We start from the raw sequence: 57,671 nt of genomic DNA on the forward strand, positions 1-57,671 counted from the left end.
CGGAACCCGGCAAGGAACCGTCGGCCGGTGACACGCCCAGCGCAGAAAAAGCCGCCGCGGACGGCAAGCTGCGCTGGAGCGAGGCGGTGGTCTGGGATGGCGACCTCAACGCCTGCCGCCAGGGCGAGAATGCGGCTACGCGTGATTGCCTGCGCGATGCGATGCGCGCCGGCGGCGCCAGCGCCGATGCGATCACCGCCGCCGAACAGCTGTCCACCGGCGGCGAGCTGGCCTACGTGACGGCCTGGCACGAGAACGAAGGCCTGGGCATTGCCACGGTCGAGTATCCGTTCCGCGCCAACACCAACGAGGGCACCCGCCTGGTCGACGCCACCGGCAAGCGCATCGATGTGGATGCCGTGCAGCTGGACGACACCCTGCGTGCCGACCCCGCCGTGCAGGCCCTGCTGAAGGACCACCCGCAGGCCACGCCGTTCGCACCGGCGCAGTCGGCCGGGGCCACGCCGCTGGAGAACGGCGGCATCCGCCTGCTGTACCGCACGCCGCTGCGTGACTGCCACGCCTGCCCGGATGTGGGACAGTTGCAGATCGCCTATGACTTCGACGCCAAGCGCAACTTCATTGGCCAGCAGGTAGTGCCGGCGACGCCGTAAGGTCACAAGCCTCTGTAGAGCCGAGCCATGCTCGGCTCATTGAATGCAGCCGAGCAGGGCTCGGCTCTACAATACGGTTCTCCCCGGCGCATCCACGCATCGCGTGGATCTACCGGTACCCCTGCACCTGCTTCCTCAGCAGATGCGGCACGATCAGCCGATGCACGGGTGCAACCGGCAGCATGTACACGCGCCCGAACGCGTTGTGCGTATGCACCACCGTTGCCACTTCCAGCACGTCGCCGTGCCACTGCAGGGCCAGCTGCACACGCAGGTGGCGATCGTCGTCTTCCAGCACGATGGCATCGTCATCCAGCGACTGCAGGGTGAAGATGCCCAGCCGTTGCCCCGGATGCGGCTGCGCGATGTCCTGCACCGCGCGCAACGAGCCCAGGTGCTTCATGCCGAGCAGGCGCATGCCGCGATTGCGCAGCGCCATCAGCCCATCGAACCAGCCGGGAATGGTCGCGGCCATATCGCGATAGGCCTGCAAGGCCGAGCGTCCATCACGATGGGTCGTTGCCTGGCAGGCATGCACGAAGTCGGCGCCGGCCAGCTGTGGGCGCAGGACACTGCGCGCGCTTGGCGGGCCGGTCACCACCTGCGCAGAGCTCACGGCTTCGGCCCCTGCCCCTCGTTGTCTTCCCAATGCAGGATGCGGCGGGTGACGAAGCGGTAGACCGGCTTGCCGGTGGCGAACCACAGTTCGCGCACCCACGAGGTGCGCTTGAGCACCCGCTTCTCCACCGGGGTGAGCGACTCGCGGCAATACATGCGCTTGTGCTTGAGCAGGTGGCGCAGGTCCTCGCGGGCCAGCAGGCGCATCCAGCGCGAGCGCGGGTTGCCGATCACTGCCAGCTGGAAATCGATCAATGCCGGGCGGCCGTCTTCGGTCACCAGCCAGTTGGCTTCCTTGGCCAGGTCGTTGTGGGCCACGCCGCGCCGATGCAGCTGCTGCAGCAGCCGACGCGCGGCGCGGAACCAGGCCAGGTCGCCACGCGGTGGGCGCTGGTACATGGCGTCGCCGGCCATGAAACTGCGGTCGAGATGATGCCCATTCCACGCCAGCAGCTGCGGCACATCGGCCATGCCGTGGATATGGCGCAGCGCGCGCGCTTCGCGGCGGGCCAGCCACCAGGCCGGCAGCCGCAACCACAGCGGCGTGGCGCCCAGGTCACGGCGTACGAAGGGGCCGGCCGGCCCTTCCACACGGAGGATGCGACCGAAGCTGTCGGCCTTCAAAGCATGCGGTGGCGTGTCTGGCGTATGCGGCATGGGCCCATTCTAGGCGATGGCGCCGGTTGCAAACGGTCACCAAGCGGCTGGGAACCAGTCACCTTCACGCCCCTATAATCGGGCAATGGACTCTTCATGGATCGACGCCACGCTCGCGTGGATTGCCGCTCACCCCGTGCTGGCGGGTGCCGTTATCTTCCTCATCGCCTTCTGCGATGCGGTGATCATTCTCGGTGCCATCGTGCCGGCCCTGCCGCTGCTGTTCGCGGTAGGCGTGTTCATCGGCCTGGGCCAGATCTCCGGGCCGTACGCGGTGGCCGCAGCCGCACTGGGCGCGTTCGCCGGTGATGGCATCAGTTACTGGATCGGGCGCCGCTGGGGTGACCGCCTGCGTGGCGTGTGGCCCTTCAGCCGTTACCCGCAGCTGCTCGACCGCGGCGAAAACCTGTTCCGCCGCAATGCCTTCAAGAGCATCCTGGTGGCACGCTACGTCGGCGCGATCCGGCCGTTCGTGCCCGCCATCGCGGGCATGATGAAGATGCCAGCCAGCCGCTATGTGCAGGCCAGTGGCATCGCCAGCATTTCATGGGCGGTGCTGTTCCTGGCCCCGGGCTGGATTCTTGGCGAGGCCTATGACGCGGTGGCCGCGGTAGCCGGTCGGCTGGTGGTGGTGGTCGGCCTGCTGGCGGTGATCCTCGGCCTGGTCTGGGCCATCGTGCTGTACGGCTACCGCTGGTCGGCCGCGCGGATGGACAACTGGCTGGCACGCCTGCTTGACTGGTCCAACCGCCATCCGACGCTGGGCCGCTACACCGTCGGTGTGCTGGACCCGAAGCGGCGCGAGTCGGTGCCGCTGGCGATGCTGGCGCTGATGCTGCTGGTGCTGGGCTGGGGCTGGTTCGCGCTGCTGACCGTGGTGGTCGCGCACGGGGAACCGCTGGCGATCGACCTGCTGGTGCACCAAGCCATGCTGGCGCTGCGCAACCCGCTGGCCGATTACCCGATGGCCGCGCTGGCCTCACTGGGCGCCTGGCAGGTACTGCTGCCGGCCACTGCGGCGGCGATGGGCTACCTGGTCTGGCGCCGGCGCTGGATGGCGGCCGCGCACTGGCTGGCCGCGCTGGCCTTCGGCCTGGCGCTGACCATGCTGCTCGGCGCTACCGTCGATGTTGTGCGCCCGGTCGACGCCAGCAGCGGCTTCGGCTTCCCGTCGGTGTCGGTGACGATGGCCACCATCACCTTCGGCTTCTTCGCAGTGCTGATCGCCCGCGAGATGCCCGGCCGCACCCGCGTCTGGCCGTACCTGGTGTCGGGCATCGTGGTCAGCCTGATCGGTTTCTCGCGCCTGTACCTGGGCGCGCATTGGCTGAGCGATGTAATCGGCGGCATGCTGTTCGGCACGTTCTGGCTGCTGGTGCTGGGCATCGCCTACCGCCGCCGCTTCAACCGCTCGTTCTGGGTGAAGCCGGTGGCATGGCTGTTCTACGGCGTCTTCGCCGTCGCCGCGATGTGGTACGCACCGCGCAACATCCCGGTGAAGCTGGAACGCTTCGAGCCGACCTTGCCGGCCCCGCAGGCAATGGACACGCAGGCCTGGTGGCAGCACGACTGGGCGACACTGCCGGCGCGCCGCAACGAGTTCGATGACGACCAGCGCTGGCCGCTGGACGTGCAGGTGGCCGGTCCGCTGGCACCGCTGCAGGCGCAACTGGAAGCGCGCGGCTGGAAGCGGCAGGAGCAGGCTGGCTGGCAGCAGGCGCTGCTGATGCTGGACAAGAACACCGGCGCCGATGAACTGCCGGTGCTGCCGGCGACGTTGGAAACCCGCGTGGAAGCGCTGTTGATGGTACGCCCGGGTACACACCGTGATGAGCGCTACGTACTGCGCCTGTGGCCGGCCCCTGCGCAGTTGCAGCCGGGCAACACGCCGCTGTGGCTGGGCAGTGCACAGACCCTGCGCTACGAACGCCATTTCGAGTGGATCGGCATGTGGCACCCGCTGCGTGGCGTCGACCCGGCATTGAATGCCGTGAAGGACGCCGTGCAGGACCTGCCGCAGCGCGAGGACGTGCACAGCGAAACCGGGTTGCCGGTGCTGCGGCTGAAGACCACACCGTGATGGAGCCGCCGGGCATGGCCCGGCGCTACCGGAACACGGACGGGTAGCGCCGGGCCATGCCCGGCGGAGGTAGATCCACGAGACGCGTGGATGGCTGCTACGGCATCCAGCCCAGCAGCTGCTGCAATCGCTGGTGCGGGTCGTCCATCTGCAGCAGCTGAAGGCGCTGCTGCTCGCTCAGCGGCAGCAGCTCGGCCAGCCGCCAGCCGACCCAGCTGGCCTGGTCCAGCAGCGCCGGATTGGCCGGCGCATAGGCCTCGCCGGCCTGCTCGATGATGTGCCCCAGCACCGTGGCCAGCAGTGCATGCTGCGGCCGCAGTTCGTCATCGGGGTCTTCCTCGCACCAGCGCACATCAGCCACCACCAGGCCGTTGTCGCGCACGCGGGTGCGCTCGACATGGAAGCGACGGGTACCGCGCAGGCGCAGCTGCAGCACGCCGTCGGCGCCGACATCGAAGTCTTCGATGCGTACCTGCACGCCAAAGGCGGCCGGTGTCGCCGGTGCGCCGACCTCCTCGCCCTCGAGGATCAGGCAGACGCCAAATCCCTCACCACTGCGGCCGCTGTCGCGGACCAGGTCCAGATAGCGCCGCTCGAACACGCGCAGGCCTACCGCTGCACCCGGTACCAGCGCGGTGTGCAGCGGGAACAGCGGCAGCGAGCCGTCGCCGCTCATCGGGCCTGCAGCGCGGCGAGGAAGCGGCGCGGGGCACCGTCGAAGCCACCGTTGGACATGAATACCACGTGGTCACCGCTGCGCGCGCTGGCCTGCAGCTGCGCCAGCAATGCGTCGGTATCGGGCACCGCGTGGGCTTCGCCACGCACCGCGGCGATCACCGCCGCAGCATCCCAGGCCAGTTCAGGGCGATGCAGGAACACCACTTCATCGGCCAGCGCCAGCGAGGGAGCCAGCGCCTGCGCATGTGCGCCCAGCCGCATCGAGTTGCTGCGCGGCTCCATCGCGACCACGATGCGCGCATCACCCACCTTGGAACGCAGGCCCTCCAGCGTGGTGGCGATCGCAGTCGGATGGTGGGCGAAATCGTCGTAGACGGTGATGCCGTCATGGCTGCCGATCACTTCCATGCGGCGCTTGACGCTGCGGAAGCGCGCCAGCGCCGGGATCACGTCGGCCGGGGCCACGCCTACCGCGTGCGCGGCGGCCAGCGCGGCCAGACCGTTGAGCACGTTGTGGCGGCCCAGCAGCGACCACTGCACATCACCCAGCGCCTGCCCACGATGATGCACGCGGAACGCGCTGCCGTCGGCAGCCAGCAGCTCGGCATGCCATTCCAGCGCCGGATCGAAGCCGAAGCGCTCGACCGGGGTCCAGCAGCCCATCGCCAGCACTTCGGCCAGGTACTGATCCTCGCCGTTGACGATCAGCCGGCCACGTGCGGGTACGGTACGCACCAGATGGTGGAACTGGCGCTGGATCGCGGCCACGTCCGGGAAGATGTCGGCATGGTCGTACTCAAGGTTGTTGAGGATGGCCACCAGCGGCCGGTAGTGCACGAACTTGCTGCGCTTGTCGAAGAAGGCCGTGTCGTACTCATCGGCCTCGACCACGAACTCGCGGCCCTGGCCCAGGCGGGCGGAGACACCGAAATCCTCGGCGACACCGCCGATCAGGAAGCCCGGCGAGCGGCCTGCACTTTCCAGCAGCCAGGTGAGGATGGTGGTGGTGGTGGTCTTGCCGTGGGTACCGGCCACGGCCAGCGTATCGCGGCCCGGCAGCACCTGCTCGGACAGCCACTGCGCGCCGGAGATATAGCGCTGGCCGGCATTGAGCACGGCTTCCACGGCGGCATTGCCGCGCGACAGCGCGTTGCCGATCACCACCTCGTCGGTGCCGGCCGGCACGCTGTCGGCACGGTAGCCCTGGTCCAGTGTGATGCCCAGCTGTTCGAGCTGGGTCGACATCGGCGGGTAGATGGCCTGGTCGCTGCCGCTGACGGAATGCCCAAGTTCCCGCGCCAGGGCGGCCACGCCGCCCATGAAGGTGCCGGCAATTGCAAGGATATGTACGCTGCTCATGACCGAGGATTGTGACCGATGACGGCTGTATAGGGCCAATGTCCGCTATCGGGTAAGACAACCCCTACACGGGATGTGAGAAAACTCCAATCAGCTGTCAGGGAATTCCCGATAGCGATGTTCTGTGAACCCGGACACAATTCGAACTGCCAGCCGCAGTACCCGAACCGGTCCTACTCCCCAAGAGGCCATCCCCAAGGGAGCTCATACTGCGGGGCCCTGAGCAAGCCCTTCGCTGGCGCCTATCAAACGACACAGGCCTGATCCTCGCGGACCAGGCCTGTGTTTTTTGCGCCCGAAGGACCGGAAGCATGCCGGCCCCGCCGGATCAGGCCTTGATCGCTGCCAGGATGCGGGCTTCGATCTCGTCCAGCTCACCGACGCCATCGACGCGGGCCAGGGTGCCACGGCCGGCGTAGAAATCGACCACCGGGGCGGTCTGGTCGTTGTAGACCTGCAGGCGCTGGCGCACCGCTTCCGGGTTGTCATCAGCGCGGCCCTGCTCCTTGGCGCGGCCGGCGATGCGGTCGACCAGCAGCTCGGTGGGCACATCCAGCTGCACCACCGCGTCCAGCGGCTGGCCGATCTTGGCCAGCAGGCCATCCATCGCATTGGCCTGGGCCACATTGCGCGGGTAACCATCGAGGATGAAGCCCTTGGCGACATCAGCCTGGGTCAGGCGCGACTCCAGCATGCCCAGCAGGATGTCGTCCGACACCAGGTTGCCGGCATCCATCACCGTCTTGGCCTGCTTGCCCAGCTCCGTGCCGGCGGCGATTTCCGCGCGCAGCATGTCACCGGTCGAAATGTGGGCGATCCCCAGCTTTTCCTTCAGGCGCGTCGCCTGTGTCCCCTTGCCCGAACCGGGCGGTCCCAACAGAACCAATCGCATTGACCTGACTCCAACGTGTTGAAAACAAAGAAAGTTCGCGTCCCGGACGGTCCGGTATCGCTGCACCGCAATAGCGCCACTTTACCGCATCCGGGTAATGTCCCTGCAATGTCCCCTCCCCCGAGCAGGTAGAAGCATGCGCAACGGTACTCTCCTTTATGCCCAGTCCGGCGGTGTCACCGCCGTCATCAATGCCACGGCGGCAGCGGTGATCGAGCAGGCCCGGGCCAAGGGCATCAAGGTCCTGGCCGCCCGCAACGGCATCCTCGGCGCGCTGCGCGAGGAGCTGATCGACACCAGCAGGGAGAGTGCCGCCGCGATCCGCGCCCTCGCCCATACCCCGGGCGGCGCCTTCGGCTCGTGCCGGGTCAAGCTGAAATCGCTGGACGCCGACCGCGCCCGCTATGACCGCCTGCTGGAGGTGCTGCAGGCCCACGACGTGCGCTGGTTCCTCTACAACGGCGGCAACGACTCGGCCGACACCGCACTGAAGGTCTCGCAGCTGGCCAAGGCCTCCGGCTACGACCTGACCTGTATCGGCGTGCCCAAGACCATCGACAACGACCTTGCCGTTACCGACACGTGCCCCGGCTTCGGCTCCGCCGCCAAGTACACCGCGGTCTCGGTGCGCGAAGCAGCACTGGACGTGGCGGCGATGGCCGAAACCTCCACCCGTGTCTTCATCTACGAAGCGATGGGCCGCCACGCCGGCTGGCTGGCCGCCGCCGCCGGCCTGGCCGGCAACGGTGATGACGAAGCGCCGCACATCATCCTGCTGCCCGAACGCGCCTACGACGAGGCCACGTTCCTGGCCAAGGTGAAAGCCGTGGTCGAGCGCGTCGGCTACTGCGTGGTGGTGGCGTCGGAAGGCATTGCCACCGCCGATGGCCGCTTCGTTGCCGATGCCGGCGGTGGCAAGGACTCGTTCGGTCATTCGCAGCTCGGGGGCGTGGCGGCGCACCTGGCCGGCCGGGTCAAGGATCAGCTGGGCCTGAAGGTGCACTGGGCACTGCCCGATTACCTGCAGCGCTCGGCCCGCCACCTGGCCAGCAGGACCGACTGGGAGCAGGCGCAGGCAGTGGGCAAGGCCGCGGTGCAGCTGGCACTGAAGGGCCAGAATGGCGTGATGCCGGTGATCGTGCGCAGCAGCGATGCACCCTATCGCTGGAAGATCGAAGCCGCGCCGCTGTCGAAGATCGCCAATCACGAGAAGAAGATGCCGGCTGGTTTCATCCGCCGCGATGGCTTCGGCATCACGGCCAGGGCACGCGCCTACCTGTCACCACTGATCAAGGGCGAAGCACCGCTTCCCTATGGCACCGATGGCCTGCCGAAGTACGTCACCCTGAAGAACGTGGCGGTGAAGCAGAAGCTGCCGGCCTTCGAAGGCTGACCTGAAAAAGGGGACGGAGGGGATTAAGTCGCATACGCCCCTCTGTCATCTCCAACAGCATCAGCAGTGGGTCGGATACGACTTAATCCCCTCCGTCCCCTTTTCATGGAGGTCATCATGGCACTGCGTGTTGTTCGACTCGGTACGCCGCGCCAGCCCGGCGAGGGACTGCGCATCGGCACGGTGCGGCGGCCGCCGCGCGGCGTGCCGCGCAGCGAGTTCGCCCGACAGGACTGGTACGACGTCTGGTTTCCGACCCTGTCACCCAGCGCGGAGCTGGTGAAGCGGGCACATGAGGCAACGACGGCGACCGATTGGACCGCCTTCTTTCGCCATTACAAGGCCGAGATGAAGGCGCCCGATGCCACCCACGCGCTGGACCTTCTGGCCGCGATGTCACAACACAGCGACATCAGTGTGGGCTGCTACTGCGAGGATGAAGCGCACTGCCACCGCAAGGCATTGCGCGAGCTGCTGGTGGCGCGGGGGGCAATGCTGGCGGATTGATCAGCCGGATGCCGGCCAGCGGCCGGCACTACCACGCGTGAATGACGGCGTGGGCGCAGCGCCCGCGCCATCTCAATTGCAAGCCTTGCCTTCCATCTGCAACTGCGCGGCGAACATCGTCACCTGCGGAATCTGGCCGGCGGCGGCCTGCTTCTTCGCCTCTTCCAGATAAATGCGCGATTGGCCCTGCCCGTCCAGCTCGACCTTGTGGCTCGACGGCAGGCGCCACACCCGGACCACCGCCTGCTGCGCCGGGCACGCGGCATTGGGCACGCGGATCACATCATTGAGCTTCCAGCCCTTGTCGGCACTCGGCTGCGCCTTGCTGTAATCGACGAAGCGCGCGCGTGGCTGGCATTGCTCGCTGGTCCGGACGGCGGAGAAGCGATATGGCGCGGCGGCATCACCGGTGAACGCACCTTCCAGCCGCGCGCAGGCCTCGGGGATCTGCCGCAGCGTATGCACCGCGCCCACCGCCTGCGGCGCACCGACCGCACGCTGCAGTTCCGGCGTTTCCGCAGCAAAGGCCGGTGCGGCCGGGACCAGGGCGGCAAGCATCAACAGGGACAGGCGCATGGGGGATCTCCTACGGGGCTGTGCGCAGGCTTGCAGAGGCTGCCTTAACGGGGTGCAAAGGCCGTTGGCTCGCCAATCATGCCCAGGGCCCGACGGCATGCGCCGCGGCTCCCAGGAACCAGTCGAGCATGGCTCGACTCTACAAGTGGCGGCACGCATACTGCAGGCACCAGGGAATGCTGAACACCGCCATACGTCGGACGACCGCCAAGGTCGGTACGGGTTGGTTCCAGGCTGCAGCCCGTCGTCCCCCTCTTGGTGCCGTTCATCGCCACTGGATGCCTACATCCATTCTGCGGAGGGGTCTAATGCTGGAACGTCACGGGCTGTCACTGGCGCTGGGCTGCGCCATTCTCGCGATCCTGTTCGGAATCGTCTCGGCGCGCTGGATCCTGCGCCAACCCACCGGCAATGCGCGCATGATCGCGATCGCCACCGCGATCCAGGAAGGTGCGCGTGCCTACCTCAACCGCCAGTACCTGACCATCGGCGTGGCCGGCGTGGTGCTGTTCGTGCTGGTCGGCGTCTTCCTCAGCTGGTACACCGCGATCGGCTTCGCGGTCGGCGCGGTGCTGTCCGGCGCGGCCGGCTACATCGGCATGAACGTGTCCGTACGCGCCAACGTGCGTACCGCAGAGGCGGCGCGCCATGGCATCAGCGCGGCGATGGACGTCGCCTTCCGCGGCGGCGCGATCACCGGCATGCTGGTGGTCGGGCTGGGCCTGCTGGGCGTGGCCGGCTACTACGCACTGCTGCTGCGCATGGGCCTGCCGATGGCACAGGCGCTGCACGCGCTGGTCGGCCTGGCCTTCGGCTCTTCGCTGATCTCGATCTTCGCGCGATTGGGCGGTGGCATCTTCACCAAGGGTGCCGACGTCGGCGCCGACCTGGTCGGCAAGGTCGAAGCCGGCATTCCCGAAGACGATCCGCGCAACCCGGCGGTGATCGCCGACAACGTCGGTGACAACGTCGGCGACTGCGCCGGCATGGCGGCCGACCTCTTTGAAACCTATGCAGTGACCGTCATCGCCACCATGCTGCTGGGCAGCCTGATGCTGGCCGAAGCCGGTGCCAATGCCGTGCTGTATCCGCTGGTACTGGGCGGCGTGTCAATCATCGCTTCGATCATCGGCGCGCTGTTCGTCAAGGTGAAGCCCGGCGGCTCGATCATGGGCGCGCTGTACAAGGGCGTGATCGTTTCCGGCGTGCTGGCCGCCATCGCCTTCTACCCGATCACCACCGGACTGATGTCCGACAACGTGCATGGACCGACGGCGCTGTATGGCTGCGCGCTGATCGGCCTGGTCCTGACCGGCCTGATCGTGTGGATCACCGAGTACTACACCGGCACCCAGTACAAGCCGGTGCAGCACGTGGCGCAGGCCTCGACCACCGGCCACGGCACCAACATCATTGCCGGCCTCGGCATCTCGATGAAATCCACCGCGCTGCCGGTGGTGGCGGTGTGTGCGGCGATCTGGGGCGCATTCGCACTGGGCGGCCTTTACGGCATCGCCATTGCCGCAACCGCCATGCTGTCGATGGCAGGGATGATCGTCGCCCTCGATGCCTACGGCCCGATCACCGACAACGCCGGTGGCATCGCCGAAATGGCCGAGCTGCCTTCGGAGATCCGCGACATCACCGATCCACTGGATGCGGTGGGCAACACCACCAAGGCCGTGACCAAGGGCTATGCGATCGGCTCGGCGGCGCTGGCGGCACTGGTGCTGTTCGCCGACTACACCCACAACCTGCAGGCAGCCAATCCCGGCCAGGAATTCCGCTTCGATCTCAGCGACCACACGGTGATCATCGGCCTGTTGATCGGCGGCCTGATTCCCTACCTGTTCGGTGCGATGGCGATGGAAGCGGTCGGCCGCGCGGCAGGCGCAGTGGTGGAAGAAGTGCGCCGCCAGTTCCGCGAGATCCCCGGCATCATGCAGGGCACCGGCAAGCCGCAGTACGACAAGGCGGTGGACATGCTGACCCGCTCAGCGATCCGCGAAATGATCGTGCCCTCGCTGTTGCCGGTCGCCGTGCCGGTAGTGGTCGGCCTGCTGCTGGGGCCGCGCGCACTGGGCGGCCTGCTCATCGGCACGATCGTCACCGGCCTGTTCGTGGCCATTTCGATGACCACCGGCGGCGGCGCCTGGGACAATGCCAAGAAATACATCGAGGATGGCCACTTCGGTGGCAAGGGCAGCGAAGCGCACAAGGCCGCGGTGACCGGCGACACTGTTGGTGACCCGTACAAGGACACCGCCGGCCCGGCGATCAACCCGCTGATCAAGATCATCAACATCGTGGCGCTGCTGCTGGTGCCGCTGCTGTAGATCCACGCGACGCGCGGATGGCAGGCTTGACAGGGTCGGATCCCTTTCCTGCGGAAAGGGATCCGACCCCGATGGCGGCCACCGCCCGGGCCCGGTCAGCAGGCAGCATCGTCTCGGGTTCCAGCGGTATCGGGGGATGCGGCGCGGCGGCGGGCCGCGCGAGGATCGTTGGCGTCGTCCACTTCCACGACCGGATTGGGCTCCGGTCGCGGTGCCGGCCGGCTGAGCACGTAACCGGCGCTGGCGGCAAAGAACAGGCCCACGCCAAGCAACAGGCGCCACGACGGATGCGCGCCCCAGCAGTACAGGGCAAAGCCCGCTGCCATGCCTGCGCTGGCAAACGCCTTGCCCTTGCCCGACACGGCGCCCTGCTCGCGCCACAGCCGCAGCGACGGGCCGTAGCGTGGATGCGCCAGCAGGCGCTGCTCGAACTTCGGCGAGCTGCGCGCGAAGCAGCCCACCGCGAGGATCAGGAAGATGGTGGTCGGCATGACTGGCAGCAATGCGCCGATCACCCCGAGGCCGACCATCAGCCAGCCCAGCGCGAACCAGAGCCAGCGCATCAGCGCTGCACCTGTGGGCGCGCGCCGCGCATCAGGCGAATTCCACTTCGACGTGGCGATGCACGCTGCGGAACGCAGCGTCGGCTGCATCGATCACCTGCTGGTCCTGCTCGGCACTCAGCGGCACCGCGTCCAGCGCAGCGGTGAACTCGCGCCAGTGGCGCGCTGCGCCATCGGGATGGGCGGCCAGGTGGCGGGCGCCGAAATCACGGTTCAGGCCGAGCTTGGCCGCCATCTTGTACAGGATGGTGCCGCCCAGATTGGAGCCTTCGGCCACGTACAGCCAACCCAACGCAGTCGGCAGCGCGAGGTCCGAGGGCAGCGCGTCGATGTCCGCGCCCGGGAGCGTCTGCTCCAGATCCTGCAGGTCGCGCGCGACCTGTCTCAGTCGGCGGCGCGCGCCCAGATCGGGCAGCAGTGCGCCCAGCGCAGGGTTGGCATACAGCGCATCGATGCTGCGGTGGAAGCGATACTGCACGCGCAGGAAACGGGCGAAGTTGCTGCGATCGGCGAAGATGTCACCGGCCATGATGCGCTTGTCCAGCGCACCGTGGCTGTCGCGGGTGGCGGCCTTGAGCCGCAGGCTGCGGCTGTCTTCGGGAGCGATGTGTGCGTTCATGGGGGAATGCCAGGAGGGTCGTCCTGCTGTAGACGTCTGCCACGGGGCTTTCCCCAAGGCCGTCTACACCGATAATGGGCCATCCCCTTGTCCATCCGGAATCGACGATGATCACCACCGAACCGCGCATGACCAACCTGTTCCTGCAGCTGGGCCTGGACGCCAGCGCCGAGGGCATCGCCCGCTTCATCCGCGAGCACCAGCTGGCCACCGACGTCGAAGTGGTCGAGGCGCCGTACTGGAATGATGCCCAGCGCCAGTTCCTGTCCGAGTCGCTGCAGGCCGATGCGGCATGGACCACCGTGGTGGATGAGCTGAACGAGTCGCTGCACGAAGATGCGGTGAAGGCGTCGAGCGGGCTGTAAGTGCCCTGATGGGGGCGCCGGGCATGGCCCGGCGCTACCGTTGTCTCGCGCTGGGGTCAGAGCCCTTTCCGCAGGAAAGGGAGCCGACCCCGCAGATCAGTACTTCCAGGTCAACGCCAGCCGTGCGGTGCGACCCGGCGCCGGCATCACGCCCAGGGCCAGCGGGTCCAGGTAATAGCGGTCGGTCAGGTTGTCCACGCCGGCTTCCACCGACAGCTGGTCGTTGAAGCTCCAGCTGGCGAACAGGTCGACCAAGGTGTTCGGCCGGTACAGCTGCTGGATCGCCGACAGGCCCACGTTCCAGTCCTTGTCCAGCTTGCTGATCGGGCCAGCGTTGTGGACCATGCGGGTGCCGAAGGTCAGGCGCTCGTCGAACAGGCGCGAGCCCAGGGTCAGGTTGACCATGTAGCGCGGCGGGTTCTGGGTGTTGGTGTACGACCCCTCGAAGCCGCCGTCCACGCAGTTGGGCGTGTGGGCCAGCTCATCGTTCCTGCGCTGTGCGCCATAGGCCCGGCGCTCGGCGGCGATGTCCGGCGCGCAGGTCTTGGCTTTGAAATAGTAATGCGCGGACAGGTCGGCGAAGACCTTGCCGCTGTCATAGCTGGACTGGAATTCCATGCCCGAGACCTTGAACTGATCGACGTTGCGGATCAGGCCGGCCGACAGCGTGCGGTAGTCACGGGTGATCAGGTCGTCGATGCGGGTATCGAAGTACGACAGCTTCAGCGCCAGGCGGTCGCCGGCGGTGAACAGGTCGTAGCGGAGGGTGCTGGCACCGATTTCCCAGCTGCGCGCACGCTCCGGCTTCAGCTCACCCACCGGCTTGGCGGCGGTGAACAGGCCCAGCGTGGTCTCGAACAGGCTCGGCAGCTTGGTGCCCTCGGCGTACTTCACATAGACCAGGGTGTCTTCGCTGAAGCGGTAGGCCACGCTGGCAGTCGGCGAGAACGCGGTGTCACGGCGGCGGATCGGCGGCGACCAGGTCCAGCTGACCGGCACTTCCAGATCCTGCGGTTTGCCGGCGTCATAGAAGTTCCACCCACCGATGTCGCCCACCGTGCCCTTCTTGTACGGCGAGGCCAGCAGCGATTCCTGGGTGAAATTGCCATTGGCATCCGGATACCAGTTCAGCAACGCGATGCGCTTGGCGCGCCACGAGGGCAGTGCCGGGTTGCCGTTGAGCAGCTCGGTGTAGCGGTACTGGCCCTGCACCTCATAGGTATCAGGCGTGGCCAGGCGGTTGCGGTCATGCACCTCCACGCGGTTCCAGCGGCCGCCGGCCAGCAGTTCCCAATGCTCATCGGGCTGCCACTTCAGCGAGGCCACGGCGCTGTATTCCTTGCGCTCGGCGTTGCGCAGGAAGCGGTTGTTGACCAGGTCGTCGTGCTTGATCGGGCCCGAGCTGCCCGGGGCGATGTCTTCGTCGCTGTAGGACAGGCCGTAGTCGAGCGTGAACGCACCGGCGCGGGTGTCGAACGTCGAGGTGTTGCTGGCATCCAGGTTGAAGCGCTTCTGCCGCAGCGGGTTCCGGTAGGCATCCTTGTAGCCGGGATCGCCACTGAAGCTGGGCGCGTCGTACCACTCGGTGCGGCGGTCGAAGTACCACGGGGTGATGCCGGTCAGGCTGTTGTACATCACGCTGTCGGTGTCGGTGTAGGCGGCATTGATGCGCAGGTCGACCAGATCGCTGTCCGGATTGAAGCGGTAGCGCAGGGTGTAGCTGTCCATGTCGACGTGGCCCGGGTCCCACTGCGGAATGCGATCGCGGTCGACGCGGATGATCTGCGAGGCCATGATCTCGCCGGCGGTGCCTTCGTAGCGGCGGTAGCCCGCTTCCAGCGTCTGCGCATCGTCGATGCGCCAGGTGCCCTTGAGCAGCGCCGACTTCGAACGCGCCGAGGTATTGAAGACCTCGGTGCGCGGCGGATTCAGCGGCGCCAGCGTACGACGGGTCTGCGGGAAATCATCGTAGCCATGCCGGCCCGAGAAGTAGTTGCCGTTGTCCCGGTAAGCGTAGGCGGCGACCAGGTCGAAGCGGTCCCAGTGACCGGCACCGGCCACGTTGAAGAACTGGCTGCCGGTGGCGCTGCGATCGGTGCGCGGTGTCGCACTGTAGGACGGCAGGTTGTTGGCACTGCCATTGGCCAGGCCACCGCGCACGCGCACCCCGAAGTCGCGCCCCTCGCGCAGCACGTCACCGATCTTCAGCGTCTCCATCTCTACCATACCGCCGATGCCACCGGAGGCGTTGGCCTGCAGGCTCGGGCCCTTGGTGATGGTCAGGCTGGAGATCAGGTCGGGGTCGAGGTAGGTGCGCTGTGACTGGCCCGCATAGCCGCGGTAGGTATCCATGCTGGACTGGCCACCGTCGATGATCACCGGTACGCGGCCCTGGCCCTGGATGCCACGGATGTTGACGTCGAAGCCATTGCCGACGCGCGGATCACCGGCGGTGACACCGGCCACACCCTTGACGATGTCGCCGTTGGAGGTGCCGCGAAAGCGCTCCAGATGCGCGCGGTCGAGCGTGGTGGTCGAACCCACGCTGCGGTAGCTGTCGAGCAGGCGCGCTTCATCGTTGTTCGCACCGCTGTCGACGCGGTCGCCGGCCACACTCAGCGTGCCGGTGACGATCACACCGCTATCGGCCCGCACCGGCGTTGCTGCCTCCAGAGTGACCGCATCGGCGCTGACCCGGCGCACCGCCACGCCGCTTCCCTGCAGCAGGTGCTGCAACGCCTGGTCGGCCGACAGGCTGCCGCTGACCGCGTGGGAGGTTGCGCCGTGTGCCAGCGATGCGGGGTACACCACCTGCACGCCGGATTGGCGCATGTAGCTGCGCAGCGCCTCATCCAGCGGTTGTGCAGGAATATCGAAGCGCAGTACGGCCGCGTGGTCGCTGCGGGCGCTCTGCGCCAGTGCGGGTGGCGTCGTGCTGGCCAGCCCGGCGGCAAGCAACGCAATGCACAGACGGGACGGGCGCAGTACGCGGCCCGAGCGGTGGGAGTCGAACATGGAAGAACCTGTCAGGTAATCGGTGCCGCGAACGCGGCGTCATCCGCAACACGGGCGGACACGGCGACGTACGTGGCGACGGCGGGTACGTTCGCCGGATAAGACGGCTGGGCACGCGACAACCCCAAGAGCGATTTGCGGTCGCAGGGGATGCCGACGGTGCGCGGTGGTTGCCGACCGTTGGTCGGCCGGTGGCGGTGGGTGCCGACCGTTGGTCGGCACAGAGACGCTCATCCACGCGTGGCGTGGAGCTACTGCACGATGGCGACGCCGAATGGAAGACGAGTAACCTGAAGACCTGCCGTTGCCGCCAGTGCATCCAATGCCTGCTCCGGGCGGTCGATGCGTAACGCAGCACTCACTGCAGGCAGACGTGACAGATCAACGCGCACGAAGGTCGGCCCCGCGCGATAGCGCCCCACCCACTGCACGGCATCGGCGACGCTGGCCTGCTCCAGCAGCAGCTCGCCCTGGCGCCAGGCGCCGACGCTGTCGGCGGTCACGTCAGCCCGTCGCATGACCCCGCCACGTTCAGTATAGACGGCACGCTGCCCCTGCTGCAGGTAGGTCCAGCCACCGTCGGCCGGGCTGGCCACGCGCACCCTGCCCTGCCCAACCTGGGTTTCCACCCCCTCGTCTCCACGCGCCACGGTGAACGCGGTCGAGATGTCCTCGACCAGGCCGTTGCCGGCGCGCACGCTGAAACGCCGCTGTGCATCCGGGCTTACCTCGAACCAGGCGCGCCCGCGCAGCAGCTCGACCTCGCGGGCGTTCGCATCGAAGCGCACGGCAATCGCACTGTCCGCATCCAGCACCGCCCGACTACCATCGGGCAGCCGCACGTGCTGCACCTGATGCGTGCTGCGATGATCGGACTGCAGGCGCAGCCACGCCTCCGGCCATGCCACCAGCATCGCCAGCATTGCCGCCACAGCCATCGCCCAGCGCAGTCGATGCGGCCGACGCCGTCCGCTGGCCCCGGCGGCCTGCGGGCGCGGCCCGACACTGCGCCACAACGCGCGCTCATGTTCGAAGGCCCTGCGGTGCCCCGGCTGTTGCAACCAGTGCTCGAACGCCTGCATGCGTGCATCGCTGATGTCACCCGAGGCCAGCCACGCGATCCAGTCCCGGGCCTGTTCGGCCAGGGCATCGTCATTGGCGGCGGGCTGCATGTTCGGCGGGCTCATCGGCTGGCGGACAGGCGCATTCAAGCGCAGGCGGGGGAACTGGACCGCATCCACGGTCCAGTGATCAAGACGTCTGCGCGAAGGCCAGCCCCAAGCCGGCGCGCTCATCGACCGCTGCGCGCCCAGGCCAGGCGCTGCAGCGCGGAGCGAACATGATTCTCGACGGTGGTCACCGACACCCCCAGGCGGCGTGCGATCTCGGCCTGGGTGAGGCCCTGCAGGCGGTTGAGCCGGAAGATGGTGCGGGTCGGCTCCGGCAGGTGACCCGCCGCATCGAGCACCCGCTGCAGCTCATCCTGTGCCATGGCCTGCTCCTCGGTGGAGATCACCTCGTCGGCCCCCCACAGGTAGTGGTCGGCCAGCAGCCGGTTGCGGCGGCTCGATTCGCGGCCGTGGTCAGTGGCAAGGTTGGCGGCCAGCCGATACAGATAGGCCCGCGGGTTGCCGATCGCCTGGCTGTCACCGACCCCACGGGCCTTGAACCACACCGCCTGGATCACGTCCTCGGCGCCGCTGTCCCCCCCGAGGATGCGCTGCACCCGGCGCAGCAGCGCTGGCCGCTCGCGGATCAGCAGCTCAGTGAGGGAGGCAGCATTGGAGGACATGCGCGGAGCCGGGACGACAGACGGGAGGCACCGCGCATGCTACTTCGGTAATGCGAATAAGTCACATTCGTATCGTTACCGGGGCTACAGGCAATCAACCAGTGCGTCGTACGTATTGGCAGTCGTGCCGGGCAGCGGCGCGTGCAACGCATCGAACCCCTCCCCCGTTTCCCACACCTGCAACAGGGTTTCCAGGCGTGTTCCGGTTGCCAGCGGCAGCACGCAGGCATAGCGTCCGCGGTTGACCGTGATCAGGCCGCTGGACTTTACCCTGGTGTTGCTACCGGCGAAGGTCCATACACACTGGACAACCACCCCCGTGGCCTGGTCCACGGAACAGCGCAGGCGCATGGCCCACAGATTGATGTACTCGCCCTCGCAGAAGGTATCGCCACATACCTCATCGAAGCCACGCACCAGTTGCCGCTCGGCAGCAAGGAAACGCTCGTGGCCGCCCCCCGGGCCGGCGTAATCCCGCGCATCGACGAACGCAGGCGCAGCCTGCGCGACACCGGCGCACGGCAGGCTGACAGACAGCACGCCACACAACAGCCAGCATCTACGGAAGCTCCCCATCAGCCCACCCTCCCCTGCGTGCGCAGGCATTCAGGCAGCCCATCGAAGAGACCATGGCCAAGCCCGGGCAGAGGGGCGATCAGGCCACCCGGCGCTTCCAGGGAGGCGTAGAAAGCGTCGACGGGCACCCCGGGCTGCATTTCGACCGGACAGACCCAGCTCCCGTTGTCGATCCGCACGTGTCCCGTGTCGGGCTCAACCTCCAGCTCGCTGGCGGCCACCACCCAGACACAGCGCTGCACGGTGCCGCGGTGGGCGAGCACGGCGCAGCGGAACTCCATCACCCGGTAGTTGCTGTAATCACCTTCACACAAGGTGTCGGCACACCATGCGGCGAATTCGCCGGCGACCGCGTCCTCCAGCGCAAAGGCACGGTCCCATCCGGCCTCGTCGGAGGGATAGTCAATCAGGTTGACATGCAACCCGCGCGCGAGCGCGGGCAGCGGCGCCAGCAGCAGCAAGGCACAACAGCCCAAGCGGTTCCAGTTCATGGCAAGTCTCCTTGGCAAGGACGTCCAGCCTGCCGCGGGGAGCGGGTCGAACCCATCGGGAAACCCCGCCCCACCCGCTCCGCCAGGGGCGGGCGCGCAGGTCGGCCCAGCCCTACCCTGCACAGCGCCCGGCAAAGGCATAAAATGGTGAGCTATCCGTCTATATCCCCACCTGGAGCACACCATGGGCCTGGAACTCGTCTCGCCCGGCAAGAACCCGCCGGAAGAAATCAACGTCATCATCGAGATCCCGAAGGACTCGGAGCCGGTGAAGTACGAAGTGGACAAGGAAACCGGCGCGATCTTCGTCGACCGCATCCTGTCCACCCCGATGCGCTATCCGTGCAACTACGGCTACGTGCCGAGCACCCTGTGTGGCGACGGCGATCCGGCCGACGTGCTGGTGGTGCTGCCGCTGCCGCTGGTGCCGGGCTCGGTCGTGCGCTGCCGTCCGGTCGGTGTGCTGAAGATGAGCGATGAGGCAGGCAGCGACGAGAAGATCCTCGCCGTGCCGGTCTCGAAGATCTTCAGCGGCTACGCCCACGTCGAAGACATCGCCCAGGTCTCGAGCCACTGGCTGGAGCGCATTGGCCACTTCTTCGAGCATTACAAGGACCTGGAGAAGGGCAAGTGGGTCAAGCTGGACGGTTGGGGTGGCGCCGCTGAGGCCAAGCAGATCCTGATCGAGGCGCACCAGCGCCATCTCGACAGCAAGGCCTGAGCCTGAACCGGATCGCTCCGGCGATACCCCGCCGGAGCGATGCGGGTCACGTTTCATGATGACGGCACATCACTCTTGCTGCCGTATTAGGTAAATTGCGTCACTTCACACGTCATCGACATCCATCGTCGAGACAGCCAGGGGAATGTGTCGTGCGTATTCTGCTTGTTGGGGATGCAGCCAGCCTGCCGGCTGAGCTGACCGAATTCATTGCCGATCTTGGGGAAGACTGGCAACCGCTGACCGCCGCCGATGGCCAGACCGCGATGACTGCGGTGGCCACGCAGGGCGTGGACGCGGTGATCGTCTGCCCGCAGTTGCCCGATCTCAATGCCACCACGCTGCTGGGCCAGATCCGGACACTGCGCCCGGAAACCATCCGCATCGCGCTGGTCGATGCACACCATGGCAACCGCCCGCCGCCGGCGCGCCTGATCGGTGTCGCCCACCGCTTCCTGCCGCTGCCGCTGGCACCGGAAGTGCTGCTGGAGGCATTGACCAGCCTGGAAGAACTGCGCGAAGTGCTGGACAGCCCGCGCCTGCGCGATGCCATCGGCCGTATCGAGAAACTGCCATCGCCACCGCACCTGTACCTGAGCCTGACCCAGGCCCTGGAACATGACGACGATACCGACAGTGCCGATGTGGCCAAGCTGGTCGCCGCCGATCCGGCCATCGCGGCCAAGGTGCTGCAACTGTCGAACTCGGCGTTCTTCAGCCAGGGCCGCACCATTGCCGACCTGCGCACCGCGGTCACCCGGCTGGGCCTGGCCACGCTGCGTGACCTGGTGCTGGCCAGCGAAGTGTTCTCCGCGCCGACGCTGTCGGCTGCCGAGCGCAACTCACTGCAGCAGCGCGCCCTGCTCGCCTCCCGGCTGGCCGCACGCCTGCTGCCCGAGTCCAGCGCCGAACTGGGGGCGACTGCCGCACTGCTGGCCGACATCGGCCTGCTGCTGCCCGGTGTGCGCAACGAGCGCAGCGAGCCCGCGCTGGCCGGCGATACCCGCCCAGGCCATGCCGAGGCCGGCGCCTACCTGCTGGGCCTGTGGGGCCTGCCGATGCCGATCATCGAAGCGGTGGCATTCCACCTGCAGCCGCAGCGCGCCAACACCCGCAGCTTCTGGGTGACCGGCGCGGTGCACGTGGCCCTGGCGCTGGTCAATGGCGATCCGGTGGACGAGGACTACCTGCAGCGCGCAGGCGTGCTGAACAAACTGCCGCAATGGCGCGAGCACGCCAATGCACTGATGGGACTGGTGCCCAGCGACGCCTGAGCGTGCTGGATGATGTCCTGACGACAGAGGGCGCACCCACACGGTGCGCCCTTTCCATGTCAGCGGGTACCGCAGGCATCCTGCACGCAACGCCGATACTGCGACTCGCAGATGACCGGTGACTTGCCACTGGCCAGGCACTGCTGGCGGAACTCTTCGCAATAAAGCCCGCCACCACAGACCCCGAGGCCCTGCGCGAACACCGCGCCCACCAGCGTCGCATAGATCAGTACAGCGGCTGATGCCTGGCGCAGCAACGTGTTCTTCATATCCCTCTCCACATGCAAGCGTCCGGTATTGGACCTCCTGACTGTGTCGATTGCGACACGACAGGACCGTGACTGCGCTCACCTTCCAACAGTTTCCGGAATTCCCCTACAAAAAAGAGGGCGGACCTTGCGGCCCGCCCTCCCCGTGTTGCTACCGCACTTCGATGGATCAGAAGCGCTGGGTGTACTTCATGTACAGGAAGCGACCCACATCGAAGCCGCCGTAGTAGGCGAACGCCGAGTTCGGAGCCGAGTACTGCAGCGGACCCTTGTGGTCGAACACGTTGTTCGCACCCAGGGCGATCGTCGCATCCCACGGCGCCTTCCAGCTGACCTGCAGGTCGTGGAAGGTGTTGGAGCCGGTGTGACGCAGCGGATCGGTTTCGCCATTGGCCATGTGGTTCGGCGCATCGCACCAGCCATCAGCCAGCGAGATGCAGCTTTCCTTCATGCCGGAGTAGTAGCGCGCGGTGTAGTTCACACCGAAATCGCCGTACTGCCAGTTGACGCCCAGGTTCGAACGCACGCGGAACAGGCCCGGCTCGCCGACGCGGCCGATCATGATGTTGTCACCCGCGCTGTTCTGGCCCTGCTCGTCGTACTTGGCGGTGTAGCTGGTGGTCCAGTCGATGCTGAACTGACCGATGGCCAGTTCCGGCAGGCGGTACTTGATGCCCAGGTCGTAACCTTCGGTTTCCATCTTGCCGAGGTTGGCGGTGCCGTAGGTGATCGCACTGACGTGGCCGTCAGCCGCACGGGTCACGCTCGAGCAACGCTCGGAGTTGCCCAGCACGTAGCAGTCACGCAGGATGCGGTCGACGCTGTCAGCGATGATCATGTCGCTGATTTCGTACTTGTACCAATCCAGCGAGACGTCCAGGCCCTGCACCCAGCGCGGGCTCCACACCAGGCCGAAAGTGGTGCTCTTGGAGGTTTCCGGCTTCAGGTTCGGGTTGGCACCCGAGACGAACTGGTCACCCGACTGGCACGGCAGGGTCGAGCACGGCAGGTTGCCCTGGCCCAGCTGCACATAGTTGGCCGGAGCGCCAGCGGCGGTGCACGCGGCATTGCCGGCAACGCTGCCCGGGGCGTTCACGCCGCACGGATCGATGTAGGACTCGAAGCTCGAGCTCAGGCCACCGTACAGGTCGCTGATGGTCGGAGCGCGGAAGCCCTCGGCGTAGGTGCCGCGGACCAGCAGTTCATCCAGCGGACGCCAGGTCAGGCCGAACTTGCTGTTGGTGGTGCCACCGAAGTTGCTGTAGTCCGAGTAACGGCTGGCAACGTTCAGGGTCAGCTCCTTGGCGAAGGCCATGTCGGCCAGCAGCGGCACGTTCAGTTCGAGGTAGACCTCGTTCAGATCGTACTGGCCGCGGGTCGGCTTCTGGCCCAGGCCGGTGGACTGGCCCGACTGCGCGAAGGCGTCCGGCACGTAATTGCCTTCTTCCTTGCGGTGCTCGACACCCAGCGCGAAGCCCAGGTCGCCGGCCGGCAGGGTCACGATGGAACCGGACAGGTTGGCGGTGAAGCTGGTGGTCTTGGTGACGCCGCGGGTGGTGAAGGTCGGGAACAGGAAGTCCTGCAGCTCCTGGTTCGCCAGCGAACCCTGGCCATCAACACCGTACGGCAGCAGCGGGTTCCACGGGCGGCAGTCGCCCAGGATCGGCTTGGCCGAGGTGCCGCAGCGTGCAACGCCGCCGGCATCGATGAACGACGGGCCCAGGGCCTGGCCTGCAGCGATCAGGCTCATGTCGCCGCGGTTGCTCTTGATCGACTCGTTGCGGTTCCACAGCGCGCCGACGTCCCAGTCGAAGGTCTTGCCGCCCAGCTCGAAGAAGCCGGTCAGGGTCGGAGCGAAGCGCAGGGTCTTCAGCTGGCTGTCAGTGGTACGCGGCACTTCCCACAGGCGGCGACGGAAGCTGACGTCCTGGCCGACCGGGTTGAAGGCGCTCGAACCCTCCAGCGGGGTGCCGAAGGAGTTGGACTGGAACGGGTAGCCGGCGATCTGCTGGAACGTCTGGCGCTCGTTGTAGAGCACGTCGGTGTTCAGGCTGATCGAATCGGTGAAGTCGTACGTGCCGTTGATGTAGACCGACTTGCGCTTCACACCGGTCAGCAGGGTCATCTGCTCGTTGGAGTTGGCGAATTCGTCCGGCGTAATGACATGGTAGTCATTCGGGTTCTTCGGGTTGCCGCCGGCGTTCAGGGTCTTCCAGACAGCCTGCTTGGAGTCGCCGCAGTTGACCTGGGTCGGGTTGCACCAGCTGCCGTTCTGGCTGATCGGGCTCCAGGTGGCCGAGGTCGAGTTCGGACCCAGCGAGCCGTCACGGCTGTACCAGCGGTCCTTGGCCCACACCGGGTCCTGCTTCGAGTACTCGGCCGACAGGGTCAGGCTGCCGCGCTCGCCGCGGGCACCGAGGGTCATCGAATAGGTTTCGGTGTCGCCGTCGCCCTTGCCGTACTGGCCGACGTAGACGTTGGCTTCGCCGCCGTCGAAGTTCTTGCGGGTGATCACGTTGACCACGCCGGCGATGGCGTCGGAACCGTAGATCGACGAGGCGCCGTCCTTCAGGATTTCGATGCGCTCAACGGCCGACATCGGGATCTGGCTCAGATCCTGGTAGCCCGCAGTGGTTGCGCCCAGACGCTTGCCGTTCATCAGCACCAGGGTGCGCTGGGCGCCCAGGTTGCGGATGTCGACGTAGTAGCCGCCCACGTTCTCGCCCGAAGCCAGCGACTCCGAACGCGAGATGGCCGGGGAGCCGGCCGAGGTCAGGTTGTTCAGCACGTCGGCGACGCTCGAGAAGCCCTGCTTTTCCAGGGATTCGCGGGTCATCGTCAGGATCGGCTGCTGGGTTTCCACCGAGGCGCCGCGGATGCGCGAGCCGGTGACCGAAATGCGGTCCAGATCGGTGGTGCCCTTTGCTTCCTGGGCGGAAGCAAAGGCCGGCGCCAGCGCCAGCGCAATGCCGGCCGGCAGCAAGCCGAACCGCACTGCGGGATTACGAACGTTCATCAATCTCTCCAAGGTACGTGTTAGCAGCGTGTTAAAACACCCCAGCACGTTACGATTGCGTTGCAGCGCTGTATTTGCGCGAACCAACCGGAGACTTTGCGGATTGTGGCGGGAGCAAGCCGCCGTTCTCCCTGAAGCGCGATGCGGACTGGCCGTAGCGGGCGCGGAACGCACGCGCGAAGCTGCAGCAGTTGTCGAAACCGCTGGCGGCAGCGACCTCGCCCACCATCATGTCGGTGTCGCGCAGCAGATCAGCGGCGCGTTCGAGGCGCAGTCGTGCCGAAAGCGACTGCGGGCTTTCCTCGTACAGGCTCTGGAAGGTCTTGGACAAGTACCAGCTGGAGAAGTTGGTCAGCTCGGCCAGTTCGCCGATGCGCACCACCCGGTGGCTGTTGCCTTCCAGATAGAGGCGCGCGCGCTGCATGCGGCCGAACACCTGGCGCTTGCGGCTGCGCGAGCGGCCCGGGCAGCGCTGCACGTTGTCGGCCAGGCCACGCTGCAGGCCCGCGAGGTGCAGCAGCAGCGGGCGCAGGGCCTGCGCCGGCTGGCCGCTGGCCAGCGCATCGCGCCACAGGCGCAGCGCCACGCGGGCATCAGTACGGTTCATCCGGCCACGACCTGCATACAGGCCGCAGTCGGCCATCTCGGTCAGCACGCGAAGCGCTTCGATGTTCAGGTTCAGGCCGACGCACAACCCGTTGCGACCGGCCTGCACCAGCGGCCGCGATTCCTTCTCGAAGGCGATCCACTCGCCCTGGCGCAGGCGGAAGCGCCCTTCCTTGGCCTCGACCCACGAGCTGCCACGCACCTGCATCCAGACAGTGAAGCTGGAGCCGGCGGTCTGCAGGCTGCCCAGCCGGGCCACGCCCAGGCAGGTCGGTGCGACTTCGTCGAGCGACCGGTCCAGGGAAACAGTTTGGCCGCGATCGGCCAGCGAGAGTTGACGCATGGGGGCACCACGGATTTGCCTAGTACAGGACTCCGTTTTGCCAAATCAGGCGGCACCGCGTCAGGAAGGTCCGACGAGATCGCCACGAATTCGCGACGAGATCCCGACGAAGAAATTACGAAGGCCCGTTTCCCTTGAACAACAACAACTTGGAGAATGCGGGAAACAGTGCAGGCGGGCGTTCGGGCAACCGCATCACGCCGATGTCAGCGCCATCGCTGACCGCCATCGCCACGAACAGGTCCTTTCCGTCGGCGCTGGCACTGAGCCCGTTGCCGGCGCTGAGCCGTTCTGCGTCCAGGCAGCGTTCCGCCTCCTCGCGGCCGGGCTGGATGCGCACGAAGGTGGTGCCACACGTTGTAGAGGTACCGAGGTAGCCGATGCCGCTGTTGCCGGTCACGGTCCAGGCCCGGTATCGCCAGCGGCTGGGCCGGTCATCGCTGATCTGCTGCACGCTGGCCGGGGACAACGCGGCATCCGCCGACCACAGGCCACCGGCGGCCAAGCGGGTGAACAACACGCGGCCACTGCTCCGGTCAAAGCGCGCCTGCGACACCCCATCGATGCTGGCCAAGCGGCGCCAGGGCTGGACGCTGCGATCGAACAGGCTCAACCGCGTGCGCTGGTCGGCATCGCGCTCGACCACAAACAGCTGCTGCGGCGAGGCGCCATACAGTGCCTGCAACGGCTGTTCGGCCGGAACCGGCAAGGGTTGCAGGCGTTCATCGCGTGGCGCGATTTCATAGAGCACCGTGCGCCCATGCGCATCGCGGCCAACCACCAGCAACTGCCGGCTGTCGGCCGACCAGTCCGGCGCCTGCCGCGCTTCCGGCCGCAGCCCTTCAATGGGACGCAGCGAATCCGGTCGCTGCATGTCCGCCCACCACAGCGCGAAGCTGCCGGAACGATCGGAGGTGAAGACCAGCTGGCGGCCATCAGGCGCTGCCATCGGCTGTCCATCGCGGCCACTGGAGGCGAACAGGCGCTCGGGCGTGCCGCTGCCCTGCATCGGCACCTTGAACACGCCGAACTGCGCGCGCCGGTGGACGAAAGCCAGCATGCCACCGCGTCGCGACACTGCCGGCCACTGCGCATCATCCAGGCCGGCATCGCGCAACGTGTGCCGCTCGACATCCAGGTAATAGAGCCGCGCCTCGCTATCGACACGACGACCGAAGACGATGGTTCGGCCATCGTCCAGCCAGGCCCAGCCGCGCAGCTCTGCCGCTTCATCGGTCAACTGCTCGGGCGTACCGCCCGCGGCCGGCACCCGCCACAGATCACCCAGCTGAGGGTTGCGCACGAACACCAGCCATTGCCCATCGGGCGAATACCGCGGTGCGTAGTCGAAGTCATCCTCATCGACGCTGTAGGCCAGCGCGCGCCACTGGCCACTGGCCAGGTCCAGCACACGGATGCCACGGTGCGCGTAGCGACCGACCATGCTGCCGAACACGAGGCCACGCCCATCTGGCGTCCAGTCGAAACTGAGCAGCTCCGTGCCATCGCAGCGTGTGGCCTGGCGCAGTGCGCCACCGGTGGCGCTGGCGATCAGTACCTGGCAGCCGCCGTCGGCGGAGAACCGCGCGAAGGCGATTTCGCGGCCATCTGGCGACCAGTTCGGGAAGCGATCGACGGCACCGGCCGGTGGCGCCAGCAACTGGCGCGCCGGCGCGTTGCCGGAGGTCTGCAGCTTGATCGCGCCACCGCCGTTGCCATCCTCGTTGGCGCCCTCATAGGCCACCAGCGAACCATCCGGTGACAGCGTGGGATAGGTTTCAAAGCCGCTGGTCGCGGTGATCAACCGATACGGCCGCTGCGGGCTGCCGATCACCCGCGTACCGTTCTCCACGGCAGCCTCCACCGGCGAACTGCCGGCCGGTGCACGGCGCAGCAGCAGCGTGGTCAACACCAGCAGCGTGGCCAGCATCAACACGCCCAACGCCAGCAGCACGCGCCGACGGATATGGCGCCAGCGGCGGCGCGCTGCCTGTGGATGCGCAGGCAACGCAGCAGTGGTCACCGGCTGCGCGGCCATGCCTTCGTCGTCAGGGACGCCTGCGGCCACGGGCTCGGCATCGTCCAGCACCTGTACCGGGACCAGAAGCCGATAGCCGGTCTTGGCGATGGTTTCGATGTAGGCCTGGCCGTTGTCGTCGTCGTTGCTGAACGCCTTGCGCAGCTGGGTGACGGCCTGGGTCAGCACATCGTTGGTCGGCAGCGTGTCCGGCCATACCTCGGCGAACAACTCGTCGCGGGTGACAACGCGGCCCGGCTGCCGCAGCAGCACGCGCAGCACGCCTAGGGCCTTCGGCGTCAGCCGGCGCGGGCGACGCGCGCCGACGACCTCGACTTCGCGCGAGGACAGAGTGACGGTGCACTCTCCTATCCGTATCCGATCGGATACCGGGGGCTGGATTTCGCTGCTGTTCATTTTCTGCTACACAGTAGAGACAGGTCCCGGGCAGTGTTGCCTTCGATACCGCCCCGTCCTGGGAACAGCGAAAAGCCAGACTCCGCACAAAGCATCGGCGCATACCGCAAAAACAATCGAGCGCGCGAATACTAGCCTATGCAAGTTACCTCGCCTATCGCGTGGTCGACATCAGGCTCTCTCTCGCCGACGCATTCACATAATTTGCGACATCATTCGCGCCCTTTCGGGCGCGAAATTTTTATCTGGCGTTCATTTTCACATGCGCCGCAACATGGTCAATCCGACCAGCCGCGAAACCACCAAAGCCACGTACATCACGCCGGAAAACTGCTCCAGCATGACCAGTGCGCGTGCCTGTGGATGCAACGGCACGACGTCACTCAAGCCGACGCCAGACAGCAAGCTGAAGCTGAGATAAAGCAGCTCCATCCAACTGCGCTGCGCGCCTCCGCCGGTGCCCTGGAAGCTGCCCGGGTACCACTGCTGGCATACCGCGAATGCGAACGCGAATGCCCATGCAAGCAAGGTGAATGTCGCGCCGGCGGCGAACAGCTCGTCACGGGTGACCTTGTGGTCCTGGAGCATGTACGCAATCAGGGCGCCGGCCGTGTAGAAGTACAGCAGGCTCTCCAGCAACTGCGCGGTGGTCAGCAATGCGCTGCGGTCGAGCAATGCACCGGCCAGCGAGAACACCACCGACGGGATGGCCAGCACCAGTGCCAGCCAGGTGCCCAGCGGGCTGCGCTGCACCACCCACAGCGCCAGGCCCAGTACCGCCATGCCGAACATGCCCAGCGCCGCGCGGCCGGCAGCGGTGTCATCCAGCGCGGGGTACAGCAGCACCGCGATCAACTGGGCGCCCAGCAGCCAGGCCGAAGGATGACGGCGGGCAATGGCCAGCCAACGGGTGGTCATGGCAACAGGCATGGTGTCCTTCCCCCAGGGTGATGCGCGGAGCATAGCGGGGAGCGGCGTGATGAGCGGTGGTGCCGGCCGCTGGCCAGCACGCTTCCCGGCCCCCGCACAACCGGCTGCCGGCCAGCGGCCGGCACCCGGCTACTCGTCATCCCTGCTGGTAGACCTCTGCGCCAGCCGCGCGGAACTCCTCCGACTTCTCCTTCATGCCGGCCTCGGCGTAGTCACGCACATCCTGGGTGATCTTCATCGAACAGAAGTGCGGGCCGCACATCGAGCAGAAGTGGGCCAGCTTGTGCGCATCCTTCGGCAGCGTCTCGTCATGGAACTCCTTGGCCTTCTCCGGATCCAGGCCAAGGTGGAACTGGTCTTCCCAGCGGAACTCGAAGCGCGCCTTGCTCAACGCGTTGTCGCGAACCTGCGCGCCCGGATGGCCCTTGGCCAGGTCGGCTGCATGCGCGGCAATGCGATAAGCCATGATGCCGTCGCGCACGTCCTGGCGATTGGGCAGGCCGAGATGCTCCTTCGGCGTCACGTAACAGAGCATGGCCGTGCCGAACCACCCGATCATCGCCGCGCCGATCGCGCTGGTGATGTGGTCGTAGCCCGGTGCGATATCGGTGGTCAACGGCCCCAGCGTATAGAAAGGCGCCTCGCCGCACTCACGCAGCTGCTTGTCCATGTTCTCCTTGATCAGCTGCATCGGCACGTGGCCGGGGCCCTCGATCATGGTCTGCACGTCGTGCTTCCAGGCAATCTTCGTCAGCTCGCCCAGCGTTTCCAACTCACCGAACTGCGCGGCGTCGTTGGCATCGGCGATGCAACCCGGGCGCAGGCCATCGCCCAGCGAGAAGGTCACGTCGTAGGCCTTCATGATTTCGCAGATCTCTTCGAAATGCGTGTAGAGGAAATTCTCCTTGTGATGCGCCAGGCACCACTTGGCCATGATCGAGCCCCCGCGGCTGACGATGCCGGTCACCCGCTTGGCGGTGAGTGGCACGTAGCGCAGCAGCACGCCGGCGTGGATGGTGAAGTAGTCCACACCCTGCTCGGCCTGCTCGATCAGCGTATCGCGGAAGATCTCCCAGGTCAGTGCTTCGGCGCGGCCATCGACCTTCTCCAACGCCTGGTAGATCGGCACCGTACCGATCGCCACCGGCGAGTTGCGGATGATCCACTCGCGGGTTTCATGGATGTGCTTGCCGGTGGACAGGTCCATCACGGTGTCACCGCCCCAGCGGATCGCCCACACCAGTTTCTCTACCTCCTCGGCGATTCCCGAGGAAACGGCGCTGTTGCCGATGTTGGCATTGATCTTGGTCAGGAAGTTGCGGCCGATGATCATCGGCTCGCTTTCCGGATGGTTGATGTTGTTGGGCAGCACCGCGCGGCCGCGCGCGATTTCATCCCGCACGAACTCCGGCGTGATGATCTTCTGGATCGAGGCGCCGAACGCCTCGCCCGGGTGCTGCTGCAGCAGGCCCGCATCGCGGATCGCTTCCAGCCGCTGGTTCTCGCGGATGGCAACGAATTCCATTTCCGGGGTGATGATGCCGCGGCGCGCGTAGTGCATCTGGGTGACGTTCGCGCCTGCCCGTGCACGGCGCGGCAGGCTGCGTGCGGGGAAGCGCACGGCAGCGAGCTTGGGGTCGTGCTCGCGATCACGCCCGAACGACGAACTCAGGCCTTCGAGCTGCTCGGTATCGCCACGTTCCTCCACCCAGCCGCGACGCAGTGCCGGCAGACCGGCGGACAGATCGATACGCACGCCCGGATCGGTGTAGGGGCCGGACGTGTCGTAGACCGTGACCGGCGCATTCTCTTCGCCGCCGAACAGCGTCGGGGTGCGGGTCAACGCGATCTCCCGCATCGGCACCTGCAGATCCGGGCGCGAACCGGGCACGTGGATCTTGCGCGAGCCGGGAATGGGCCGGGTCACGGATTCGGAGAGTTGCTGGGCCTGTTGCTGCAGGGCGGAGAGCTGTGCGTTCATCGGGCATCGTCCAGGAAGGTCAGGGACGAAGCGGCGGCGCACTGCGACCGCGCCCGGACGCTCCATGGGCGGAGTCCGGGAATGGCTGCATTGCAAAGCTTCCCTACGCCGGTATGAGCCGGATCAGGTTCCAAGGGACTGTCTCAACCGTGGCCACATGGCCGCGGTACCCCCGCTTCTTGGCGTGCATTAGAGCATAGACCGCCCGCCTCCGGAGTTGCCCCCAATCGATATTCGTTAACAGAACCATGACGTCGCGTTCAGTAACGTGCACGTCCGTCGCGCTCCAGCGACCGATGCTTCCTTCGCCGCCGACGCGGCCCCTGCCCGGTTCGCGCTGCATGCCGCCGGCCCTTCGCTGCAAGCTCTGCTCGCTCCCCTCAATCCCTTGATCGGAGAAGCTCCTTCATGGTGTTTCGCGTTTCCATCGCACTGGTTCTGCTGCTGGTGCTGCTTGCCGGTATTGCACCCGGCCCCTTCAATACCGTGGTGCAGAGCATCCTCGGCGAGCTCATCCGCGGCATCGGCTGGCTGTACCTGCTGGTCGTGTTCCTGGCTCTGGTATTCCTGATGTACCTGGCCTTCGGTCGCTTCGGCAACCTGCGCATCGGCGGCGAAGACGCCGAGCCGGAGTTCTCGCGGGCCAGCTGGATGTCGATGCTGTTCGCCGCCGGCATGGGTATCGGCCTGGTGTTCTGGGGCGCAGCCGAGCCGATCTCGCATTTCAGCAAACCGCCCGAAGGATTGACGCCAGAGAGCATGGACGCCGCGCGTGCTGCCATGCGCTATGTGTTCTTCCATTGGGGCCTGCACCCGTGGGCTATCTATGCCCTGATCGGACTGGCAATGGCTTGGTTCCAGTTCAATCGCCAAGGTGGTGGTCAGATCAGCGACATGCTGCAGCCGATCATTGGCCGTCACCATCGCGGCTGGGCCGGAAAGGTGGTCAACATCTCTGCGGTGGTGGCCACCGCAGTCGGCGTGGCAACCGCACTCGGCTTCGGCACGGTGCAGATCGCGGCCGGCGTGGAGCGCGTTTTCGGTGTTCAGGCGGGGGTACCGCTGCAGCTGACCATCATCGCAGTGGCATTCGTGCTGTACATGGCATCCACACTCAGTGGCGTTGGGCGGGGCATGAAATGGCTGTCCAACGTCAACCTGGCGCTGGCAGCATTGCTGCTCGCACTAGTACTGGTGCTTGGCCCGACCGGCGCCATCTTCAATACCTTCACCACCACGCTGGGCTCCTATCTCAACCAGCTGGTGACCATGAGCCTGCGCATGTCGCCGTTCTCGTCCAGCACCTGGGTGGCTGACTGGACGATCTTCTACTGGGCCTGGTGGATTTCCTGGGCACCGTTCGTCGGTTCGTTCATCGCGCGCATCTCACGTGGCCGCAGCGTGCGCGAGTTCGTGGTGGGAGTCGTACTTGCGCCAACCCTGTTGGGCTTCTTCTGGTTCTCGGTCTTCGGTGGTACCGCGATCTGGTCGCAGATCTTCGGCCACGCAGACCTGGTGCAGGCACTGGGCAACGGCTACGAGACGGTGCTGTTCACCCTCTTCGACAGCCTTCCCCTGCCGTTGCTGCTGTCGAGCATCGCACTAGTGTTGTTGATGATCTTCTTCGTGACTTCGGCCGATTCCGCAGTGCTGGTACTGGCCACGATGTCCACCGACGATGCGGGCGAGCCACCGCGCAGGCACAAGATCGCGTGGGGTGTGGGCATCGCGTTGATCGCGGGTGCGTTGCTGCTTGCGGGTGGTCTGGAGGCGCTTCAGGGAATGATCACCATCGCGGCGTTGCCATTTGCGCTGCTGATGGTGCTGGTGATGGTGTCGCTGTACCGCGTGCTCGACCAGGAGTACACGCGCGAGCGGCGGCAGGCGCAGCGCCAGCGGCACATGATCGATGCGTGGATCGCACGCGAGATGGCGGCGCAGGAGGAGACGCAGGCCGAGGCCGCACGCGCGCACGATCAGGATTGAGCGTGTTTTGCAGCCTGCGGCTGCACCGCTTTTTCAAGCAAGTGCAAGTGCAAGTGCAGAAGCCAAGGCGGCTCTGGGCTTCTGCTTGCTTGGCGGGGAGGGGGCAGATGGCGGGACACGCCGCAAGTACGTCCCTGTAGGCTCGGCCACGGCATCCATGCCGTGGACGGTCCCGCCATCTGCCCCCTCCCCGCCTCCGACGATTTCCCGGTGACGGCAGTAGATCCACGCCATGCGTGGATCAGGTGTATCGGAAAACAAGAAGGGGGCGGATCCGTTTTCCTTCGGAAAACGGATCCGCCCACAACCCACAGCGCGCGGCTGTTGCTGTTGCCTTTGCTTTTGATCTTCTTCTTTCTCTTCCTGCGGTGGCGGCCGCAGGAAACTGTCAGGGGTCGGGCGGGTGGGCTGGGCGGGGTTGTCCGCGGCATGGATGCCGCGGCCAAGCCTACAAGGACGTACTTGCGGCGTCCCCCGTCCAGCCCACCCGCCCGGCCCAATCACATGATCCCGCTTTCCGGAACCCACCGCAGAGGGGGCTCAGCCCGGTGGCCGGGAAACCTCAATACCCCGCCGCCTGCCCATCCTTGCGACTCTCCGACGCGCCGTAATACACGCCCGTCTCCGGGTCGCGCATGATCGCCTGATAGCCGCCATACGGGCCGTCGGCGAACACGATGCGATGCCCTTTGCGCATCAGCGCACGCACTGTTTCATACGGGAAGCCGGTTTCCAGATTCACTTCACCACCGTCGGTCATCGCCGTGGCCTGACTCGTCGGTTCAGTCGAGCCTTCGTGCTGGATGCGCGGCGCATCACCGGCTTCCTGCAGGTTCATGCCGAAGTCCACCAGGTTCATCACGATCTGCGCATGGCCCTGCGGCTGCATCGCGCCGCCCATCACGCCGAAGCTGGCATACGGCTTGCCACCCTTGGTGATGAACCCCGGAATGATCGTCTGGAAGGGGCGCTTGCCCGGTGCGTATCCGTTGGGATGGTTCTTCTGCAGCACGAACATCTCGCCGCGGTCCTGCAGGATGAAGCCCAATCCCGGCGGCGCCATGCCGCTGCCCATGCCGCGGTAATTGGACTGGATCAACGAGACCATCATGCCGTCGGCGTCGGCCACGGTCATGTAGATCGTGTCGCCTTCCTCCAGCTGCTTCGGTGTGCCCGGCTGCACTTCCTTCAAGGCCTTGTCCATCGAGATCAGCGCGCGGCGCTGCGCGGCGTACTCCTTGGAGATCAGCTTCTGCACCGGCGCCGGCTGGAATGCCATGTCGGCGTAGAAGCGCGCACGGTCGGCGAAGGCCAGCTTCTTCGCTTCGACGAACAGGTGCACGTGCTCGGGTGAGCCGAACGGGATCTTCGAGAAATCGTAGCCTTCCAGCACGTTGAGGATCTGAAGCGCAGCGATGCCCTGGCTGTTGGGTGGCAGCTCCCAGACGTCGTAGCCACGGTAGTTGCTGCTGACCGGCTCGACCCATTCACCGTGGTGGTCGGCCATGTCCTGGTAGCTCAGGTAGCCACCGTTGGCCTTGAAGTAGTCACCGATGGTGCGGGCGATGTCTCCCTTGTAGAAGGCGTCGCGCCCGCCGTCGGCGATCTTCTGCAGGGTGCTGGCCAGGTTCGGGTTCTTCCACATCTCGCCCTTGCGCGGGGCGTGGCCGTTGATCGTGAACTGCTCCTTGAAGCCCGGGTACTGCGACAGCTTGGGCACCGAACGGTCCCAGTAGTAGGCGATCACCTCGGCCACCGGGTGCCCTTCGCGGGCGTAACGGATGGCCGGCGCCAGGTTGTCGGCCATCGGCTTGCGACCGAAACGGTCGTGCAGGGCGAACCAGCCGTCGACCGCTCCGGGCACCGACACCGGCAACGGGCCGGTGGCCGGGATGTCCTTCAGGCCACGACGCTGGAACTCGGCCAGGGTGAGCGACTTCGGCGAGCGGCCCGAGCCGTTGTAGCCGTAGAGCTTCTGCGTCTTTGGGTCCCAGACGATGGCGAACAGGTCGCCACCGATGCCGTTGCCGGTCGGCTCCATCAGGCCGAGCGCGGCATTGGCCGCGATCGCCGCGTCGACTGCCGAGCCTCCGCCCTTCATCACGTCCAGCGCGATCTGGGTGGCCAGCGGCTGCGAGGTAGCCGCCATCGCATGCGGGGCGATCACCTCCGAACGGGTGGCGAAGCTGTGGCCGGTGATGCGGTCGGCGGCGATGGACAGTGCAGGCACGGCAGCCAGCACGGCGGCGGCGAGCAGGGAGCGGGCAAGGCGTCGGGACACGGTCGGGTTCCGGTGGAAGGCTGATCCCCTGATCTTCGCCGCTGCGACCTTCCTACGGTATCGGGCAGAGGTCATGGACGTTGATCCTGGGTTAGATGCGGAGGAAGCCAGAAAGCCGCCGGATTCCGCGCAAAAACCGCTCTGAAAAGAGTGAATTCCGGTTCACCGAAACAATTTCAACGGCAACCATCCTTGCGCCACAAGCCATTCCGCTGGATGCCGCGGAAACCGATAAGAAAATCTGTCGCGAGGGTTGACACCGCCGAAATGGCTGTGTTTCTCTCGATTACATGCTGCATCACAACACGCCACCGCGAACCCACATCGAAGCCGCCGCCATCGGCGCCGCCTCGCTGCGTTCGATTCTTGTGCTCGTACTTATTACCCAACCGACAGGTGCGGGACGAGCCAGCGTGTAAGCAACAGACACACCGGAACTCTTCAAAAACCCGCACCCGCCCCGGTGCGGGTTTTTTCATTTCAGGACCTGGTTTCAGACGCAACCACCATGACCAACGCTCATCGCACAACCCGGACCTGCAGCACCACGCGTCGTGGTGGCTGTGGCTGTGCCTGCGCGATGCGCGGCGCCCCCTCCACCGCTTTCCCCTGACCGGCCGGCACGTCACCTCGACGACCGGCCGTTCTTTTTTCTTCCCACCGCAAGGAACCTCCCCCATGAGCACCAACGACCTGCCCCAGACCAAGATCGCCGTCATCGGCTACGGCAGCCAGGGCCGCGCCCACGCACTGAACCTGCGCGAATCCGGCTTCGACGTGGTGGTAGGCCTGCGTCCGGGCGGCCCGACCGAAGCCAAGGCCCAGGCCGATGGATTCACCGTGGTGGCGCCCGCCGATGCGGTGAAGGACGCCGACCTGGTCGCCGTGCTGACCCCGGACATGGTGCAGAAGAAGCTCTACAACGATGTGCTGGCGCCGAACATGAAGCAGGGGGCGTGCCTGCTGTTCGCCCACGGCCTGAACGTGCACTACGGCATGATCGAGCCGCGCGCCGATCTGGACGTCGTGCTGGTCGCGCCGAAGGGTCCGGGTGCGCTGGTGCGCCGTGAGTACGAGATCGGCCGTGGCGTGCCGTGCATCTGGGCGGTCTACCAGGACGTCAGCGGCAAGGCCGCGCAGCATGCCCAGGCCTATGCGGCTGGCCTCGGCGGTGCCCGCGCCAACCTGATCCAGACCACCTTCAAGGAAGAGACCGAGACCGATCTGTTCGGCGAGCAGGCGGTGCTGTGTGGTGGTGCGTCGGCGCTGGTGCAGGCCGGTTTCGAGACTCTGGTGGAAGCCGGCTACCAGCCGGAGATCGCCTACTACGAGGTACTGCACGAGCTGAAGCTGATCGTCGACCTGTTCTACGAAGGCGGCATCTCGCGCATGCTGGAATTCATCTCCGAGACCGCGCAGTACGGCGACTACGTCAGCGGCCCGCGCGTGATCGACGCCAGCACCAAGGCACGCATGAAGGAAGTGCTGAAGGACATCCAGGACGGCACCTTCACCAAGAACTGGGTGGCCGAGTACGAAGCGGGCCTGCCGAACTACAACAGGTTCAAGCAGGCCGACCTGGAGCACCCGATCGAAAAGGTGGGCAAGGAACTGCGCGCCAAGATGGTCTGGTTGCAAGGACAGGCCGCGTAACCGCGCGGCCCTCCCCCACCCGCTTTGCAAGGTTCCCCCATGAACTCTTCCACACACCGCAGCGCGCCGCCCAACGGCGCGCGCTGGCTGACCCAGGCGCTGGAGGCCGAAGGCGTCCGCACGCTGTTCGGCTATCCCGGCGGCACCATCATGCCGTTCTACGACGCGCTGGTGGATTCGTCGCTGAAGCACATCCTGGTACGCCATGAGCAGGGCGCGGCGCTGGCCGCCAACGGTTTCGCCCGCGCCAGCAACCAGGTGGGCGTCTGCGTGGCCACCTCCGGCCCGGGCGCGTCGAACCTGGTCACCGGCATCGCCGATGCGATGCTGGACTCGGTACCGATGGTCTGCATCACCGGCCAGGTCGGCACCCCGCTGCTGGGCACCGACGCCTTCCAGGAACTGGATGTGTTCGGCCTGACGATGCCGATCGTCAAGCACAGCTGGCTGGTGCGCAGCGTCGATGACCTGCCGCGCGTGGTGGCCGATGCGTTCCGGATCGCCCGCGAAGGTCGCCCCGGCCCGGTGCTGATCGACCTGCCCAAGGATGTGCAGCTGGCCGACGCCAGCCATCTGCCGGCGCATGCGCCCAGCAGCGTCGAACCACCGCCGGCGCCAGCCGAGGCCGCCATTGCCGAGGCCATCGCCGCGCTGGCGGCGGCCGAGAAGCCGGTGGTCTACGCCGGTGGCGGCATCGCCCTGGGCGACGCCGTGCAGGACCTGCGCGACTTCGTCGAGGCCAGTGCCATCCCCACCGTGATGACCCTGCGCGGCCTCGGCGCACTGCCGGCCAGCCATCCGCAGTCGCTGGGCATGCTGGGCATGCACGGCACCCGCGCGGCCAACATGGCGGTGCAGGAAAGCGACCTGCTGCTGGTGCTGGGCGCACGCTTCGACGACCGTGCCACCGGCAAGCTGGCGGAGTTTGCACCGTTCGCCCGCGTCGTTCACATCGATGCGGACGCATATGAGATTTCCAAGCTGCGCAGCGCCGATGTCGCCGTGCCCGGCAATGTCGGTCATGCCATCCGCGCCCTGCGTGCGGCCTTCCCCTCCCCCAAGGCCCACCAGGAGGCGTGGCGCAAGCGCTGTGCACAGCACCGCGATCGTTTCGCCGCGCGCTACGACGCACCGGGTCAGCACATCTACGCCCCGGCGCTGCTGAAGCGCCTGAGCGAGCTGGCCCCGGCCGATGCGGTGATCGCCTGCGACGTTGGCCAGCACCAGATGTGGGTGGCCCAGCACTGCCGCTTCAACCACCCGCGCAACCACCTGACCAGTGGCGCGCTGGGCACCATGGGCTTCGGCCTGCCGGCCGCGATGGGTGCGCAGTTCGCCTGCCCCGATCGCACCGTGGTGCTGGTGTCCGGCGACGGCAGCTTCATGATGAACGTGCAGGAGCTGGCCACCATTGCCCGCTGCCGCCTGCCGGTGAAGATCGTGCTGCTGGACAACAGTTCGCTGGGCATGGTGCGGCAGTGGCAGGAGCTGTTCTTCGCCGAGCGCTACAGCGAGATCGACCTGTCCGACAACCCGGACTTCGTGGCGCTGGCGCAGGTGTTCGGCATTGCCGCCACCCGCATCGACGCGCGGGATGACGTCGAGGGTGGCCTGGCCGCGCTGCTGGCCGAACCCGGCCCGGCACTGCTGCACGTGGCCATCGATGCACGCGCCAACGTATGGCCGCTGGTGCCACCGAACACCGCCAACAGCACGATGCTGGAAAGCAACCCCGCCCATGCCCGCCAGGAGATCCCCAATGCACTACCGGCTTGACCTGGTGCTGCACCCGGCCGAAGGCGCGCTGTTGCGCGTGATCGGCATGGCCGAGCGCCGTGGCTTCGCGCCGCGTGCGATCAGCGGTGCGCCGGTGGCCGCCGACGATGGCCGCTGGCACCTGCAGTTGGTGGTGGATGGCCAGCGCCCGGCGGAAACGCTGTGCCGGCAGATCGAGAAGATCTACGACTGCGTGTCCGTGCAGGTCACCGCCGTGGAAGGAGCATCCGTATGAACACCCGTACCGTAGTGACCACGGTGCCGGTACGGAGGCGTCTTCTTCGCCGCCCGTGCCCGCATGCGGCGGTCGCCTGCCCCCCGCTGGTGGCCCATGCCGGCCGCTGATGCCAGCCAGGAAAGCGATGTCGGCGACGTAAGCGTCGCCGACGTACTGGCGGCGCAGGCCCGGCTGCGCCGCTTCCTGCCGCCTACCCCGCTGCACCATGCCGAGCGCTTCGGCACCTGGCTGAAGCTGGAGAACCTGCAGCGCACCGGGTCCTACAAGGTGCGCGGCGCGTTGAACGCGCTGCTGGCCGGCCGCGAGCGCGGCGATACCCGGCCGGTGATCTGCGCCTCGGCCGGCAACCATGCCCAGGGCGTGGCGTGGGCGGCCTACCGCCTGGACGTCCCGGCCATCACCGTGATGCCGCATGGCGCACCGGCCACCAAGATCGCCGGCGTCGCTCACTGGGGCGCCACCGTGCGCCAGCATGGCACCAGCTATGACGAGGCCTACGCCTTCGCCGTCGAACTGGCACAGCGCCATGGCTACCGCTTCCTGTCCGCGTTCGACGACGCCGATGTGATTGCCGGCCAGGGTACGGTCGGCATCGAGCTGGCCGCGCACGCACCGGACGTGGTGATCGTGCCGATTGGTGGTGGCGGACTGGCCTCCGGCGTTGCACTGGCGCTGAAATCACAGGGCGTGCGCGTGATCGGCGCCCAGGTGGAAGGCGTTGACTCAATGGCGCGCGCCATCCGCGGCGACGTGCGCGAGATCGCCCCCGTCGCCTCGCTGGCCGACGGCGTGCGGGTGAAGATCCCTGGATTCCTGACCCGACGCCTGTGCACCTCGCTGCTGGACGACGTGGTGATCGTGCGCGAAGCCGAACTGCGTGAAACCCTGGTCCGGCTGGCACTGGAAGAACACATCATCGCCGAGGGCGCCGGTGCGCTGGCGCTGGCAGCAGGCCGCCGTGTCGCTAGCCGCCGCAAGTGCGCGGTGGTGTCCGGCGGGAATATCGATGCGGGTGTCCTGGCCGGCCTGCTCACCGACATCCGGCCGCGCCCGCCACGCAAACCACGGCGACGGCGTAGTGAAACCCCACGCTCGCCCGGCAAGGCCAGCGCCCTCGCGTCCCCCACCTCTTCCCCTTCCCCCCTGCAAGCCGCCGCACCCGCTGTCGAGGAGATTTCCCTGTGACCACCATCGAACGAATTACCACCCCGCGCATCCGCATCTTCGACACCACCCTGCGTGACGGCGAGCAGTCCCCCGGCTGCAGCATGAGCCCGCCGCAGAAGCTGGTGATGGCGCGTGCGCTGGACGAACTGGGCGTGGACATCATCGAGACCGGCTTCCCGGCCAGCTCGCAGTCCGACCGCGAGGCGATGGCCCTGATCGGCCGTGAGCTGCGCCGCCCGAGCCTGAGCCTGGCGGTGCTGTCGCGCTGCCTGCAGGCCGATATCGAAACCTCGGCGCGTGCCCTGGAAGCTGCGGCCAACCCGCGCCTGCACGTGTTCCTGTCCACCAGCCCGCTGCACCGCGAACACAAGCTGCGGATGACCCGCGAGCAGGTGCTGGAATCGGTACGCAAGCATGTATCGCTGGCACGCTCGTACATCGACGATGTCGAATTCTCGGCCGAGGATGCCACCCGCACCGAGCTGGACTACCTGATCGAAGTCTCGCGCGTAGCCATTGCCGCCGGCGCCACCACCATCAACCTGCCCGACACCGTCGGCTTCACCACGCCGGAAGAAATCCGCGCGATGTTCCAGCAGGTCATCGCCGGCGTCGCCGATGTGCCGAATGCCGCCAACGTGATCTTCAGTGCGCACTGCCACAATGACCTGGGCCTGGCCGTGGCCAACTCGCTGGCCGCCATCGAGGGCGGTGCACGCCAGGTCGAGTGCACCGTCAACGGCATCGGCGAGCGCGCCGGCAACTGTTCACTGGAAGAGATCGCGATGGTGCTGAAAGTCCGCCAGGCCTTCTACGAGCAGGACAGTTCGATCAACACCCCGCGCATCGTCGGCACCTCGCAGCTGCTGCAGCGCCTGGTCGGCATGCCGGTGCAGCGCAACAAGGCGATCGTCGGCGCCAATGCCTTCGCCCACGAATCGGGCATCCACCAGCACGGCATGCTGCGTCATCGCGGCACCTACGAAATCATGCGCCCGGAAGACGTGGGCTGGGAGGATTCGCAGATGGTGCTGGGCCGCCACAGTGGCCGCGCCGCCGTCGAAGCGAGGCTGCGCGCGCTGGGCTTCTGGCTGGACGAAGACGAACTGAAGCTGATGTTCGAGCAGTTCAAGGGCCTGTGCGAACAGCAGCGCGTGGTCACCGATGCCGACCTGCAGACGTTGATGCAGGGCGGCTCCAACGCGCAGGGCTACCGCCTGGCGTCGATGACCATCAGCGATGTCGGCAGCCGTGCCAACGCGCTGGTGGAACTGTCCGACCCGGACGGCAACCGCGTGGCCGAGACCGCGCAGGGCGACGGCCCGGTCGATGCGCTGTTCGGCGCGCTGTCGGCCGCCACTGGCGTACAGCTGATGCTGGACAGCTACCACGTGCACAGCGTGGGCATCGGCGCCGATGCGCGCGGCGAGGCCAACCTGAGCGTGCGCCACGACGGCGTGGAGTACGACGGCACCGGCACTAGCAAGGACATCATCGAAGCCTCCGCGCTGGCCTGGCTGGACGTGGCCAACCGCCTGCTGCGCCAGCGCCACGCCGCCGCCCAAAGCAGCACCGACGTTCCCACCCCCGCAACCGCCTGAGGAACCCGAGATGAGCGCCTTCGACACTCCTACCGCAGCCGCTGGCCAGCAGTGGAACGCCCAGGACTATGCGATCGATGCCGGTTTCGTACCGTCGCTCGGTGGCGCGGTCGCGCGCCTGCTCGATCCGCGCGCCGGTGAGCGCATCCTCGACCTGGGCTGTGGCGACGGCGTGCTCAGCACCGAACTGGCCCTGAGCGGCGCGCGCATCCACGGCGTGGACGCGTCGCCGGAACTGGTGATCGCCGCCCGTGCACGTGGCGTCGACGCGCAGGTGATGGACGGCCACGCGTTGTCGTTCGATAGCGAGTTCGATGCGGTCTTCAGCAATGCCGCATTGCATTGGATGGGCAACCCGGACCGCGTGCTGGAAGGCGTGCGTCGCGCGCTGCGTCCCGGTGGCCGCTTCGTCGCCGAGTTCGGCGGCCATGGCAACGTCGCCACGATCGTCGCCGCGGTACAGGCCGCACGCGTGGCCCACGGCCATGGCGCCAGCACCTTCCAGTGGTACTTCCCGAGCGCCGATGCCTATGCCGACCGCCTGCGCCAGCATGGCTTCCAGGTGCAGCTGATCGAATGCACGCCGCGCCCGACCCCACTGCCGACCGGCGTGGCCGGCTGGCTGCGGGTATTCGCCGCGCCGCTGCTGGATGACCTGCCCGCCGAGGCCCGCGCCACCGTGCGCGAGGCTGCCACCGCGTTGCTGGCCGACCTGCCACGCAATGCCGCCGGCCAGCCGCTGGCCGACTACGTGCGCCTGCGTGTGCTCGCCCGCCGGCGCTGACTTGACCGTTCCGCTTTCTTTACTGATGTTCGCTATTTCGTACTTCTGCCAGGCATACGCATGACTTCCGCACCCCGCACCCTGTACGACAAACTGTGGGACGCCCACGTGGTGGTTCCCGAATCCGACAGCGCGCCCGCCGTGCTGTACATCGACCTGCACCTGATCCACGAGGTGACCTCACCGCAGGCATTCACCGAACTGCGCGAGCGCGGCCTGTCGCCGCGCCGGCCGGACCGCACCAAGGCGACGATGGACCATTCCACGCCGACCCTGCCGGCCGCCGCGGACGGCACGTTGCCCTACGCCAGCGCCGCTTCCGAGGCACAGGTCGCCACCCTGGCGCGAAATTGCGCCGAGCACGGCATCGAACTGTTCGACATGGCCTCGGACAACCGCGGCATCGTCCATGTCATTGCGCCGGAACAGGGCTTCACCCAGCCGGGCATGACCATCGTCTGCGGCGACAGCCACACCTCCACCCACGGTGCATTCGGCTCGCTGGCCTTCGGCATCGGCACCAGCGAAGTCGGCCACGTGCTGGCCACGCAGTGCCTGCTGCAGCGCAAGGCCAAGACCTTCGCGATCACCGTTGACGGTGCCCTGGCACCCGGCGTCGGCGCCAAGGATGTGGTCCTGCACATCATCGGCGTGATCGGCGTCAACGGCGGCACCGGCCATGTGATCGAGTTCCGTGGCAGCACCATCGAAGCGATGGACATGGAACAGCGCATGACCCTGTGCAACATGTCGATCGAAGCAGGTGCACGCGCCGGCATGGTCGCGCCCGACCAGGTCACCTTCGACTTCGTCGCCGCTACGCCGCGCGGCCCCAAGGGCGCCGACTTCGACGCTGCCGTGGCGCGCTGGCAACAGCTGCGCAGCGATGACGGCGCGCGCTTCGACAGCGAAGTGCACATCGACGCCGCCGACATCCGCCCGACCCTGACCTGGGGTACGCATCCGGGTACCGCGATCGCCGTGGATGCGCCGATTCCCGCCGCCAACGATGCCGCCGCGCAGAAGGGCCTGGACTACATGCACTTCCAGGCCGGCAAGGCGCTGGCGGGCACACCGGTGGACGTAGTGTTCGTTGGTTCGTGCACCAACGGCCGCCTGAGTGATATGCGCGAAGTGGCGCAGGTGCTGCGCGGTCGTCGCGTCGCCGACCGGGTGCGCATGCTGGTGGTGCCGGGCTCGGAGATCGTCAAGCGCGAGGCCGAAGCCGAGGGCATCCACGAGATCGTGCGCGCGGCCGGTGCCGAATGGCGCGAGCCGGGCTGCTCGATGTGCATCGCGATGAACGGCGATCTGGTCGCCCCCGGCCAGCTGGCCGTGAGCACCAGCAACCGCAATTTTGAAGGCCGGCAGGGGCCCGGTTCGCGCACGCTGCTGGCCTCGCCGATGAGCGCCGCGTGGGCCGCGGTGAACGGGCATGTGGCCGACACCCGCGAACTGTTCGCACAGGAGGTGGCGTGATGGCCGGTTTCCGTACCCTGACCTCGGCCAGCGTGGTGCTGCGCCAGACCAACATCGACACCGACCAGATCATCCCGGCGCGGTTCCTGTCCACCACCGAGCGTGCCGGGCTGGGTCGCAACGCGTTCAACGACTGGCGCTGGCAAGCTGATGGTTCGCCGGTGGCCGACTTCGCCTTCAACCAGCCGCACAACGCCGGCCGCAGCATCCTGCTGGCGGGCCGCAACTTCGGCTGCGGTTCTTCGCGCGAGCATGCACCGTGGGCGCTGACCGACCTGGGCCTGCGTGCCATCGTCAGCAGCGAGATCGCGGACATCTTCCGCGGCAACGCGCTGAAGAACGGCCTGCTGCCGATCGTGCTGGACGAGGCCGACGTGCAGGCGCTGATGCAGCGCCCGGACGATGCGCTGACCATCGACGTGGCTGCGCGCGAACTGCGCACCCCCGCTGGCCGCGTCTATTCCTTCCCGCTGGATGGCTTCTCGCAGACCTGCCTGCTGGAAGGCGTCGACCAGTTGGGGTATCTGTTGGGCCGTGTCCCTGAAATCGAACGTTACGAGAGTGAGCATGCACGCTGAGATTGTTGTCCTGCCCGGTGATGGCATCGGCCCGGAAGTGGCCGCCGCGGCAGTTGCCGTCCTGAAGGCGGTCGCCGGACGCTTCAACCACACCTTCACTTTCAGCGAGCACGACATCGGTGGCATCGCCATCGACCGCCACGGTGAACCGCTGCCGGCGTCGACCCTCGCCGCCTGCCAGGCCGCCAATGCGGTACTGCTGGGCGCGGTCGGTGGCCCGAAGTGGTCCGACCCGAACGCCAAGGTGCGCCCCGAGCAGGGCCTGCTGGCGATCCGCAAGGCGCTGGGCCTGTACGCGAATCTGCGCCCGGTACGTACCCACGAAGCCGCGCTGCACGCATCACCGATCAAGGCCGAGCTGCTGCAGGGCGTGGACTTCGTGGTGGTGCGTGAACTGACCGGCGGCATCTACTTCGGCGACAAGACCCGCGACGCCGACAGCGCCAGCGACCTGTGCCGCTACACTGTGGCCGAGATCGAACGCGTGCTGCGCAGTGCCTTCCGCCTGGCCCGGCAGCGTCGCGGCAAGGTCACTTCGGTGGACAAGGCCAATGTGCTGGAAACCTCGCGCCTGTGGCGCGACGTGGCCGCACGCATCGGCCGCGAGGAGTTCCCGGACGTGGCGCTGGAGCACCAGTTGGTCGATTCGATGGCCATGCACCTGCTGGCCAAGCCACGCGAGTACGACGTGATCGTCACCGAGAACATGTTCGGCGACATCCTCACCGATGAGGCCTCGATGCTGGCCGGTTCGCTGGGCCTGCTGCCGTCGGCTTCGCTGGGCGAGCCGGGTGCGGTGGGCATTTACGAGCCCATCCACGGTTCGGCCCCGGACATCGCCGGCAAGGGCATCGCCAATCCGTACGCGACAATCTTCAGCGCCGCGATGCTGCTGCGCCATTCGCTGGGGCTGGAAGCCGAAGCGGCCGCGGTGGAAGCCGCCGTGCATGCGGTGCTGGATGACGACGTGTTCACTGCTGATCTGGCTGCGAAGGGCAAGGCGGTGAGCACCGCGGCAGCGACCGACGCGGTGCTGGCGAAGCTGGGCTGATCCGGTAGCGCCACGCCATGCGTGGCGCGCTTCCCGTCGGATATCGTGCGCAGCCACCCATGGGGTGGCTCTACTGGTAGACCCACGCCGTGCGTGGCTGCGTTACTTGGTGGTGTACCCACCATTGACCAGAATCGTCTGCCCGGTCATCCACCAGCCATCCGTCACCAGGAAGCGGATCCACGGCACGATATCGGCGATGTCGGTCAGCCCGGTGCGGGTGAACGCCGACAATGCCGCCGCAGTCTTGTGATACGCCTGCGCATCGGCGCTCTCGGCCGGATAGAAGAACGGCGTGTCCATCGGACCGGGACCGATCGCGGTCACCGAAATGCCGCGCTCACCAAATTCCTTCGACGCCGCACGGGTGAAATGCTCGACCGGCGCCTTGGTGCCGGCGTAGCTGGAATAGAACGGCGTGAACGCACCCAGCAGCGAGGTGACCAGGGTGCAGATGCGGCCACCGTCATTGACGTGGCGACCTGCCTCCTTCAGGAAGAAGAACGCGGCCTTGGCATTGACCGCGCTCATCTCGTCGTACTCCGCCTCGCTGATGTCCAGCAGCGGCTTCTTGAGTACCTTTCCCACCGTGTTGATGGCGATGTCAGGACGGCCGACTGCGGCCACGGCATCGGCGAACAAGCGCTCCATCGCTGCCGCCGACGTCAGGTCGCCCTGCAGGGCCACCGCCTTGCTGCCGGCGGCCTGCACCGCGGCTACCGTCGCTTCTGCATCGGCCTGGGTAGCGGCACTGTTGTAGTGGATGACGATGGCTTTGGCGCCCTGTGCGGCGAAGTCGCGGGCGATCAGGCCGCCCAGGTTCTTGGCGCCACCGGCGATCAGCACGGTCTTGCCCTTGAGGGAATGCTCGGTCATGGCTTCGGTCTCGGGAGGGGGCTGCCCGGGGTGGCAACCCTGCCCTGACGACGATATCGTGCAGAAAATGCGGATAAAGCCCGCCACTTTGACTTAACTTTCCAGAGCCAGCGAACAATGGACCGGATCGATCGCTTCCGCATCTTCACCCGGGTCGTGGAGTGCGCGAGCTTCACCCGCGCCGCCGACCAGCTCGGCCTGCCCCGCTCCACGGTCTCGGCAGCCATTGCGGAGCTGGAGCAGCGGCTCGGCACCCGCCTGCTGCAGCGCTCGACCCGCCGGGTGTCCACCACCCACGACGGCGACGTGTTCCATGCCCGCTGCCTGCGCCTGATCGCCGAGGTCGAAGACGCCGAATCGCTGTTCCTCCAGGTCGACGCCCAGCCGTCGGGCCTGCTGAAGATCGACGTACCCAGCCGCATCGGCCGCCGCATCATCGCACCGGCGCTGCCCGGGTTCTTCGCGCAGTATCCGCAGGTGGAAGTGGACCTGGGCATGACCGACCGCGCGGTGAACCTGATCGAAGACGGTTGCGATGCGGTGCTGCGGGTCGGCCAACTGGGCGATTCCAGCCTGGTGGCGCGCACGCTGGGCCAACTGGATTTTGCCAACGTTGCGGCGCCGGCCTACCTGCGCGAACACGGCGTGCCGCAGCATCCTGCCGACCTGCCGCAGCATCGCGCGGTGAACTACGCGTCGCCGACCACGGCACGGGTGGAACCGTGGGAGTGGCAGGACGGCGGCCAACTGCGCACGCTGCCGATGCCTGGCTGGGTGCGTGTGAACAGCGCCGAGGCATCGATCGCGTGCTGTGTGGCGGGGTTGGGTCTTTTGCAGATTCCGCGCTACGACGTACAGGCCGAGCTGCAATCCGGCGCGCTGGTGGAAGTGATGCCACAGCACGTCGCACAGCCATTGCCGGTCACCCTGCTGCAGCCGCATCGGCAGCACCGTGCGCTGCGCGTGCAGGTGTTCATCGAATGGCTGCTGCCGGTGCTACGGATCGGTCTGCAGCTGCGGTAGATCCATGCCCTGCGTGATGCTTGTGTAGAGTCGAGCCATGCTCGACTCATCCCATCAACGCGCGAAGAGCAGCCGAGCGTGGCTCCGCTCTACAGAAAGCAGGTACCGCGAGCAGTGCCAACCAAGGTTGGCACCTGCCAGAGGCGCTGGCCGTGGACGCCGGGGCATCACGCCCCGGATTCATCGGGCTTCACCCGGAACCACGCCGCGTACAACGCCGGCAGGAACACCAGGGTCAGCACCGTACCGACGATCAGGCCGCCCATGATCGAGATCGCCATCGATCCGTAGAACGCGCTGCGCGACAGCGGAATCATCGCCAACACGGCTGCCAGTGCGGTCAGCACGATCGGGCGGAAGCGGCGCACCGTGGCGTCGATGATCGAATGCCAACGGTCATGCCCGGCATCGATGTCCTGCTGGATCTGGTCGATCAGGATCACCGAGTTGCGCATGATCATGCCGGCCAGTGCGATCGTGCCCAGCAGCGCCACGAAGCCGAACGGCGCCCGGAACAGCAGCAGGAACAGGGTCGCGCCGATGATGCCCAGCGGCGCGGTCACCAGCACCATCGCTGCACGCGAGAAGCTGCGCAGCTGCAGCATCAGCAGCGTGGCCACCACCACCAGGAACAGCGGCATGCCGGCCTTGATCGAGTTCTGGCCACGCGCCGAATCCTCCACGGTACCGCCGGTTTCCAGCAGGTAACCACTGGGCAGCTCGGCACGGATGCCGTCCAGTGTGGGCAGGATCTGATGCACCACGTCCAGCGCCTGCATGCCATCACTGATGTCAGCGCGCACAGTCACCGTCGGCAACCGGTTACGGTGCCAGATGATGCCGTCCTCGAAGCCGTACTCCATCGTCGCCACCTGCGACAGCGTGATGCTGCCACCGTTGGCGGTGGGCATCGACAGGCTGGACAGCAGCTCCAGCTGGTTGCGCTCATCGGCCGGCCCGCGCAGCAGCATCTCGATCTGGCGATTGCCCTCGCGATACACGCTGACCGATTGCCCGGCCAACGAACTGGACAGGAACTGGCTGACCTGGGCGCTGCTCACGCCCAGCGCGCGGGCGCGCTCCTGGTCGACCACCAGGCGCACCACCTTGCTCGGCTCGCTCCAGTCCAGGTTGACGTTCATCACGTGCGGGTTCTCCCGCACCTTGGCCTCGACCTGGCGCGCGATCGCCTGCACCTTCTCGATGTGCTCGCCGGAGATGCGCATCTGCACCGGATAGCCGACCGGCGGACCGTTCTCCAGGCGGGTCACGCGCATCTGCACGTCCGGGAACTTCGGGATCACCTCGTGCAGCAGCCAGTCGCGGGTGCTTTCGCGTGACCTGATGTCCTTGGCCAGCACCACGAACTGGGCGAAATTGGTCGCCGGCAGCTGCTGGTCCAGCGGCAGGTAGAAGCGCGGCGAACCGGTGCCCACATAGGACACGTAGTTGGCAATGCCCTCGCGGCTGGACAGCAGCTTCTCCAGCTTCTCGGCCTGGGCCTGGGTCGAGCGCAGCGAGGCGCCCTCGGCCAGCTCGATGTCCACCATCAGTTCGGGCCGGGTCGAGTCCGGGAAGAACTGCTGCGGCACGAAGCGGAACATCATCAGCGAGAACACGAACAGGCCGATGGTCGCCGCGATCACCCACCAGCGATGCCGCAGGCAGGTATCGAGGAAGCGACGGAAACTACGATAGAACGGGCGCTGGTACGGATCGTGGTCGTGCCCGTGCTGCGGCGGCGCGATCAGGTTGGCCAGCGCCGGATAGCGGTCGGCCCACTGCTGGCGCTTGGCGTGCCAGCGCGCGGACAGGCTGCCCGGCTTCGGCGGCTGCGGATTGAACAGGTCCGGCAGCATCTTGTCGCCCAGGTAAGGGATGAACAGCACCGCTGCGATCCACGACACCACCAGCGCGATGGTCACCACCTGGAACAGCGAGCGGGTGTATTCACCGGTACTCGATGCCGCAGTGGCAATGGGCAGGAAGCCGGCCGCGGTGATCAGGGTGCCGGTCAGCATCGGGAACGCGGTCGACTCCCAGGCGAAACTGGCGGCGCGCAGGCGGTCATAGCCCTGCTCCATCTTGGTGGCCATCATCTCCACCGCGATGATCGCATCGTCCACCAGCAGGCCCAGCGCCAGCACCAATGCACCCAGCGAGATCTTGTGCAGGCCGATGTCGAAGTAGTGCATGACGAAGAACGTCATCGCCAGCACCAGCGGGATGGTCACGCCCACCACCAGGCCGGTGCGCAGGCCCAGCGAGAAGAAGCTGACCAGCAGCACGATCACCACCGCCTCGGTCAGTACCTGCACGAACTCGCCGACCGACTCTTCCACCGACTGCGGCTGGTCGGACACTTTGCGCAGCTGCATACCGGCCGGCAGGGTCTTCTGCAGGCGTTCGAACTCGGCATCGAGGTTGGCGCCGAGCTTGAGGATGTCACCGCCATCCTTCATCGCCACCGCCAGCCCAATCGCCTCTTCGCCCATGAAGCGCATCTTCGGCGACGCCGGATCGGCGAAGCCGCGCTTGACCTCGGCGATGTCGCCCAGGTGCACGGTGCGGTCACCGGCGCGGATCGGGAACTGGCGGATCGCTTCGATGTCGTTGAACTGGCCGGTCACCCGCAGCTGCACGCGATCGGTGGCGGTCTCGAAGAAGCTGGTGCCGGTCACTGCATTCTGGTCGGCCAGCGCCTGCTGCACCTGCTGCATCGACACGCCCAGCGTGGCCAGCCGGGTGTTGGACAGTTCGATCCACACCTTCTCGTCCTGCAGGCCGACCAGGTCGATCTTGCCGACGTCGGGCACCCGCTGCAGTTCCAGCTGGATGCGGTCGGCGTAGTCGCGCATCACCGCATAGTCGAAGCCCTTGCCGGTCAACGCATAGATGTTGCCGTAGGTGTCGCCGAACTCATCGTTGAAGAACGGACCGACGATCTCGCGTGGCAGCGTCGGGCGGATGTCGCCCACGCGCTTGCGCACCTGGTACCACAGGTCCGGGATCTGCCTGGAGCGCAGGCTGTCGCGCGCCATGAAGATGATCTGCGATTCGCCCGGGCGCGAGTACGAGCGGATGAACTCGTACTCGCCGGTATTCATCAGCGCCTTCTCGAGCGGCTCGGTCACCTGCCGCGAGACCTGCTCGGCAGTGGCCCCGGGCCACAACGTGCGCACCACCATCGCCTTGAAGGTGAACGGCGGGTCCTCGGACTGGCCCAGATGCTTGTACGACCATGCGCCGATCAGCGCGAAGGCCAGCATCGCAAACAGCACCAGCGGGCGGTTGGACAACGCCCACTCGGAAAGATTGAAGCGGCGCACCGGCTTACTCCCTGGCCTTGGCGGCAGCGGCCGGCGTAGCCGGCTTCAGCACGGGACGGTTCTGCCGGTCCACGGCGATCACCGGTTGACCGGCCCGCAGCAGGTGGCCACCCGCAGCAACCACCCAGTCACCCGCGTTCACGCCGGACAGCACCGGTACCGTCTCGCTGCCAAACGCACCGGTGGTAACCGTTGCGGCCCTCAGCGTGCTGTTGCCCGGATCGACCACCCATACGCTGGCGGCACCATTGGCACCGCGCTGCAGCGCGCCCAGCGGCAGCTGCAGGGTGCCGTGGCGACCGGCGCTGCTGTAGACGCGGGCACTCTGGCCCAGTTCGACGTCGGCCAGCGCATCGGCGGGCAGACTGACCCGGGTCGCATAGGTACGTGCCTGCGGATCGGCAGCGGCGGCGATCTCCCGGATCGTGCCCGGCAGGCGCTGGCCGGGGCGGTTCCACAACTCCACCTCGACCGGCTGTCCCACCGCATAGTCGCGGATGGTGGCCTCGGGCAGGTCGATCAGCACTTCGCGGCCACCGTCGGCGGCCAGGTTGAAGATGGTCTGCCCGGCGGACACTACCTGCCCGGCCTCGGCCTCGCGGCTGGCGATCACACCGTCGGCCGGCGCGCGCAGCTGTGCGTAGCCGGCCTGGTTGCGCAACACATCGAGGTTGGCGCGGGCGGCGTTGGCCTGGCCCTGCGCAGCCTTGAACGCGGCGGACTGCTGGTCCAGCTGCGAGCGGCTGACCAGCTGCTGGTCGGCCAGCACCTGGTAACGCTTGAGGTCATCGCGGGCACGCACCAGATCGGCTTCGGCTGCCGCCAGCTGCGCCTGCGAGGCACGGGCCTGCAGCGCGAAGTCGGCCACATCCAGCTCGGCCAGCACGTCGCCCTTCTTGACCCGCTGCCCGGCATCGACGTGGCGCTTGACCAGATTGCCGCCAACGCGGAACGACAGCGGGCTTTCCTGCCGGGCACGCACCGTGCCCGGGAACGCCGCCGGCGCCTGCCCGGCCTGCTCGCCGGGGTGAACCACCAGCACCGGTACGGCCGCCGGTGGCGCCTGTTCCTGCCCCGAACAGGCTGCCAGCGCAGCCATCCACACCATACCGCCCATCCAGCGCACGATCTTCATCGGTCAACGTCCTGAAACGCAGGGTTGCAACTAAGGAGGGAGCCGCGACTGCCGGCCCAATTTAATAAACCGGCCGGTATAGTATAAATATCGAACCGCTTGGTCTAGTATTGTTGCGATGAGTTCTCCCACTTCCCGCAAGCCGTCGGCCAAGCCCGCTGCCAAGGCCGCCGGACCCGGGCGCCCCAAGGACCTCGGCAAGCGCGCGGCGATCCTTGAAGCAGCCAAGGCACTGTTCATCGAACAGGGGTATACCGGCGTGAGCATGGACACCATCGCCGCTCAGGCCGGCGTCTCGAAGCTGACTGTGTACAGCCACTTTGGCGACAAGGAGACGCTGTTCTCCGAGGCGGTGCAGTCAAAGTGCGTTGAAATGCTGCCCGACGCGTTGTTCGTAGCCGACGCGGACGGCCCGCTGCGCGACCAGCTGATCGGTATCGGCCTGGCCTTCTTCGAGCTGATCACCTCCGACGCGGCGATCTCGATCCAGCGCATGATGATGGCGCCGGAGACCGACGAACGCCTGCGCGCGCTGTTCTGGAAAGCCGGCCCCGAGCGTACCTGCGAGGCGCTGGCCGATTTCCTGCGCGCCCGCGCCGAACGCGGCGAACTGGAGATCACCGACTGTGCTCTGGCCGGCGAGCAGTTCCTGACCCTGGTCAAGGGCGAAGTGCACATGCATATGATGTGCGGCATGCCACTGTCGCCCGTGGAATGCGACCCTGTTGCCCACGTGACCGCCAGCATCGACTTCTTCCTGCGCGCCTACGCGCCGCGAGGGGCCGGAACGGCTGAATAACCAAAACTGAACGAACCGGAGGTCGCGATGACTTCCGGCACTGCGACCCCGGCCCCCGGCAGCTGATGCTCTGGGCGCGCCGCCGGCCTCCGGCACCGGTAAAATGGCCGGCCCACTGCGCTGGATTTGAACCTCATGACGATTGATTACGCCCACGCCCGCGAACTGATGGTGGAACAGCAGATCCGTCCCTGGGACGTGCTGGACATCAAGGTGCTCGACGTCCTGGCCCGCCTGCCGCGCGAGGCCTTTGTCGCCGACGCGCACCGGGCACTGGCCTACGCCGATGTCGAACTGCCGATCGGCCACGGCCAGAAGATGATGAAGCCGGTCATCGAGGGCCGTACCCTGCAGGCACTGGACCTGCAGCCGGGTGACGAAGTACTGGAAATCGGCACGGGCAGCGGCTTCCTGTCGGCCTGCATCGGCGCGCTGGCGCGCGATGTGCTGAGCCTGGAAATCGACCCGGAGCTGGCCGCCGCTGCGCGTGCCCGCCTGGACGCCTCCGGCCTGGGCAGCAACGTCCGCGTGGAAGTGGCCGATGCCCTGTCCTGGCAGACCGAACGCCGCTTTGACGTGATCTGTGTCACTGGTGCGGTCGACGTGGTGCCGTCACAGTTCGCCTCGTGGCTGCGTCCGGGTGGCCGCCTGTTCGTGATCCACGGCCGCTCGCCGGCGATGGAGGCCCTGCTGGTCAAGGCCGACGGCAGCTCCGAGTCCCTGTTCGAGACCGATATCGATTACCTGCGTGGTGCCGCCCCGGCCCCCCAGTTCCACCTCTGAGTCCAAGGAAGCCGCAATGATCCGCCGATCCCTCGCTGTTGCGCTGGCCACTGCCCTGCTGCCGTTGTCCGCCCATGCCGCCGACCTGCTGCAGGTCTACGAAATGGCCCGCAACGGCGATCCGCAGCTGTCGGCCGCCGAATCGACCCGGCTGTACGACAAGGAAGGCGCCGTGCAGGCGCGTGCCGCCCTGCTGCCGCAGATCAACGGCCAGGCCGCGCTGAACCGCACGCGCAGCGAGCCGAACGCCGACGCCAACTCCGGCTCGTTCACCAACAAGCGCCGCACCTACACGATCGACGGCAGCCAGACGCTGTTCAACTGGACCCAGATCAACAACCTGCGCTCGCAGCGTGAACTGAGCAAGGCGGCGGACTTCACCCTCGAATCGGCCAACGACAACCTGATCGTGCGCACCTCGGCGGCCTACTTCAATGTGCTGGTGGCGATCGAATCGCTGAACGCCGCACAGACCAATGAAGCGGCCGCGAAGAAGCAGTTCGACTTCGCCGACAAGCGCCTGGAAGTGGGCCTGGCGCCGATCACCGACGTGCACGAAGCACGCGCCCAGTACGACCAGGCGCGCGCCAACACCATCATTGCGCAGAACACCCTGGCCGATAACTACCAGGCCCTGACCGAACTGACCGGCCAGCCGGTGACCAACCTGCGTGGCCTGCCGGCGGACTTCCGCCCGGAAGTGCCGGCCAACCGCGGCAACATCGACGAGCTGGTGCAGCAGGCCACCACCCAGAATCCGGCGCTGAAGGCGCAGGAGCTGAAGGTCAGTGCCGCTGAAGCCGGCGTGCAGGCTGCCCGTGGTGGCCATTACCCGACCCTGTCGCTGGGCGGCAGCTGGGGCAAGAGCGCCACCTGGGGCGACAGCACCGGTGCCGGTTCGCTGTCGCCGGATGCGCGCACCAACAGCATCGGCCTGACCCTGAGCGTGCCGATCTTCTCCGGTGGTGCCACCCAGTCCGGCGTGCGCCAGGCGCTGGCGCAGCGTGACATCGCCCAGGACGGCTACGAGCAGCAGAAGCGTGCCCTGGATCGCAATACCCGCAATGCCTACCAGACCCTGGTGCAGGGCATCAGCGAAGTGGAAGCCCGCCGCCTGGCGGTGGTTTCGGCGCAGAGCGCGTACGACGCCTCGCAGGTGGGCCTGGAAGTCGGTACCCGTACCGTGCTGGATGTGATCCAGAACCAGCGCATCCTGTTCTCGGCGCAGCTGGACTATGCCCAGGCCCGCTACACCTTCCTGCAGAACCGCCTGCTGCTGAGCCAGTCGCTGGGTGCGCTGGACGTGGCCGAACTGCAGGACGTCAATCGGCTGCTGACCCAGGACGCGGGCAACCCGGCCACGACCACGCACTGAGTCGCCGCCCCTGCAACGAAAAAGCCACCCGCGAGGGTGGCTTTTTTGCAGGTGCTGCATCCACACGCGCGCCCCCCGGCGTGGCCCCACGAACCGTCAGCCCGGCCATGCGCGCAGGCGTTCCAACGCCGCAAGCACGCACAGCGCGGCTGCCAAAGGGGCCAGCATCGACATCATCAGCCCGCAGCCGGCTGCGCCTTGCCGGGTGTCATCCCGACGCCGCCGCAGCACCGCCAGGCACAGCGCCGCCATCACCACCAGCGTTGCCGGACCCGGCAGCGCCGGCAAGGTGCCCTGCGGCAGCCCCAGCACCAGCATCACCGCCGGCAGCGCAACCACCATTGCGCTCAGGCCCGTGCGGGATCGTCCCGCCGCGTCAGCTGCGCGGGGCCACAACGATGTGGCCAACCGGACGGCCAGCATCAGCAGCACCAACTGCAGGGCGGCCAGGCCCGCTGCCCCGGCCAGGGGCAACAATGGCAGCATCCACTGCAGCTGGGGGTGCACCTGCAGCGCCACGGCCAGTGGCCGGGTACTGGCGAGCGCGGAAAACTCGACCAGCCCGGCCTGCAATGCTGCCAGCACGATCAGCAGCAGCATCGCCAGCAACGAGACCAGCGCCAGCACCGCCGGCTGCCACATCGCACCCTGGCGGCGCAGCGCAGGAAAGCCCAGTGCCAGGCCCACGCTGGCAAATATGCCCAGCAGCGGCACCGCAGCCGCCAGCACGCCCCCCAGCCCGAAGCGATACGGCGCGGTCGCCGGAGGCAGCCAGGGAATCCAATGCCCGTAGTGCACGTGACGTGCCGCTAGCGCCAGCAGCAACACCCCCACACCGATCTTCACCGTCAGCAGCGCACAAGCCGCCAGGGCCACGCCCCGCGGCGGCAGCAACGCGAGCGCGCTCAACATCAGCAGACCCACGGCCGCCGCTATCTGCACGGGCAGCCAGTCGTTGGCATGGAGGCCTCCGGTAGCCAGCACGGCATGTACATGGCGGGCCATGGACTGTGCCGCGCCCGCCGTGGTCGCCGTCAGCTCAAGCAACAGGATCGTGCCCAGAACGACGGCCACCCGTGGCCCCCAGCTGGCGGCCAGCAGCCCGTACAGGCCATCGGCCGCCGGCAGTCGCAGCACCAGATCCTGCAGGCAGCACAGCACCAGGCCAGCCCCCAGTGCGGCCAGCAACAGGCTCAGTACGATGGCGGGGCCAGCCTGTGCCGCCGTGTGCTGGCCCACCAGCGCGATCACGCTGCCGCCCACCAGCAGCGTCAGTGCCACCACAGCCAGGTGGTCCATCCCCAAGCGCGCCCCACCGGTGCCGTCCCTGCCCCTGTCGCCGTCCATCGCAAGTTCCCTTGATATCCGCCCAAGCGCGGTCGACAGCAGGCTGGCAGCCTGCGTCGTCCTGCGGAATCGGAATCGGTGCTGCGTGCGCCACGATGTGATGGCAGGCACGCTGCCATCGGCAGGGTCGGTCCAGCAACGACAGAAAAATCGTCGCTAAGCAGAATTGATGAAGTTGATCACGACAACGCAGCGCAGCGCCGCCGACGCCGCAACGCCGGGATCACTCGCGTGGCGGTGGCAGGTGCGGTGCGACCAGCGCAAGCGTGCGCTGCAGCGCGCCACGGCCATTGCTGACCAACGTGCAGCCCGCACGCGCCATGTCCTCGCGGGCCTGCGCATCTTCAAGCAGATGCTGCAGCAGGTCGCCCACCGCCTGCGCGTCTTCGCCGATCAGCAGCGCACCGGCCTCGCGCATGCGCCGGGAGATTTCCGCGAAGTTGTGCAGGTGCGGGCCGGTCACCGCTGCGGTTCCCATCGCAGCGGGCTCCAGCAGGTTGTGGCCACCGATGGCCTGCAGGCTGCCGCCGACGAAGGCGACCTGGGCGCAGGCGTAGAACGGCATCAGCTCGCCGAGGGTATCGATGACGAACACGTCTGTGGCGGCGTGCGGCCACTGGTCCACGCGGCGGGTCGCCACGCTCCAGCCCTGTTCGCGCGCCAGCGCTTCCACCTTGGGGAAACGTTCGGGATGGCGCGGTGCCCACAGCAGCAGCAGATCCGGATGCTGCTGGCGCAGGCGGCGGTGCAGGTCGATCACCGCCTGCTCTTCGCCGTCATGGGTACTGGCGGCGATCCATACCGGGCGCGCGCCCGGCACCCGTGCATGGAACTGTTCGACGAAGCCCTGCACGTCCGGCGTGGTGATGTCGAACTTCAGGTTGCCCAGTGCCTGCACCTGGCCGGGCTCCGCCCCCAGCTGCACGAAGCGCTCGGCATCGTCCTGCGACTGCGCGGCCACGCAGGTGACGGTGCGCAGGGCGCGGCGGATCAACGCGGCCAGCAGCCGGTAGCCGCGCAGCGAACGCGCCGACAACCGGGCATTGAGGATGTAGACCGGAACACCACGGTCACGGCAGCCGAACAGCATGTTCGGCCACAACTCGGTTTCCAGGATCAGCGCCAGGCTGGGCTGGAAATGGCCGAGGAAGCGGTTGACGCTGCCCGGCACGTCGTACGGCAGGTAGACATGGTCCAGCGCGTCGCCCCAGAGCGCACGCACGCGCTCGGAGCCGGTCGGAGTGATGGTGGTGATGACCCAGCGGATGTCCGGGCGCTGCTGGCGCAGGGCATTGACCAGCGGCGCGGCGGCATTGACCTCGCCCACCGAGACCGCGTGCAGCCACACCCGTGGCTGGCCGGTCGGCTGCGGATAGGAGGCGTAGCGTTCGTCCCAGCGCCGGAAGTACTCACGGACCCGGAAACCGCGCCAGACCAGGTGGTACACGGTGATCGGCAGCAGGATATAGAGCACGACCGAGTACAGGCCGCGCAGGATCCATTCGACAGGGTCTTTACGCATGCGGCAAGGATACGGGAGCCCCCCGGGAAAGACACGCGGCCGCCTTGGTAGAATGGCCCCATGTCAGATGCCTCCACCGCCGTCCGCCCGTCGCTGCGCGATCCGCGCAACTGGCCGATGTTCGCCGCCATGTTCGGCGCCTTCGCCATCGCCCGCCTGCCGTGGATGCTGCAGCGCGCGCTG

At 67.0% G+C, this 57,671-nt stretch carries 48 protein-coding genes and 1 riboswitch (2 of these 49 cut by a window edge); of the genes, 23 read left to right on the forward strand and 25 right to left on the reverse strand.

The window, feature by feature from the left end; all coding sequences use genetic code 11:
• Positions 1-614, forward strand: the 3' portion of a protein-coding gene (locus ACZ75I_RS16035) for a hypothetical protein (RefSeq protein WP_154351375.1). Its footprint begins 70 nt before the window's first position; the window shows 614 of its 684 coding nt (coding positions 71-684); its start codon lies off the left edge, out of view; its stop codon occupies positions 612-614.
• A gap of 109 nt (positions 615-723) precedes the next feature.
• Here the strand turns inward: ACZ75I_RS16035 and ACZ75I_RS16040 are convergent, their stop codons facing one another.
• Both ACZ75I_RS16040 and ACZ75I_RS16045 read right to left on the reverse strand, forming a co-directional pair.
• Positions 724-1,230, reverse strand: a complete 507-nt coding sequence (locus ACZ75I_RS16040; protein WP_154351376.1) for a DUF2867 domain-containing protein — start codon at positions 1,228-1,230, stop codon at positions 724-726.
• On the reverse strand, positions 1,227-1,889 hold the full coding sequence (locus ACZ75I_RS16045; protein WP_049413709.1) for a serine/threonine-protein kinase: 663 nt from the start codon (positions 1,887-1,889) through the stop codon (positions 1,227-1,229). Before ACZ75I_RS16045 ends, ACZ75I_RS16040 begins: the two co-directional genes overlap by 4 nt.
• A gap of 85 nt (positions 1,890-1,974) precedes the next feature.
• Between ACZ75I_RS16045 and ACZ75I_RS16050 the strand changes: the two genes are divergently transcribed.
• The gene (locus tag ACZ75I_RS16050) at positions 1,975-3,969 is read left to right on the forward strand and encodes a bifunctional DedA family/phosphatase PAP2 family protein (RefSeq protein WP_065185341.1); all 1,995 of its coding nucleotides are present in this window, start codon (positions 1,975-1,977) and stop codon (positions 3,967-3,969) included.
• Positions 3,970-4,066: 97 nt separating this feature from the next.
• Here the strand turns inward: ACZ75I_RS16050 and ACZ75I_RS16055 are convergent, their stop codons facing one another.
• The 3 genes from ACZ75I_RS16055 to ACZ75I_RS16065 all read right to left on the reverse strand — a co-directional run bounded on the left by ACZ75I_RS16055 (position 4,067) and on the right by ACZ75I_RS16065 (position 6,898).
• Positions 4,067-4,645 (reverse strand): LON peptidase substrate-binding domain-containing protein, encoded by a 579-nt coding sequence (locus tag ACZ75I_RS16055; RefSeq protein ID WP_005419042.1) that lies wholly within the window; start codon positions 4,643-4,645, stop codon positions 4,067-4,069.
• The gene (mpl, locus tag ACZ75I_RS16060; RefSeq protein ID WP_472958287.1) at positions 4,642-6,006 is read right to left on the reverse strand and encodes a UDP-N-acetylmuramate:L-alanyl-gamma-D-glutamyl-meso-diaminopimelate ligase; all 1,365 of its coding nucleotides are present in this window, start codon (positions 6,004-6,006) and stop codon (positions 4,642-4,644) included. Before mpl ends, ACZ75I_RS16055 begins: the two co-directional genes overlap by 4 nt.
• A gap of 328 nt (positions 6,007-6,334) precedes the next feature.
• Positions 6,335-6,898: an adenylate kinase gene (locus ACZ75I_RS16065; protein ID WP_005419045.1), complete on the reverse strand. Its 564-nt coding sequence runs from the start codon at positions 6,896-6,898 to the stop codon at positions 6,335-6,337.
• A gap of 136 nt (positions 6,899-7,034) precedes the next feature.
• Here ACZ75I_RS16065 and ACZ75I_RS16070 point away from each other — a divergent pair, with 136 nt between their 5' ends.
• Together ACZ75I_RS16070 and ACZ75I_RS16075 are read left to right on the forward strand one after the other, a co-directional pair.
• A complete protein-coding gene (locus ACZ75I_RS16070) occupies positions 7,035-8,291 on the forward strand; it encodes a 6-phosphofructokinase (protein ID WP_005419049.1) in 1,257 nt (418 codons plus the stop codon).
• Positions 8,292-8,408: 117 nt separating this feature from the next.
• Entirely contained in the window at positions 8,409-8,798 is a 390-nt protein-coding gene (locus ACZ75I_RS16075) for a DUF488 domain-containing protein (RefSeq protein ID WP_180870916.1), read from the forward strand.
• 72 nt (positions 8,799-8,870) lie between these two features.
• On the opposite strand, the gene ACZ75I_RS16080 is transcribed toward ACZ75I_RS16075, so the two are convergent.
• Entirely contained in the window at positions 8,871-9,374 is a 504-nt protein-coding gene (locus ACZ75I_RS16080; protein WP_180870918.1) for a hypothetical protein, read from the reverse strand.
• A 308-nt stretch (positions 9,375-9,682) separates the two neighbouring features.
• On the opposite strand from ACZ75I_RS16080, the gene ACZ75I_RS16085 reads away from it, so the two are divergent.
• Positions 9,683-11,710 carry a sodium-translocating pyrophosphatase gene (locus ACZ75I_RS16085; protein ID WP_346477029.1) on the forward strand — a complete coding sequence of 676 codons (2,028 nt, stop codon included), beginning with the start codon at positions 9,683-9,685 and terminating at the stop codon, positions 11,708-11,710.
• Between the two features lie 95 nt (positions 11,711-11,805).
• On the opposite strand, the gene ACZ75I_RS16090 is transcribed toward ACZ75I_RS16085, so the two are convergent.
• Both ACZ75I_RS16090 and ACZ75I_RS16095 read right to left on the reverse strand, forming a co-directional pair.
• On the reverse strand, positions 11,806-12,273 hold the full coding sequence (locus tag ACZ75I_RS16090) for a YbaN family protein (RefSeq protein WP_180870922.1): 468 nt from the start codon (positions 12,271-12,273) through the stop codon (positions 11,806-11,808).
• 31 nt (positions 12,274-12,304) lie between these two features.
• Entirely contained in the window at positions 12,305-12,892 is a 588-nt protein-coding gene (locus tag ACZ75I_RS16095; RefSeq protein WP_134968685.1) for a biliverdin-producing heme oxygenase, read from the reverse strand.
• Positions 12,893-12,999: 107 nt separating this feature from the next.
• On the opposite strand from ACZ75I_RS16095, the gene ACZ75I_RS16100 reads away from it, so the two are divergent.
• Positions 13,000-13,257, forward strand: a complete 258-nt coding sequence (locus tag ACZ75I_RS16100; RefSeq protein WP_005410930.1) for a DUF2789 domain-containing protein — start codon at positions 13,000-13,002, stop codon at positions 13,255-13,257.
• A gap of 96 nt (positions 13,258-13,353) precedes the next feature.
• On the opposite strand, the gene ACZ75I_RS16105 is transcribed toward ACZ75I_RS16100, so the two are convergent.
• The 5 genes from ACZ75I_RS16105 to ACZ75I_RS16125 form a co-directional block, all read right to left on the reverse strand.
• Positions 13,354-16,272: a TonB-dependent receptor gene (locus ACZ75I_RS16105; protein ID WP_180870929.1), complete on the reverse strand. Its 2,919-nt coding sequence runs from the start codon at positions 16,270-16,272 to the stop codon at positions 13,354-13,356.
• 251 nt (positions 16,273-16,523) lie between these two features.
• Positions 16,524-17,459: a FecR family protein gene (locus ACZ75I_RS16110; protein ID WP_472958289.1), complete on the reverse strand. Its 936-nt coding sequence runs from the start codon at positions 17,457-17,459 to the stop codon at positions 16,524-16,526.
• A gap of 104 nt (positions 17,460-17,563) precedes the next feature.
• Positions 17,564-18,064, reverse strand: a complete 501-nt coding sequence (locus ACZ75I_RS16115; protein ID WP_180870933.1) for an RNA polymerase sigma factor — start codon at positions 18,062-18,064, stop codon at positions 17,564-17,566.
• 84 nt (positions 18,065-18,148) lie between these two features.
• Positions 18,149-18,604 carry a hypothetical protein gene (locus tag ACZ75I_RS16120; RefSeq protein WP_082783378.1) on the reverse strand — a complete coding sequence of 152 codons (456 nt, stop codon included), beginning with the start codon at positions 18,602-18,604 and terminating at the stop codon, positions 18,149-18,151.
• Between the two features lie 35 nt (positions 18,605-18,639).
• The gene (locus tag ACZ75I_RS16125) at positions 18,640-19,131 is read right to left on the reverse strand and encodes a hypothetical protein (RefSeq protein WP_061480508.1); all 492 of its coding nucleotides are present in this window, start codon (positions 19,129-19,131) and stop codon (positions 18,640-18,642) included.
• A gap of 184 nt (positions 19,132-19,315) precedes the next feature.
• Between ACZ75I_RS16125 and ppa the strand changes: the two genes are divergently transcribed.
• Together ppa and ACZ75I_RS16135 are read left to right on the forward strand one after the other, a co-directional pair.
• On the forward strand, positions 19,316-19,852 hold the full coding sequence (gene ppa, locus ACZ75I_RS16130; protein ID WP_005410935.1) for an inorganic diphosphatase: 537 nt from the start codon (positions 19,316-19,318) through the stop codon (positions 19,850-19,852).
• Between the two features lie 152 nt (positions 19,853-20,004).
• Positions 20,005-21,126 (forward strand): HDOD domain-containing protein, encoded by a 1,122-nt coding sequence (locus ACZ75I_RS16135; protein ID WP_049413685.1) that lies wholly within the window; start codon positions 20,005-20,007, stop codon positions 21,124-21,126.
• 59 nt (positions 21,127-21,185) lie between these two features.
• Here the strand turns inward: ACZ75I_RS16135 and ACZ75I_RS16140 are convergent, their stop codons facing one another.
• The 6 genes from ACZ75I_RS16140 to thiC form a co-directional block, all read right to left on the reverse strand.
• Positions 21,186-21,395, reverse strand: coding sequence for a hypothetical protein (locus ACZ75I_RS16140; RefSeq protein WP_061479547.1), 210 nt, complete (start codon positions 21,393-21,395; stop codon positions 21,186-21,188).
• A 169-nt stretch (positions 21,396-21,564) separates the two neighbouring features.
• Entirely contained in the window at positions 21,565-24,411 is a 2,847-nt protein-coding gene (locus ACZ75I_RS16145) for a TonB-dependent receptor (RefSeq protein WP_061479548.1), read from the reverse strand.
• A 49-nt stretch (positions 24,412-24,460) separates the two neighbouring features.
• Positions 24,461-25,360, reverse strand: coding sequence for a helix-turn-helix transcriptional regulator (locus ACZ75I_RS16150; RefSeq protein ID WP_154351385.1), 900 nt, complete (start codon positions 25,358-25,360; stop codon positions 24,461-24,463).
• A 115-nt stretch (positions 25,361-25,475) separates the two neighbouring features.
• Positions 25,476-27,794: a winged helix-turn-helix domain-containing protein gene (locus tag ACZ75I_RS16155; protein WP_065196437.1), complete on the reverse strand. Its 2,319-nt coding sequence runs from the start codon at positions 27,792-27,794 to the stop codon at positions 25,476-25,478.
• A 258-nt stretch (positions 27,795-28,052) separates the two neighbouring features.
• On the reverse strand, positions 28,053-28,724 hold the full coding sequence (locus ACZ75I_RS16160) for an ion channel (protein ID WP_065196438.1): 672 nt from the start codon (positions 28,722-28,724) through the stop codon (positions 28,053-28,055).
• Positions 28,725-28,860: 136 nt separating this feature from the next.
• The gene (gene thiC / locus ACZ75I_RS16165; protein WP_472958294.1) at positions 28,861-30,705 is read right to left on the reverse strand and encodes a phosphomethylpyrimidine synthase ThiC; all 1,845 of its coding nucleotides are present in this window, start codon (positions 30,703-30,705) and stop codon (positions 28,861-28,863) included.
• Positions 30,706-30,787: 82 nt separating this feature from the next.
• A riboswitch (TPP riboswitch) is annotated at positions 30,788-30,889 on the reverse strand.
• 224 nt (positions 30,890-31,113) lie between these two features.
• Here thiC and ACZ75I_RS16170 point away from each other — a divergent pair.
• Positions 31,114-32,691 (forward strand): BCCT family transporter, encoded by a 1,578-nt coding sequence (locus tag ACZ75I_RS16170; protein ID WP_180870935.1) that lies wholly within the window; start codon positions 31,114-31,116, stop codon positions 32,689-32,691.
• A gap of 562 nt (positions 32,692-33,253) precedes the next feature.
• Here the strand turns inward: ACZ75I_RS16170 and ggt are convergent.
• Positions 33,254-34,972, reverse strand: coding sequence for a gamma-glutamyltransferase (gene ggt, locus ACZ75I_RS16175; RefSeq protein ID WP_472958296.1), 1,719 nt, complete (start codon positions 34,970-34,972; stop codon positions 33,254-33,256).
• 678 nt (positions 34,973-35,650) lie between these two features.
• Between ggt and ilvC the strand changes: the two genes are divergently transcribed.
• From ilvC to leuB, 9 genes are all read left to right on the forward strand, one after another.
• Positions 35,651-36,625: a ketol-acid reductoisomerase gene (ilvC, locus tag ACZ75I_RS16180; RefSeq protein WP_061479554.1), complete on the forward strand. Its 975-nt coding sequence runs from the start codon at positions 35,651-35,653 to the stop codon at positions 36,623-36,625.
• Positions 36,626-36,664: 39 nt separating this feature from the next.
• A complete protein-coding gene (gene ilvG, locus ACZ75I_RS16185; RefSeq protein WP_180867596.1) occupies positions 36,665-38,401 on the forward strand; it encodes an acetolactate synthase 2 catalytic subunit in 1,737 nt (578 codons plus the stop codon).
• Positions 38,385-38,636, forward strand: a complete 252-nt coding sequence (locus ACZ75I_RS16190) for an ACT domain-containing protein (RefSeq protein WP_005419108.1) — start codon at positions 38,385-38,387, stop codon at positions 38,634-38,636. The genes ilvG and ACZ75I_RS16190 overlap by 17 nt, the downstream gene beginning before the upstream one ends.
• Before the next feature lie 96 nt (positions 38,637-38,732).
• Complete coding sequence (locus tag ACZ75I_RS16195) at positions 38,733-39,824, forward strand: threonine dehydratase (RefSeq protein WP_472958298.1); 1,092 nt, start codon at positions 38,733-38,735, stop codon at positions 39,822-39,824.
• Entirely contained in the window at positions 39,821-41,407 is a 1,587-nt protein-coding gene (locus ACZ75I_RS16200) for a 2-isopropylmalate synthase (protein ID WP_472958300.1), read from the forward strand. The genes ACZ75I_RS16195 and ACZ75I_RS16200 overlap by 4 nt, the downstream gene beginning before the upstream one ends.
• Positions 41,408-41,417: 10 nt before the next feature.
• The gene (locus ACZ75I_RS16205) at positions 41,418-42,191 is read left to right on the forward strand and encodes a class I SAM-dependent methyltransferase (RefSeq protein WP_180867598.1); all 774 of its coding nucleotides are present in this window, start codon (positions 41,418-41,420) and stop codon (positions 42,189-42,191) included.
• Between the two features lie 60 nt (positions 42,192-42,251).
• On the forward strand, positions 42,252-43,670 hold the full coding sequence (gene leuC / locus ACZ75I_RS16210; RefSeq protein ID WP_061479558.1) for a 3-isopropylmalate dehydratase large subunit: 1,419 nt from the start codon (positions 42,252-42,254) through the stop codon (positions 43,668-43,670).
• Positions 43,670-44,248: a 3-isopropylmalate dehydratase small subunit gene (gene leuD / locus ACZ75I_RS16215; protein ID WP_111201712.1), complete on the forward strand. Its 579-nt coding sequence runs from the start codon at positions 43,670-43,672 to the stop codon at positions 44,246-44,248. Before leuC ends, leuD begins: the two co-directional genes overlap by 1 nt.
• Positions 44,238-45,299: a 3-isopropylmalate dehydrogenase gene (gene leuB, locus ACZ75I_RS16220; protein WP_180867600.1), complete on the forward strand. Its 1,062-nt coding sequence runs from the start codon at positions 44,238-44,240 to the stop codon at positions 45,297-45,299. Before leuD ends, leuB begins: the two co-directional genes overlap by 11 nt.
• 102 nt (positions 45,300-45,401) lie before the next feature.
• Here leuB and ACZ75I_RS16225 read toward each other — a convergent pair whose 3' ends face one another.
• Positions 45,402-46,175, reverse strand: coding sequence for an SDR family oxidoreductase (locus ACZ75I_RS16225; protein ID WP_138952542.1), 774 nt, complete (start codon positions 46,173-46,175; stop codon positions 45,402-45,404).
• 117 nt (positions 46,176-46,292) lie between these two features.
• Here ACZ75I_RS16225 and ACZ75I_RS16230 point away from each other — a divergent pair, with 117 nt between their 5' ends.
• Positions 46,293-47,198 carry a LysR family transcriptional regulator gene (locus ACZ75I_RS16230; protein WP_180867602.1) on the forward strand — a complete coding sequence of 302 codons (906 nt, stop codon included), beginning with the start codon at positions 46,293-46,295 and terminating at the stop codon, positions 47,196-47,198.
• Positions 47,199-47,365: 167 nt separating this feature from the next.
• Here ACZ75I_RS16230 and ACZ75I_RS16235 read toward each other — a convergent pair whose 3' ends face one another.
• A complete protein-coding gene (locus ACZ75I_RS16235; RefSeq protein ID WP_061479563.1) occupies positions 47,366-50,527 on the reverse strand; it encodes an efflux RND transporter permease subunit in 3,162 nt (1,053 codons plus the stop codon).
• A gap of 4 nt (positions 50,528-50,531) precedes the next feature.
• Entirely contained in the window at positions 50,532-51,662 is a 1,131-nt protein-coding gene (locus ACZ75I_RS16240) for an efflux RND transporter periplasmic adaptor subunit (protein ID WP_472958304.1), read from the reverse strand.
• A 118-nt stretch (positions 51,663-51,780) separates the two neighbouring features.
• Between ACZ75I_RS16240 and ACZ75I_RS16245 the strand changes: the two genes are divergently transcribed.
• From ACZ75I_RS16245 to ACZ75I_RS16255, 3 genes are all read left to right on the forward strand, one after another.
• Positions 51,781-52,461: a TetR/AcrR family transcriptional regulator gene (locus ACZ75I_RS16245; protein WP_072167595.1), complete on the forward strand. Its 681-nt coding sequence runs from the start codon at positions 51,781-51,783 to the stop codon at positions 52,459-52,461.
• 135 nt (positions 52,462-52,596) lie between these two features.
• Complete coding sequence (locus ACZ75I_RS16250) at positions 52,597-53,244, forward strand: protein-L-isoaspartate O-methyltransferase family protein (protein ID WP_049416694.1); 648 nt, start codon at positions 52,597-52,599, stop codon at positions 53,242-53,244.
• Positions 53,245-53,260: 16 nt separating this feature from the next.
• Positions 53,261-54,619, forward strand: coding sequence for a TolC family outer membrane protein (locus ACZ75I_RS16255; RefSeq protein ID WP_005419128.1), 1,359 nt, complete (start codon positions 53,261-53,263; stop codon positions 54,617-54,619).
• A gap of 96 nt (positions 54,620-54,715) precedes the next feature.
• Here ACZ75I_RS16255 and ACZ75I_RS16260 read toward each other — a convergent pair whose 3' ends face one another.
• Entirely contained in the window at positions 54,716-55,966 is a 1,251-nt protein-coding gene (locus tag ACZ75I_RS16260; RefSeq protein WP_180867609.1) for an amino acid transporter, read from the reverse strand.
• Positions 55,967-56,189: 223 nt separating this feature from the next.
• Positions 56,190-57,488: a lipid IV(A) 3-deoxy-D-manno-octulosonic acid transferase gene (gene waaA / locus ACZ75I_RS16265; RefSeq protein ID WP_065178339.1), complete on the reverse strand. Its 1,299-nt coding sequence runs from the start codon at positions 57,486-57,488 to the stop codon at positions 56,190-56,192.
• A gap of 60 nt (positions 57,489-57,548) precedes the next feature.
• On the opposite strand from waaA, the gene ACZ75I_RS16270 reads away from it, so the two are divergent.
• Positions 57,549-57,671, forward strand: the 5' portion of a protein-coding gene (locus tag ACZ75I_RS16270) for an LpxL/LpxP family Kdo(2)-lipid IV(A) lauroyl/palmitoleoyl acyltransferase (protein ID WP_180867611.1). It continues 795 nt past the right edge of the window; only the first 123 of its 918 coding nucleotides appear in the window; its start codon is at positions 57,549-57,551; the stop codon falls past the right edge of the window.

The organism is Stenotrophomonas sp. X (assembly GCF_055721025.1).

Bases quoted from the DNA above. Each gene is read 5' to 3' on its own strand.
- ACZ75I_RS16230 (WP_180867602.1), top strand. From the start codon at position 46,293: ATGGACCGGATCGATCGCTTCCGCATCTTCACCCGGGTCGTGGAGTGC.
- ACZ75I_RS16150 (WP_154351385.1), bottom strand. From the start codon at position 25,360: ATGCGTCAACTCTCGCTGGCCGATCGCGGCCAAACTGTTTCCCTGGAC.
- ACZ75I_RS16195 (WP_472958298.1), top strand. From the start codon at position 38,733: ATGCCGGCCGCTGATGCCAGCCAGGAAAGCGATGTCGGCGACGTAAGC.
- ACZ75I_RS16100 (WP_005410930.1), top strand. From the start codon at position 13,000: ATGATCACCACCGAACCGCGCATGACCAACCTGTTCCTGCAGCTGGGC.
- ACZ75I_RS16255 (WP_005419128.1), top strand. From the start codon at position 53,261: ATGATCCGCCGATCCCTCGCTGTTGCGCTGGCCACTGCCCTGCTGCCG.
- ACZ75I_RS16090 (WP_180870922.1), bottom strand. From the start codon at position 12,273: ATGCGCTGGCTCTGGTTCGCGCTGGGCTGGCTGATGGTCGGCCTCGGG.
- ilvC (WP_061479554.1), top strand. From the start codon at position 35,651: ATGAGCACCAACGACCTGCCCCAGACCAAGATCGCCGTCATCGGCTAC.
- ACZ75I_RS16140 (WP_061479547.1), bottom strand. From the start codon at position 21,395: ATGAAGAACACGTTGCTGCGCCAGGCATCAGCCGCTGTACTGATCTAT.
- ACZ75I_RS16245 (WP_072167595.1), top strand. From the start codon at position 51,781: ATGAGTTCTCCCACTTCCCGCAAGCCGTCGGCCAAGCCCGCTGCCAAG.
- leuC (WP_061479558.1), top strand. From the start codon at position 42,252: ATGACTTCCGCACCCCGCACCCTGTACGACAAACTGTGGGACGCCCAC.
- ACZ75I_RS16125 (WP_061480508.1), bottom strand. From the start codon at position 19,131: ATGAACTGGAACCGCTTGGGCTGTTGTGCCTTGCTGCTGCTGGCGCCG.
- ACZ75I_RS16045 (WP_049413709.1), bottom strand. From the start codon at position 1,889: ATGCCGCATACGCCAGACACGCCACCGCATGCTTTGAAGGCCGACAGC.
- leuB (WP_180867600.1), top strand. From the start codon at position 44,238: ATGCACGCTGAGATTGTTGTCCTGCCCGGTGATGGCATCGGCCCGGAA.
- ACZ75I_RS16190 (WP_005419108.1), top strand. From the start codon at position 38,385: ATGCACTACCGGCTTGACCTGGTGCTGCACCCGGCCGAAGGCGCGCTG.
- ACZ75I_RS16080 (WP_180870918.1), bottom strand. From the start codon at position 9,374: ATGCGCCTGTCCCTGTTGATGCTTGCCGCCCTGGTCCCGGCCGCACCG.
- thiC (WP_472958294.1), bottom strand. From the start codon at position 30,705: ATGAACGCACAGCTCTCCGCCCTGCAGCAACAGGCCCAGCAACTCTCC.
- ACZ75I_RS16170 (WP_180870935.1), top strand. From the start codon at position 31,114: ATGGTGTTTCGCGTTTCCATCGCACTGGTTCTGCTGCTGGTGCTGCTT.
- ACZ75I_RS16205 (WP_180867598.1), top strand. From the start codon at position 41,418: ATGAGCGCCTTCGACACTCCTACCGCAGCCGCTGGCCAGCAGTGGAAC.
- ACZ75I_RS16110 (WP_472958289.1), bottom strand. From the start codon at position 17,459: ATGAGCCCGCCGAACATGCAGCCCGCCGCCAATGACGATGCCCTGGCC.
- ACZ75I_RS16115 (WP_180870933.1), bottom strand. From the start codon at position 18,064: ATGTCCTCCAATGCTGCCTCCCTCACTGAGCTGCTGATCCGCGAGCGG.
- ilvG (WP_180867596.1), top strand. From the start codon at position 36,665: ATGAACTCTTCCACACACCGCAGCGCGCCGCCCAACGGCGCGCGCTGG.
- ACZ75I_RS16050 (WP_065185341.1), top strand. From the start codon at position 1,975: ATGGACTCTTCATGGATCGACGCCACGCTCGCGTGGATTGCCGCTCAC.
- ACZ75I_RS16105 (WP_180870929.1), bottom strand. From the start codon at position 16,272: ATGTTCGACTCCCACCGCTCGGGCCGCGTACTGCGCCCGTCCCGTCTG.
- leuD (WP_111201712.1), top strand. From the start codon at position 43,670: ATGGCCGGTTTCCGTACCCTGACCTCGGCCAGCGTGGTGCTGCGCCAG.
- ACZ75I_RS16155 (WP_065196437.1), bottom strand. From the start codon at position 27,794: ATGAACAGCAGCGAAATCCAGCCCCCGGTATCCGATCGGATACGGATA.
- ACZ75I_RS16075 (WP_180870916.1), top strand. From the start codon at position 8,409: ATGGCACTGCGTGTTGTTCGACTCGGTACGCCGCGCCAGCCCGGCGAG.
- ACZ75I_RS16095 (WP_134968685.1), bottom strand. From the start codon at position 12,892: ATGAACGCACACATCGCTCCCGAAGACAGCCGCAGCCTGCGGCTCAAG.
- ACZ75I_RS16240 (WP_472958304.1), bottom strand. From the start codon at position 51,662: ATGAAGATCGTGCGCTGGATGGGCGGTATGGTGTGGATGGCTGCGCTG.
- ACZ75I_RS16225 (WP_138952542.1), bottom strand. From the start codon at position 46,175: ATGACCGAGCATTCCCTCAAGGGCAAGACCGTGCTGATCGCCGGTGGC.
- ACZ75I_RS16065 (WP_005419045.1), bottom strand. From the start codon at position 6,898: ATGCGATTGGTTCTGTTGGGACCGCCCGGTTCGGGCAAGGGGACACAG.
- ACZ75I_RS16250 (WP_049416694.1), top strand. From the start codon at position 52,597: ATGACGATTGATTACGCCCACGCCCGCGAACTGATGGTGGAACAGCAG.
- ACZ75I_RS16145 (WP_061479548.1), bottom strand. From the start codon at position 24,411: ATGAACGTTCGTAATCCCGCAGTGCGGTTCGGCTTGCTGCCGGCCGGC.
- ppa (WP_005410935.1), top strand. From the start codon at position 19,316: ATGGGCCTGGAACTCGTCTCGCCCGGCAAGAACCCGCCGGAAGAAATC.
- mpl (WP_472958287.1), bottom strand. From the start codon at position 6,006: ATGAGCAGCGTACATATCCTTGCAATTGCCGGCACCTTCATGGGCGGC.
- ACZ75I_RS16160 (WP_065196438.1), bottom strand. From the start codon at position 28,724: ATGCCTGTTGCCATGACCACCCGTTGGCTGGCCATTGCCCGCCGTCAT.
- ACZ75I_RS16260 (WP_180867609.1), bottom strand. From the start codon at position 55,966: ATGGACGGCGACAGGGGCAGGGACGGCACCGGTGGGGCGCGCTTGGGG.
- ACZ75I_RS16055 (WP_005419042.1), bottom strand. From the start codon at position 4,645: ATGAGCGGCGACGGCTCGCTGCCGCTGTTCCCGCTGCACACCGCGCTG.
- ACZ75I_RS16085 (WP_346477029.1), top strand. From the start codon at position 9,683: ATGCTGGAACGTCACGGGCTGTCACTGGCGCTGGGCTGCGCCATTCTC.
- waaA (WP_065178339.1), bottom strand. From the start codon at position 57,488: ATGCGTAAAGACCCTGTCGAATGGATCCTGCGCGGCCTGTACTCGGTC.
- ACZ75I_RS16070 (WP_005419049.1), top strand. From the start codon at position 7,035: ATGCGCAACGGTACTCTCCTTTATGCCCAGTCCGGCGGTGTCACCGCC.